Source organism: Amycolatopsis sp. cmx-11-12, from assembly GCF_046269425.1.
GTDB lineage: Bacteria > Actinomycetota > Actinomycetes > Mycobacteriales > Pseudonocardiaceae > Amycolatopsis.
In genome coordinates this window covers 1-55,861 of record NZ_JADNQM010000007.1, presented here as the reverse complement: position 1 = coordinate 55,861, position 55,861 = coordinate 1, and the positions used below count along the sequence as shown (strand labels likewise).

Genomic DNA, 55,861 nt, shown 5'->3' with positions numbered 1-55,861 from the left:
CCAGCAGTGTCATCGAGACACACCAGGATGGTGCGGGGTTCGGCACTCGTCGCGGGCCTCGCGCTCGTGGGCGGGCTCGCCACGACCGCCCCCGCCGTCGCGGCGGAGCAGGTCGAACTCACCGCACCGGCGCTCACCGGCCAGTACGAGGTCGGCACCACCGACCTCCACCTCGTCGACCGGTCCCGGCCCGACCCGTGGAAACCGGACCGGCGCCGGGAGGTCATGGCGACCGTCACTTATCCGGCCGACCGGTTCGCCCACGGCCCGCAGGCACCGTGGCTCACGCCAGGTATGAGCACCGTCATCGACCAGTTTTTGGCGGACAAGAACGGCCTCGATGTCCCGGTCGGCAGCGTCGACTGGGCGTCGTCGAAGCGGCGGGCCGAGATCGGCGTTCCGGTGGCGCCCGGCGCGCCGAAACCGGTCGTGCTCTTCTCTCCCGGCTTCGGGGGACCTCGGGAGACGTACTCGGCGATCGTCGACGATCTGGCGAGCCGCGGCTACGTGGTCGTCTCGCTCTCGCACACCTACGAGAGCGGCGCGGTCGAGTTCCCCGGCGGACGGCTCGAGACGGCGCTCCCGCCGGGCGAGGGTCCCGAATTCATGAAGAAGGCTCTCGACGCGCGGGTCGACGACAGCCGGTTCGTCCTCGACCAGCTCACGAAGATCACGCGGGGGCAGAACCCCGACGCCGAGAACCGGCCGCTCCCCCGTGGGCTCGGCTGGTCGCTCGACCTGTCGAAGGTAGGTGCCTACGGGCACTCCTACGGCGGGTTCACGGCGGGCGAGACGATGGTCCACGACCGCCGCGTCGACGCCGGGATCAACCTGGACGGCGCGATGGCGACGGCGTTCGGCTACCCGCCGGGAAGCGCCTACGTCCCCGGTGAGGTCACGAAACGCGGCCTGGACCGGCCGTTCCTGCTGATGGGCGCCGAAGGCGTCGGCGAGGACGGGAAGCCGCTCGAACACACGCACCGCCAGCCGGAATTCGACCGCAGCTGGGCGGATTTCTGGGCCAACCAGCGAGGCTGGAAGCGGGACCTGCTCCTGCGCGGCGGCAGCACGCATATGGCGTACAGCGATCTGCAGGTCATCGTGCCGCAGCTCGGCGCGCTCGTGACGCCGGAGAAACGGAAGGCGTCCATCGGCACCATCGATCCCCGTCGTTCGCTTGCCGCGCAGCGGGATTACATCGGGGCGTTCTTCGATCTGCACCTACGCGGCCGGGACAGGCACCTGTTCGACGGTGAGTCCCCGCGGCATCCGAATATCGATTTCATCGACTAGTGTCCTGCGCCGGAGGTTCGTGCGTCCAGCGGGAACCTGGATCAAACCCCGCACTCACGTGCTCAGAGCCGTATTTCACGTGCTTGGAGACCGCACACGCGAGTTACGGCTACAAGCACGTGAGTCACGTTTCTGAGCACGTGAGTTCGGCGAACGGGGTCACCGTGCTTGCCCGCGTACTTACGACACGAACTTCGGACTCAGGACACTGGGGCTGAAGGGGACTTTCCCCGCATGCCATCGGGCGAAGGACGCTTTCACCCCATGCGATGCGGGGAAAGCGTCCTTCAGCTCCTACATTGGCAGGGTGACCAAACCGATCGTCGAAATGCCGCTGCGCGTGCGCTACCACGAATGCGACGGCCAGGGCATCGTCTTCAACGCGAACTACCTCGCCTACGTCGACATGGCCATGTTCGAGGTGGAGAGAGCCCTCTTCGGCTCCCACGAGGCGGCGCTGGCCGCTGGTGTCGACGCCGTCGTCGCCGAGTCGAACCTCCGCTACCGGGCGCCTTGCCGCTACGACGACGAACTGGTCGTCTCGGCGTTCCTGAACCATCTCGGAACCACGTCGCTGATCATCGACTTCGAGCTCAGCCGCGACGGCAAGGTGTGCACCGAGGCGACCAACCGCTACGTCTTCGTCGATCCGGCGACGCTCCGGAAGGCGGCGCCGCCCGCGTTCGTGCGCGAGGCGTACGCCGCCTTCCTGCCTGCTCAGCCGGACTGAACGCCGGGGCGCCGGTCCTCGACGACGTAGCTGGCCCGCGTGCTGATCGGCGCGCCGGGGGTGTTGACGAACGGCACCACCCGGAAGTCACTCCGCCAGCGGTGCCGGTCGACGTTCACCCGGACGTAGCCGCGCTGGTTGTTGAAGAACTTCATGTGCGGGTTGGCCTTCAGCAGGTTCTCCCCGGCGGGCGTCATGTCGGCGCCGTTGCCGCCGCTGGTGATCGACGTCCCGACGAACTCGCTCGCCACCGTGGCCGAACCCGGGTCGCCGAAGTCACGCTTGAGGTCCCAGGCGTAGTTCTGGTGCCGGTCGCCGGTGATGACCACCAGGTTCCGCACACCCCGGTCCTGCGCCGCGGCGAGCACGCGGTCGCGGTCGGCGACGTAGCCGTCCCACGGGTCCAGGTGCACGTTGGTCGCCTCGCCCGCGTCCGTGTCGGTCTGGCCCATCGGTGCCTGGTTGCCCAGGATCTGCCACCGCGCGTGGGATCGGGAGAAGCCGTCGAGCAGCCACTTCCGCTGTTCCGAGCCGAGCAGGGTGCGGTCTTCGTCGAACCGCTCGGTGCAGTTCGCCGACTGGCCGTCGCCGCACGGCTGGTCGTCGCGGTACTGGCGGGTGTCGAGCATGGTGAAGTCGGCCAGCGTGCCGTAGCTCAGCCGCCGGTGCAGACGCGCGTCCGGCCCCTTCGGCAGCTGGGCGATGCGGTACGGGAGGTGCTCATACATCGCCTGGAACGCCTGCGCGCGGCGCTGGCGGAACACCGCGCGGTCCTGGTCCGGTTCCTTGTCGATCTGCGAGATGTCGCCCGCCCAGTTGTTCTCCACCTCGTGGTCGTCGTTGACGTGGATCCACGGGAAGGCGGCGTGCGCGGCCATCAACGGCGCTTCGGACTTGTAGAGCGCGTATTGCAGCCTGTAGCGCGCGAGGTCGAAGGTCTCGCCCTTGAACTGCGGACCCACCGGCGTCCCGCGCCCGACACCGGTGACGCCGCTCTCGTAGAGGTAGTCGCCCAGGTGCACGACCAGGTCGAGGTCCTCTGCCGCCATGTGGTTGTACGCGGTGAAATGCCCGGCCTCCCAGCTCTGGCAGGACGCGAACGCGAAGTTCAGCTCGCGCGGCGACGACCACGCGACCGGCGCCGTCCGCGTACGGCCGACCGGCGAGATCTCGCCGCCCGCGCGGAAACGGTAGAAGTACTGGTGATCCGGCGCGAGGCCGTGGATCTCGGGGTGCACGGAGTGACCGAGTTCGGGGGTGGCGACCACCGAGCCGCGGCGGATCACGGCACGGAAGCGCTCGTCCAGCGAGACCTCGTACTCGACGCGAACCGGCGTCCGCGGCATCCCGCCGAAGCCGTCGGCCTCGTAGGGCTGTGGCGCGAGCCTGGTCCAGAGCACGACACCGCCGGGCAACGGGTCACCCGAGGCGACGCCCAAGGTGAAGGGGTTACCGGAGCCGCTCGCGAGCGGCATCGCACCGGCGGCGTTCCAGGCACCGGTCCCCAGCAGGACGGCGGCCGCGCCTGCGGAGCCATAACCGAGGAAGCGACGCCGCGACAGGGGGTGAGGGAGCGAAGGCATGAAGCCCTCCTGTGGTGGGATGGTCACGGGCGGCCTCATGCTCGTCCGCGTATATGGCCTCCCGGCCGCCCTCAGGCGAAGCGCCCGTGAACGAAAGACGATCAACCCTCGTGTTCCGCATCCTGTTCTACCACCCCGAAATCCCGCCCAACACGGGTAACGCGATCCGCTTGACCGCGAACACCGGTTGCGAGCTCCACCTGGTGGAGCCACTCGGTTTCACGCTGGAGGACAAGCAGCTGCGACGGGCAGGCCTCGACTACCACGACCTCGCGCGCGTCCACGTCCACGCGGACCTCGACGCGGCGTGGGCGGCTTTGCTGCCCGCGCGGGTCTACGCGTTCAGCGCCTCGGCGACACGGCTGCACACCGAGGTCGCGTACGAGCCGGGTGACGTGCTGATGTTCGGGCCGGAGTCGGCCGGGCTGCCCGCGGAGGTCCAGGAGGCCGCGCAGGTGACCGAGCGGGTGCGGCTGCCGATGCTGCCGACCAGTCGCTCGCTGAACCTGGCCAACACGGCGGCGATCAGCGTGTACGAGGCTTGGCGGCAGAACGGCTTCGCGACTCCCTGAAGGCGTGGCCCCCATGTTATGAACGGACCGTTTATAACAAATCTTGTTATGAACGGTCCGTTCATAACACGTGCGCCTACGGCAGTCGTTGCCCCAGGAAGAGCGAAGCGGCGGCACCGATCATCAGCACCAGCGTCCCGAGGATCACCCAAGGACGGCTCGCGTCGGCGTCCTTCAGCTCGTACCCGATCTGCTCGCCGAGGTCGTCGTACACGCGTTTCAGCTCGTCAGCGCTGGCCGCCTTGTAGAAGTCGCCGCCCGAAAGGCGCGCGATCTCCTCCAGCGATTCGTCGTCGACCTTCACGTCCTGCGGTTTGCCGTCGATGTCGACCGAACCGTGCGTGGTCCCGAACGAGATCGACGAGATCGGCACCTGCGCCTGCTTCGCCGCCTGCGCGGCCGTGTAGCCGCCTCGCGGTGCGTACAGGTCGTCCGGGACGGTCTGTTTGCCATCACTCATCAGGACGATCCGGGCAGGCGGCGGGCCTTCCGCGCCGCCGACGATCGCCGAGAAGCTCTCGATCGACTGCAACGCGGCGAAGATCCCTTCACCGGTGGCCGTCGACTGCGCCAGCTTCAGGTTGTCGATCGCCTTCACGACACCGCCGCGGTCGGTGGTCGGCGCGACCAGCACGGTCGCCGTCCCCGCGAAGGAGATCAGGCCGAGGTTCACCCCCGGAGTCATGTTCTGCGCGAACGAGCGCGCCGACTCCTGGGCCGCCTTCAGCCGCGTCGGGGCGACGTCGGTGGCTTCCATCGACAGCGAGGTGTCGATCACCAGCATCACGGTGGCCCGGTTGCGGGGCACCTTCTGCTCGGCGGTCGGACCGGCGAGTGCGACGGTGAGCACCAGCAGCGAGAGCACGATCAGGATGGCGGGGACGTGCCGCACCCAGCCTTGGGTCTTCGGCGCGACCTTGTCCAGCAGTTCCAGGTTGGCGAACCGCATGGTGCGCTTGCGCCGCGCGCGCTGGGAAAGCACGTAGCCGACGGCGACCGCGGCGACCGCCAGCAGCAGCAGGAACCACCACGGCGAGGCGAATCCGGTCAGGCTCACGCGACACCACCGGACCAGCGGCGCTTGCGGGCCACGACGAACCGGACCATGTCCGCGATCCAGTCCGAATCGGTGCGCAGCACCAGATGCGCGGCACCGGCCCGCCGCAACGCGGCCGCGACCTCCTGCCGGTGAGCATGCGCCGCGGCGCCGAATTCCTTGCGCAGCAAGGCCGAAGCGTGCACTTCGCGCTGTTTCCCTGTCTCCGGGTCGGCCAGCACGACGGTGCCCACGTCGGGCAGGTCGATGTCGCGCGGGTCGAGGACTTCGATGGCGATGAGGTCGTGATGCCCGCCGAGCGCGCGCAACGGGCGCTGCCATTCCATGTCGCCGAGGAAGTCGGAGATCACGACGGCGAGCCCGCGACGGCGGGGAGGACGGCGCAGTTTCTCCAGTGCGGCGGCGAGATCACCGCGGACACCTTCCTCGGCACGCGGGGTCTCGGCGAGTTTGCGGACCAGTCCCCGCGCGTGCGGGAGCCCGCCGCGCGCGGGGATGCGCGTGATGCTGCCAGCCCCGTTCGAGACGAGCGCGCCGATCCGGTTGCCGCCCCCACCGGTCAGATGGGCGACCGCCGCCGTCGCGCAGACGACGAGGTCACGTTTCTCGCAGAGCGCGGTGCCGAAGTCGAGGCTCGCGGACACGTCCGCCACCAGCCACGTCTCCAGCTCGCGGTCGGCGACGGTCTCCCGGATGTGCGGGCTCGTCGTCCGCGCGGTGACCGCCCAGTCCATCCGGCGGACGTCGTCACCGGGCTGGTAAGGCCGGGCCTCCCCCGGTTCCGAACCCGGCCCCGGCACCAGGCCGAGATGGTTTCCCTGCAACAGACCGTCGAGACGGCGGCGCACGTCGAGTTCGAGCGTGCGCAGGCCCGCCTCCATCCGCTCCCCGCGGAGTACCGGCGGTGCCCAGGAAGGGCGTTCGCCCTTCTCGTTCTTCACGCTTCGTCCTTACCTGACGGGTGCGCCGGCCGGGACGCTCTGCGCGGCGCCGCCCTGCGGACGGGCCGAGACCTGCGGCAGCGGCACGGTCTGGAGCACCCGCGTGATGATGTGGTCGATGGGGACACCGTCGGCCAGCGCGTCATAGGACAGCACGAGCCGGTGCCGCAGCGCGTCCGGCACGACGTCGACGACGTCCTGCGGCAGCACGTAGTCCCGGCCACGGACCAGCGCGAGAGCGCGCGACGCGGCGATGATGCCCAGGCTGGCGCGCGGCGAGGCACCGTAGGACACCCAGCCCGCGACGTCGGCGAGGCCGTGGTCGTTCGGGGTACGGGTGGTGAGCACGACGCGGACGACGTAGTCGACCAGCGCGTGGTGCACGAACACCTGCGAAGCCACGTTCTGAAGCCGGACCAGCTCGCCGGGGCTCAGTACCTCTTGCGGGGTGGGCGGGGTGACGCCCATCCGGTAGATGATCTCCCGCTCTTCCTCGGCCGTCGGGTACTCGACGACGATCTTGAACAGGAACCGGTCGCGCTGCGCCTCGGGCAGCGGGTACACACCCTCGTTCTCGATCGGGTTCTGCGTGGCGAGCACGAGGAACGGGTCGGGCATCGGGAAGGTCTGGCCGCCGATCGACACATGCCGCTCGGCCATCACCTCGAGCATCGCCGACTGCACCTTCGCCGGCGCGCGGTTGATCTCGTCGGCGAGCACGAAGTTCGCCACCACCGGGCCGAGTTCGACGTCGAACCGCTCGGCGCCCTGTCGGTAGATCCGGGTGCCGAGGATGTCGGCGGGGACCAGGTCCGGGGTGAACTGCACTCGCGAGAACGAGCCGCCGACCACCCGCGCGAAGGTCTCGACGGCGAGGGTCTTCGCGACGCCGGGGACACCTTCGAGCAGGAGGTGGCCCCTGGCCAGCAGGCCGACCAGCATCCGTTCGACCAGCCTGTCCTGGCCGACGATGATCCGCTTGACCTCGAACACGGTCCGCTCCAGCAATTGGGCGTCCCGCGCCGGCGTTCCGGGCTGCTGCTGCGCGCCGTCGGCGTAGCCGGGCTCGGTCACTCGTGCCTCCTGTGTTCCCCGCTTGCGTTCTTGCGTCCGGCTGTGACCGTAGTGGTCGTCGGCACAGCCGTTCGTGACGGTAGCCAACCCGACCACCGGTATGACGGCTGTGAAGGAGCCGCCGGGGGCGCCTCAGTCGAGGCAGAACTCGTTGCCCTCGATGTCCTGCATGTTGAGGCAGGACTCGTTTTCCTCGTCGGCGAGCAGCAGCAGCCCGCGGACGGCGCCGAGCGGGACCAGTCGCGCGCACTCGGCCTCGATGGCGGCGAGGCGCTCTTCACCGACAAGCCCGGTACCGACCCGGACGTCGAGATGCACCCGGTTCTTGACGACCTTGCCTTCGGGAACGCGCTGGAAATACAGCCGAGGGCCGACCCCGGTGGGATCTTGGCAGACGAACCCCGCGTCCTGTTTCTCAGGTGGCAGCGAGCGGGTGTAGTCGTCCCAGGTGTCGAATCCTTCCGGTGGCGGCGGCACGACGTACCCCAGCACCTCACACCAGAATCGGGCCACCCGCTCGGGTTCTTTGCAATCGAAGGTGACTTGGACCTGTTTGACAGACGCCATCGGCCCACCATAGCCACCCGCCTCAGGAGAATCGATCGATATCCTCGGGCGTATCGATGTCGGCACTCTCCCCTGGTTCCTCAGGGACTTCGACGATGTCCAGCCCGCCCAAGGTCCGCCGCAGCGACGCGTTCTCCACCGTCTCCGGCAAGGCGCCGCGCAGCGCTTCCGTCCGCCAGACGCCCAGCAGCCACTGCCGTTCCCCGCCGACGTCGACAAGGACCGCGCCGTCAGCGGACCCCAGTGCGGCCACCAGCCGGTCCACAGTGGACTTCCGGACTCCGGCGAGATCACCGGCGAGGACGGCGACGTTCTCCGTGCCCACCATGGCGAGTCCCGCCGCCAGCGCGGCCACCGGTCCGGTGCCGGGCTCGGCCTCCCGAGTCCACCGGACGTCGCCGAAACCCGGCCGTTCGGGTCCGACGACGATCACCGGGTCCGCTTCGGCGAGCGCGGCCAGAGCCCGTGCCAGCAAAGGTTTCCCGCCGATGGCGAGCGCGGGTTTGTCCACACCGGACAGGCGGCGCGCGGCACCGCCCGCCAGCACGATCCCCGCGTAGGCCACCTCTAGCCGATCAAACGGGTCGCGTACGGCATGATGCCGCCGTAGCGAACCGGCGCGATCCGCACCCGCAGACCGGACTGCGGCGCCTCGACCATCTGCCCGTTCCCGAGGTACATCGCGACGTGGTGGATGCCCCGCGCGCTGCCGCCCCAGAAGAGCATGTCGCCGCGGCGCATCTGCGAGAGCGGCACCTTCCGCCCGGCGTTGTACTGGTATCCGCTGTAGTGCGGGAGCGACCGCACCCCCGCGAACGCGTAGATCATCAGCCCGGAGCAGTCGAAGCCGATCTTCATGTAGTCGCCGTAGCGATCCGCCGTGCCACCGTCGCGGATGCCGCGCGTCGGGCCGGAGCCGTTGCCACCGCCCCACGCGTACGGAAGTCCCAGCTGCGACAACGCCCGCCGGACGACGGCCTCGACACTCGAACCGGCGGGAGCCGACTGGACGGGCCTGCCGCTCGACGGACGGCCACCGCCACCCTGGCTGGGGCTGGGGCTGGGGCTGGGCCGAGACGCGGCGAGAGCGGCTTGACGAGCGCGTTCCTCGTCCTCGCGGGCTTTCTGCGCCTTCCAGTCCTCGTAGCGCTGCCGCTGTCCCTGGAGACCGCTGACCTTCTGCTGCGCTTCGAAGAGCTGCTTCTCGACGTTGGTCTTGTCGGCTTCCAGCAAACCGGTCTGGGTGGCCTGGGTGTCCTGCGCGTGCTGGGCGGCGCTCTGGGCGTTGTCGGCCTCGTGCTTGGCCGCCTCGGCCGCGCGCTTGCGCTCCTGCGCGATCTCCAGCTTCTTGCGGGCCGTGGCGTCCTTGTTGGACTTCTCGGTCTGCGCGCGCTTCATCGTGTCGAGCGCGTTGAGCCTGCTGCCGCCGACCGCGTCGAGCATCTGGGCGCGGCCGAGGAGTTCCTTGGGGCTGTTGGCGGTCAGGTACGCCGACACCGAGCCGACGGTGCTGCCCTGCTGGAAGCTGGCGGCGGCGAACTTGTCGAGGTCGGCGCGCGCCTTGTCGATGGTCGCCTGGGCGGCGTCGGACTCCGTGCGCGCCGACTGCGCCTCACGGTCGGCCTGCGCGGCCTCGTCCTGCGCCGTCTCGGCGTCGACCCTCGCCTTGTTGGCCTCCTCCATCTTCAGCTCGACCTCGTCGTTGAGCTGAGAGAGCTTCGACTCGGCCTGGGCCAGCTGATTGGTGAGCCTGCCGACGTCACCCGCCTTGGCGTTGGCCTCGGACTTGCTGGAGTTGATCTCGGAGTCGCTGGGGTTCGGCGGGGGCGGCGGAACCGCGAGACCCGTACCCGTCACCCCGAGCAACAGGGCGACGCCGAGCGCGCCGATGGTCACGCCACGGCGGGCACCGGTGCCGAACCCGGTTTCACCACGCACGATCCGCCCACCTCCTGATCTTGAACAACGAGCTCACTGTGCCACTGCTGTCACAGCATTACCAGAAGCACCACCAGGAACTTACACACCGTAGGCACCATTTCCCCTCAACGGGGGACGAACAGACGAACGTTTCGTCACTCGAATGGCCGCAGGTCGCTGAGACCTTCCTGACTCGCGTGTCGGCTTACCTCCCAAAGTGAGCGGTACAGATCCGGACCCAGGGGCGACTTGAACTTAAAAAAGGACAGGCGTACTGTTTGTGGGGACGAACGAGGTGTGCCATCCCGGGTCCGGACTTACGGTGGGGGTGCGCAACACTCGCTCCTGGTCGACCCGAACGACCTGGAGAACACACCGAACTGACCCGCCACTGGAGTTAGAAGTGACTGCACCCGCCAGCAAGGACAGCTTCGGCGCCAAAGACACGCTGAAGGTGGGCGACGCCTCCTACGAGGTGTTCCGCCTCAACAAGGTCGAGGGTGCGGAGCGCCTTCCCTACAGTCTGAAGATCCTGCTCGAGAACCTGCTGCGGACCGAGGACGGCGCGAACATCACCGCCGACCACATCCGCGCGCTCGGCAACTGGGACGCCAAGGCCGATCCGTCGATCGAGATCCAGTTCACGCCCGCCCGCGTGATCATGCAGGACTTCACCGGCGTGCCTTGTGTCGTCGACCTCGCCACCATGCGCGAGGCCGTCACCGACCTCGGCGGCGACCCGGACAAGGTCAACCCGCTGGCGCCCGCCGAGCTGGTCATCGACCACTCGGTCATCATCGACGTCTTCGGCCGCCCCGACGCCTTCGAGCGCAACGTCGAGATCGAATACGAGCGCAACCGCGAGCGCTACCAGTTCCTGCGCTGGGGCCAGGGCGCCTTCGACGAGTTCAAGGTCGTCCCGCCGGGCACCGGCATCGTGCACCAGGTCAACATCGAGCACCTCGCGCGCACGGTGATGTCCCGCAACGGCCAGGCGTACCCCGACTCCTGTGTCGGCACCGACTCGCACACCACCATGGTCAACGGCCTCGGCGTGCTGGGCTGGGGTGTCGGCGGCATCGAGGCCGAGGCGGCCATGCTGGGCCAGCCGGTCTCCATGCTCATCCCGCGTGTAGTGGGCTTCAAGCTCACCGGCGAGATCCCGACCGGCGTGACCGCCACCGACGTCGTGCTCACCATCACCGAGATGCTGCGCAAGCACGGCGTGGTCAGCAAGTTCGTCGAGTTCTACGGCGAGAGCGTCGGCGCGGTGCCGCTGGCCAACCGCGCCACCATCGGCAACATGAGCCCGGAGTTCGGCTCCACCGCGGCGATCTTCCCGATCGACGAGGAGACCGTCCGCTACCTCAAGCTCACCGGCCGCTCCGAGGAGCAGGTCGCGCTCGTCGAGGCCTACGCCAAGGAGCAGGGCCTCTGGCACGACGCGTCGCACGAGCCGGAGTACTCCGAGTACATCGAGCTGGACCTGTCGACGGTTGTCCCGTCGATCGCCGGCCCGAAGCGCCCGCAGGACCGCATCGAGCTCACCGACGCGAAGAACTCGTTCCGCAAGTCGATCCACGACTACGTCGGCGGCGAGCAGGACACCCCGCACACCAACGTCGACGAAGCCGTCGAGGAGTCCTTCCCGGCCAGCGACCCGGCGGCCCTCTCGTTCAAGGACGAGGGCGCGGTCGACATCCAGTCGGCGGCGAACGGCCACAGTGGCCGCCCGAGCAAGCCGGTCAAGGTCAGCACGTCGGACCGCGGCGAGTTCGTCCTCGACCACGGCGCCGTGGTGATCGCCTCGATCACCTCGTGCACCAACACCTCCAACCCGTCGGTCATGCTCGGCGCGGCGCTGCTCGCGCGGAACGCGGTCGACAAGGGCCTCGCGGTCAAGCCGTGGGTCAAGACCTCGATGGCGCCGGGTTCGCAGGTCGTCACCGACTACTACAACAAGGCCGGTCTCTGGCCGTACCTGGAGAAGCTGGGCTACCACCTGGTCGGCTACGGCTGCACCACCTGCATCGGCAACTCGGGCCCGCTGTCGGACGAGATCTCCGCGGCGATCCAGGAGAACGACCTCACCGCGGTTTCCGTGCTCTCGGGCAACCGGAACTTCGAAGGCCGGATCAACCCCGACGTGAAGATGAACTACCTCGCGTCGCCGCCGCTGGTCATCGCCTACGCGCTCGCCGGCACGATGGACTTCGACTTCGAGAACCAGCCGCTCGGCCAGGACACCGACGGCAACGACGTCTTCCTGAAGGACATCTGGCCCGCGGCCAAGGAGATCCAGGAGACCATCGACTACGCGATCACGCAGGAGATGTTCACCAAGGACTACGCCGACGTCTTCGACGGTGGCGAGCGGTGGAAGTCCCTGCCCACCCCCGAAGGCAAGACCTTCGACTGGGACGCGGAGTCCACCTACGTCCGGAAGCCCCCGTACTTCGACGGCATGAAGGCGGAGCCGTCGGCGGTCACCGACATCTCCGGCGCCCGCGTGCTGGCGAAGCTGGGCGACTCGGTCACCACCGACCACATCTCCCCCGCCGGCGCGATCAAGCCGGGCACCCCGGCCGCGCAGTACCTGACCGAGCACGGCGTGGAGAAGAAGGACTTCAACTCCTACGGCTCGCGTCGCGGTAACCACGAGGTCATGATCCGCGGCACCTTCGCGAACATCCGGCTGCGCAACCAGCTGCTGGACGACGTGCAGGGCGGCTACACCCGCGACTTCACCCAGGACGACGCCCCGCAGTCGTTCATCTACGACGCGGCGCAGAACTACGCGGCGCGGAACATCCCGCTCGTGGTGCTGGGCGGCAAGGAGTACGGCTCCGGTTCCTCCCGTGACTGGGCGGCCAAGGGCACCTCGCTGCTCGGTGTCCGCGCGGTGATCACCGAGTCGTTCGAGCGGATCCACCGGTCGAACCTGATCGGCATGGGCGTCATCCCGCTGCAGTTCCCGGCGGGCGAATCGGCCTCGTCACTCGGCCTCGACGGCACCGAGACGTTCGACATCTCGGGCATCACGAAGCTGAACGACGGCGAGACCCCGCACACGGTTCACGTCACCGCGACGAAGACCGACGGCACCAAGGTGGAGTTCGACGCGGACGTCCGCATCGACACCCCGGGTGAGGCGGACTACTACCGCAACGGCGGCATCCTGCAGTACGTCCTGCGGAAGATGACCCAGGCGTAAGCACTTCGCACGGCGAAGGCCCCTTTCCCCGCACTTTGGGGAAAGGGGCCTTCGCGTTCTTCGGTACCGTTCCCGTTATGGCGCGTGGAAGAATCCAGGTCGAAGACGGTGAACTGGCCTACGAAGTACGAGGTGCGGGCGATCCGGTGATCCTGCTGCACGGCGGGATGCTCGACTCCCGCATGTGGGACGCCGAGATGACAGCGCTCGAAGGCCACTACACCGCCGTTCGCTACGACGCGCGGGGACACGGCGAATCGTCCACGCCGACCGGGCGGTTCCGGCATTACGACGATCTCCGCGAGCTGATGACCGCCTTGGAACTCCCCCGCGCCTCACTGGTCGGGTTGTCCGGCGGCGGGCGGATCGCGGTCGACTTCGCGCTGACCTACCCGGACCTGGTCGAGACCCTCGTCCTCGTTGCGACGGGACTCAGCGCGATGACGACGAAGGACCCCTTTGTCCTGGAGCAGACCAAGAAACTCGAAGAAGCGGGCGCCAGAGGCGATCTTCCCGCCGCCATCGACTGTGTCGTGCGGATGTGGGTGGACGGCCCCCGGCGCGCGCCGTCGGACGTCGACCAGGAGGTTCGCCGCCGGTGCCAGGAGATGTACACGCATACGATCACCCGGCACCGCGGCGGCGGCTTCACGCTGATGGACGAACTACGGGCCATCGAACGCGTCGGCGAGTTGACCCCGCGCATCCTGACAATGGTGGGAGACCTGGATTCGTCGGACATCCTCGACATCGCCGAGCAGATCGATCGCGAGGCGCGTGACTCCCGGAAACTCGTCGTTCCCGGGGTCGCGCACATGATCAATCTGGAGAAGTCCGCCGAGTTTTCCCGGCTCCTGCTGGATTTCCTGGACTGCTAGTGGGTGCGAGGGGCACGCGTGGCCGATGTCCCCAATGTCGCATTGGTGTCGCTGAGCGTCTCCAATGCGACATTGGGGACAGTGACCGCGAAGGCCGCCGCGACCCACTAAGCCGTCTCGCGCTCTTCCTGCTCGGAGCACTCTTCCCGGTTCTCCGGACGGCGGTCCAGGACGTGGCCGAGCGGGCGCAGCAGCACGTTGACCCCGACGATCACGGCCGTCCCCGCGAGCGCGACGACGTAAAGTCCCGCTCCCGCAAGGGATCCGACCGCCGCCGAGCACCACAGCGTGGCGGCGGTGTTGAGTCCGCGCACGTTCAGCCCGTCCCGCAGGATCACTCCGGCGCCGAGGAAGCCGATGCCGGAAACGATCTGGGCGGCCACCCTCGTCGGGTCGGCGTCACCGCTGGTGTTCAGCCCGCCGAAACCGTGGGCGGACAACAGGACGAAAAGGGTGGCGCCGACGGCGACGAGGGCGTTGGTGCGGAGTCCGGCCATCCGGGCGCGGTACTGGCGCTCGATGCCGATGACGGCGCCCAGTCCAACGCCGGTGCCGACCCTGAGCAGCATTTCGAAGGTGTTCATGATTCCGGCTCTTTTCTGGCGTGCGTACACAAGGCCAGACAGGGAAAGGAGACCGGAAAAGGTCAGCGCACCGCGCACACGGGTGAACGGCGACCGCATCCGGTCGTTCCAGAACTGTCTTCCGGCATGTGCCGCTCACCTCGCTTTCGTATTCGAACGGTGTCGATCAACCTTCGGAAGGTACCACGCCGATCAAGGTGTCCAGCGCACGGCGACCGCGCCGGACCGGCCGACGATCACCCCCGTGAGTGTTGACCGAGGTGGCGAAGGTGATGGTTCCCGGCCCTGCTCCAGCTGCCCTTTCGAGGTCGGTGAGGCTTCCGTCGGAGTTCCACCGCACGGCGCCCTCTGTGTCTTTCGACATAGCGACCGCAGACGCCCCCGGCTCCGGAACTTGCCGTTAATCGGGTGAATCGAACGCGTCGCGAATCGTGTCGCGCAGCCAGCGCTGGGCCGGGTCGGCGTCGAGGCGGGCGTGCCAGAGCAGGCGCACTTCGATCTCCGGAAGGTCCGCGGGAATCGGGAACCAGCGGAGCCCGAGCGCCCGGCCGTACTGCTCGGCGAGCCGCTGGGGCGCCAGTCCGATGTAGTCACTCGACGCGACCAGGAACGCGGCGACGGCGGACGTGGGGACGACCGCCGCGACCCGGCGCTGGAGTCCCTCGGCCTCCAAGACCTCGTCGAGCGGCCCTCGGGTGCGACCGCGCCGGGAAGCGGAAACGTGGGGATACCGGCAAAGTTGCGCCAGCGTCGGGCGGCGCGTGCGCGCCAAAGGGCTGTCGACCCGGACGATCGCGACCACTCGTTCGCGGTACAGCAGCATCGACCGGATGTCGGGAGCCGAGACATCACCGGCGCCGATGTCCAGATCGACAGAGCCGTCCCGCAGTGCCTCGGTGCTTTCGCTGCCTTCCCCGACGAAGCGCAGGACCACACCCGGCGCGACGGCGGCGGTCGCCTCGACGGCCGCGGTCGCCAGCGTCGCGGCGACGCCGTCGTTGATACGGATGGTAAAGGTGCGTTCGAGGTCGCCGATCGCGAGTTCGCGGTCAGCACTGATCAGGGCCGACGCCTCGTCGAGCAGCGATCGCACACGCGGTGCTGTCCGGAGCGCGAACGGCGTCGGCACCATCCCGCGGCCCGCGCGCACCAGGATCGGGTCCCCCATCGCCCGCCGCAGCCTGCCAAGGGCGCGGCTCGTTGCCGGGATCGACAGGTGCAGACGCTCGGCCGCCGCGGTGACGCTGCCATCCCGCAGCAACGCGTCGAATACGCGCAAGAGGTTCAGGTCCAACTGGTCGGCCATAGTTGCATCGTACGCAACTCACTCTTGCCGAAGTTGCGTGGCACGAAGTACTCGCTGGTCCATAGCTTAATAGGCATGCCACTTCGACTCAACATCCGCGACGACCCGACAGCCGCCGCGAGCCGCTCGGTCGCGCGGCGCGGCCTGCTGGCCGTCATGTGCGCCTGCGTCGTGCTCGTCGTCGGGATGGTCGCCGCGATCAACCTCGCCGTCCCGATGCTGGCCGCGAGCGACCTGAGCCCGTCCGCGTCGGCGCTGATCTGGATCGTCGACACCTATGTCGTTTTCTTCGCCTGTCTGGTGATCCCCGGTGGTGCCGCGGGCGATCGCTTCGGCCGCAAGGGTGTCCTGCTCGCCGGCCTGGCGCTGTTCGGTCTCGGCGCGCTGCTCTCGACGGTCGCGCCGAACGTGCCCTTCCTGCTGGCGGGCCGGGCGATCACGGGGATCGGCGCCGCCGCGGTGCTGCCCAACACGCTCGCCGTCCTGCTGCACGCCGTGCCAGCCGAGCGCAAGGGCGTGACCATCGCGACCTGGGCCTCGATGACCGGCATCGGCGGTGTCGTCGGGAACGTCGGCGGTGGCGCGGTGCTCTCCGGCGGGTCCTGGCGCTGGCTGTTCGCGGTCGCTGTCCCGATCTCCCTGCTGCTCGCCGCCTTCGTCGCCCGCATCGCGCCGGTGTCCCCGCGGCACGACCGGCCGCTCAGCCTGCTCGGCGCCCTCCTGCTCGTCGGCGCGTCGGTCGCCCTCTTGCTCGGCATCGTGGAAGGCCCCGAAGCGGGCTGGACCAGCCCGATCGTCCTGATCGGTTTCGCCGGTGCCGTCGTGCTGATCGCCGCGTGGACGTTCGTGGAACTGAAGGTCGAGCACCCACTGCTCGATCCCCGGTTGTTCCGCGTCCCCGCGCTGCGCAGTGCCTGCCTCGGCATGACCGCGATCTTCTTCGGGATGTTCGCACTGTTCTACGTCAACGCGTCGTTCCTGCAGTACGGCAAGGGATTCAGTGTGCTGCTCACCGGGCTCGGGATCATCCCGATGACCATTCCGGTCATCCTCGGCGCGCGGCATGTCGGGCGCCTCGTCCAGCGCGTCGGCGTCGACGCCACTGTCGCGCTGGCGTTCGCCTTCGGCGGCTGTGGCCTCATCGGACTGTCCACAATCGACGCCGCGACGCCGTATATCGCCTACGCGGCTTGGCTTGTGGTCACCGGCATCGGGGTCACGCTGGCCCTTCCGACGCTGTCCGCCGCCATCTCCGGTTCGCTGCCACCGGCTCAGGCCGGTGTCGGCGCCGGGCTACAGGCCACCACCCGCGAGTTCGGCAGCGCGCTCGGCGTCGCGGTCATCGGCACCGTTCTCACCGGACAGTTCGTCGCCGCGCTGCCGGCCGACGTCCGCGCGAACCACGATCCGCACACCGTGGCGCAGGCCCTCGCCGTGGCGCCGGACCGCGCACCCGAGGTGATCTCCGCGTTCGTCACCAGTACGAGCACGGCCTTGCGGGTGATCGGCGTGAGCGTGCTCGTCCTCGGGGCGCTCGTCGCCGGGCAGTCGCGACTTTCCCGCACTCGCGGGAATGCCTGAAAGGAAGCACCATGTCCGAAGTAACCGCCTTCATGCTGGTGAAGACCACACCCGAATGGCTCGGCCTGACGGTCGAGCAGCGCGTGGAGTCCTTCAAGACCGAAGTTCTCCCGGCGATCGAGAGCAAGGTGAAGGGAGTTCGTTCCCGTTTCTACGACACCGAGTTCTACTCCGCGCGGGTGACCGACGTGTGGGTGTGGGAGGCCGACGACCACCACTCGTACCAGCTGCTCATCGAGGCGCTGCGCGAAACACCCTTCTGGGACCGGTATTTCGAGATCGTCGACCTCTTGGTCGGCGTCGAGAACGCGTACGCCACGAACTACGGCTTGGACAACTACGCGAGTATCAACGTGTGAGCTAGCGAGGAGCGTCTCGACGGTAGCCCGCGAGGAGACGGCCACCCACGTCGTCGAGGACGCGCGTGGAGACGTGCCGCAAGAGGGCCGGGTCTCCCTCGCACACCAGCCGCCGGTAGCCGCGCAGGAGATCGTCGGCGGTCTCCGGATCGGCCTCGCGAAGGCGGCGCAGCAACCACTTGCCGTGTGATCGCCATCGTCGCCGCACGGCGAGGATCAGGTTGGCCACCGCGATCAAGAGCCGGTCGGCAATGAAGACCAGTTCACCGGGATCGTCGGCGCCCTCGAGGTCGTCGAGAAGACCGGTGAGCCCGTAGCGGCGGTCCTCCAGCTCGCTCGCCGAAAGTGGAGGAGGCCCGGCGCGCAACCGCGTCCGGGCCTCCTCGCCGATCCGATGGCCGAACCCGTCCTGGTCGAGCAGCACGACGCCTTCGCCGCACATGTGCAGCAACGGAGAACGCCGGTCCGCGATCTCCCGCCCGGTGAAGACCTCGTACGACTCGTCGGTGTGGCAGAACCATTCCACCGGCAGGCCCTCGTACTCGGTCGTCTCACGGAACGGCGCGGGCGGGCCGTCGAGGAACACGAGGATGTCGAGGTCCGAGAACGCGGTCCGGCGCGCGGTGTTCGTGCTGCCGCCCAGTATCGCGGCCCGCGCGCCGGGAAAGCGGGCGGCGGCGAGGTCGCGAGCAGTACCGACGAGGTCCATCGGTCCAGGATGCCGCTCCGAACGCCACGAAGGCCGCCTTCGGAACGAAACTCGTTCCGAAGGCGGCCTTCCCTGAGATCAGGCGGTTTCGAACGGCTGGACGTTCGGCTGGAACACCTGGCCGTTGGCCGGGACCTTCAGGTCGATCAGGTAGTCGGCCGTCACCTTGTCCACGCCGAGCGAGTCACCCAGGATGCAGTGCCCGAAGGCGTCGACCGAGAGCAACCGGGCGTTGCCCAACTGGTCGGCCATCCGCTTCGAGAACAGGTACTGGGTCGCCGGGTCGTAGTAGTTGCCGACGACCAGCACCGGGGTGTCGGTCTTGGCCTGCCACGGGCCGCGGAACACATCCGGCTTCTTCGCAGGCCACACCGGGCAGCCCGCGATGTCCGAGAACGCCTGGTAGCGACCGAAAGTGGGCGATTCCTTCTCCCACTTCGCGGCGATCTCGGGAACCTTCTCCTGCTTGATCGTGATCTTCTTGTCCGAGCAGTTCACGGCGAAGTAGGAGTCGTCACCGACATACGGGCTGTCCGGGTCGGCGTCCGCGCGCCCGTTCGCGCCCGACCGCAGCACCTTCAGCTCGACGGCCTGCGCCGTCTGCGTCTGCGCCGACGGCGGGTGGACGACGTTGTACAGCGCCTGCAAGTCGTCGGCCAGCGGCGGGAACGACGTCGGCGAGTACAGCACCCCGGCCACCGTGCTGGTGAACGCGTTGATGTCGTAGGTGCTGCCGTCCGGCAGCTTGATCGGCTGCTGGCGCAGGTAGTCACGGATCTCGTCGAACTTCGCCCGCGGCGTGCCCGAACTGAACGAGCACTTCGGCCCGACCTGTGCGCACTTGCGCAGGAAGCCGTCCAGCGCGATCTCGAACCCGCGAGCGCGCTCGCGGTCGTACTGCACGCCGTCGCTGGTGCGCAGTGCCGGGTCGACGTTGCCGTCGATGACGATCGCCCGGCTCTGCTTCGGGAACATGCCCGTGTACGTCGACCCGATCAGGGTCCCGTACGAGAAGCCGACGAAGGTCAGCTTCTGGTCGCCGACGGCCGCCCGCATTTTGTCGAGGTCACGCACGACGTCCTTGGTGGACATGTGGTTCAGCAGCGCACCGGCGTTGTTCTTGCAGAACTGGCCGTAGTCCCGGTACGACGCCAGCGTCCCGGAGATCTCCTGCCGTGACAGCGGCACGGGGATCTGCGCGGCGAAGACGTCGTTCGCGTCCTCCTGCGTGGTGAAGCACTTGAGCGGGTTGCTGGCCCCGACGCCGCGCGGGTCGAACCCGATCAGGTCGAACCGGTCCAGCACCTGCGGCTGGAAGTAGTTCGTCGCGCCGATCGGCATCCGGAACCCGGAACCACCCGGGCCGCCCGGGTTGAGGAACAGCGAGCCGACCTTCTTGTCGGGTGTCTTCGCCGCCCGCTTCAGCATCGCGATGTCGATGGTGCCGAGCGCCGCGTTGTCGTGGTCGATCGGCACGCGGTAGCGCGCGCAGCTGTAGAACTTGACCTGGTCGGCGGGAACACCGCGGATCTGGTCCGCCGTGCAGGCCCCCCAGGTCACCGGCGGGGTCGCACCGACCTGGGCGGCGGAGAGCCCGCCGTCCTGGGCCGCGACCGCGCTACCGGCGGACAGCCCGGTGAGCGCGGCACCGGCCACGAGTGCCCCTACCAGTGCGAGACCGCGCACCGGCCTCCTTGTGGATCTCGGCAAAACGACTCCTCCCTCGGCTGGCGACGCGCTCAGAACACGTCGCACGGTGCGCCGTCGACGTCACGGCGCGTAACACCAAGCGAGCCTCGCACAAGCCGGTAACCCAGTCACCGGCCGAAAGGATGGTACGAACCTATCGAGTGGTGGTCTTTAACTCGAAAATCGGTAACACACGGCGAGCGGACCGCTCTTCCATGGAGTAGCCCGGCCAGAAGTCCAGCAGGAGCTTCCACATCGCGTCGTACTCGTCGTCGAGGAGTTCCCTGGCCCTGACCGGGATCTCCTTGCCCGCCAGCGCGACGACCGCGTCCGGATGCGCGCGCAGGTTGTGCGTCCACGCGGGATGGTTCGGCCTCCCCCAATTGGAGCCGACGAGGACGAAGTCCCCATCGCGGGGGAAGTACAGCAGATTCGTGCTGCGGGGCAGCCCGCTCTTGCGGCCGGTCGTGGTCAGCCGCAGGGAAGGGAGCCCGGCCAGCGCGACCAGGCTCACCTTCCCCTTGAACAGCCGGTGGAGTTTCTTGTCCACCCAGATGATCCCGCCCGCGAGCCCCATCAGCCACGGTTTCGTGCCGAGTGCGCGAGCGAGGAGTGTAAGAGGGTTAGCCACGGACAGATCTTGCCAGGCTCACCCCGAACCGCGATTCCGAGTCCGTCCACCATTTCTCCACCGAGAAACCGGCTTCGGCCAGTTCCGCGGCGATTCCGTCCCGCCGGAACTTCGCGGAGACCTCGGTGCGCACGTATTCGCCCTCGGCGAACTTCACCAGCAGATCGGCGCCCGGGATGTCGACGGTCACCGCCTCGCGGGCACGCAGGCGCATTTCGATCCATTCGTTCTCTTCGTCCCAATACGAGACGTGGTCGAAGGCGGCCGGATCGAAGTTCGCGCCGAGGCCGTTGTTGATCACGTGGAGCACGTTGCGGTTGAACTCGGCGGTGACCCCCGCCGCGTCGTCGTAGGCGCGTTCCAGCGTTTCCCGGTCCTTCACCAGGTCCGTCCCGAGAAGGAGCCACTCCCCTTCGTCGAGCACTTCGCGGACCGAGTGGAGGAAGGCGGCGCGCTCGGCGGGCAGGAAGTTGCCGATCGTGCCGCCGAGGAAGACCACCAGCCGCGGCCGGTCGCCCGGCAGCAGGTCGAGATGCTGGGTGAAGTCCCCGACCACGCCCCGGACTTCGAGGGACGGGTAGTCGGCTTTGATGGCTTCCGCGGCTTCGGCGAGCGCGGTTTCGGAGACGTCGAGCGGCACGAACTCCCTCAGCGTGCCGTGGTCGGTGAGCGCGTCGAGCAGGAGCCTGGTCTTCTCACTCGATCCGGAACCGAGTTCGACGAGGGTGTGCGCGCCGGAGCTTTCCGCGATCTCGCCGCCGCGCGCGGCGAGCACCTCCCGTTCGCTGCGGGTCGGGTAGTACTCGGGAAGGGCGGTGATCTTCTCGAACAGTTCGCTGCCACGCGCGTCGTAGAACCACTTGGGCGACAACCACTTCTGGTCCGCTTCCAGGCCGGCGCGGACGTCCGCGCGCAGCTGCTCGGTGATGTCCGACTCGCTGCGGTGTACGTCGAGATCCACTTCGGTCATCGTGCCTCAGTGCTCCGATCGGCTTCGAGGGGAAGGATTTCCACGCCGGCCCCGGTGACCCGGACGGCGTGGTGTTCGGGAACGGGAGTCCATCCGGGAGCGTCGTCGCACGGTTCCGAAGCGACGACGACACCGTCACCGGTGTCCCGATAGGACAGGGAATGCGTCCACGCCGTGCCGATGAGCGTCCGACCGTCGGTCAGCAGGAAGTTGAGCCGCGAACCCGGCCCCGCCTCCTCGACCACACCGGTCAGCCACGTGACGGCCGAGAGCGGGTCTTCGCCCGCTTCGAGCCGTTCACTCAGCAAAGCCCACAGCAGCACCGAATCCGTGGTCGCCTCCAGGGTGAGCAGGCGCGTGATCGGCAGTTTCGCGGCGAGTTCGGCCAGCGAGCCCGGCCAGCCCTTCACCATTCCGTTGTGACTGAAGAGATGGCCACCGCCGGTGAACGGCGCGTTCGCCGCCTCGACCACCGGCATCCCGGTGGTGCCGTTGCGGACCGCCGCCATGAAGGCGTGCGACCGCACCGACCCGGCGAGCGCGGGCAGGTCCCCGTCGGTCCACAAGGGAGCGGACCGGCGCAGCCGCAGCGGATCGGGGCCTTCGGCGAACCAGCCGAGACCGTACCCGTCCGCGTTGACCGAGCCGCCGCCCCGCATGTCGGCCGGGGCGTAGGACTGCACGAGCAGCGAATGCGGGGCATGGAAGAGCAGCTCGGCTGGCGAACGCGGCTCGCCGAGATACGCGAGATGACGGCACATGCCGTTAGCCCCTGTCTGCGGAGCTGGAACGCACCCGGCAACTTGCCCGTACGCGTGAACCCGCCACGGCCGCGGGCCCCGCTATCGCGGTGGCAGGGCGCCATGCTCGCGCGCCGTGACTTGAATGACCAGGTAGCGTCCTGCCGACGTCGATCGCGGACGCGGGTTCACCTACGAACACTCAGCCCACCTCGCCCGATCGCGCGTCCCGGGCACAGCGGAACCCGGAGAAGATCTGTCGCCGGATCGGGTGATCCCAGTTGCGGAACGTGCCGCGGATCGCCGCCGCGTCCGTACCGAACGAGCCACCGCGCAGGATCCGGTAGTCCCCGCCGAAGAACACCTCCGAGTACTCCTTGTACGGGAACGCGGCGAATCCCGGATACGCCTCGAATCCGCTGCTGGTCCACTCCCAGACGTCGCCGATCAGCTGATGCACCCCCAGCGGCGAGGCACCCGCCGGATACGCGCCCGCCTCCGCGGGCCGCAGGTGCCGCTGCCCGAGGTTGGCGTGCTCGGGGGTCGGTTCCTCGTCGCCCCAAGGGAACCGGCGCGATCGGCCGGTCGCCGGGTCGAACCGGGCGGCCTTCTCCCACTCCGGTTCCGTCGGCAGGCGCCGACCAGCCCAGGTGGCGTACGCCTCGGCCTCGTAGAAGGAAACGTGGACAACGGGCTCCGCGGCGGTCACCTTCTCGTACACGCCGAACCTCGTCCGCCACCAGCCGTCCTGTTCACGCTTCCAGAAACGCGGCGCGTCGATGCCGTGCTCACTGCGGTACGCCCAGCCGCGCTCGCTCCACCACCTCGGGTCTTCGTAACCCCCGGAGTCGAGGAACTCGGCGTACGCCCCGCAGGTGACCGGGGCGGTGTCGATGAAGAAGGCCTCCACCGCGACCTCGTGGGCCGGACGCTCGTTGTCCAGCGCCCACGGCTCGGCCGAGGTACCCATGGTGAAGGCACCGCCGGGCACGAAGACCTCAGCGGGCAACTGCCCGGACCGTGATGGCGGCGGAGCGGGCGCGTGCAGCACCGGATCGCCCTTGCGGAGCTGGTGGGTGGCCAGCATCGTCTCGTCGTGCTGCTGCTCGTGCTGGGTGATCATGCCGAAGGCGAAGGCGTCCTCGGTGAGCCGCCTGCCTTGCAGCGGAACGTTTTCCAGGATGTCGAAGGACTTCTCGCGCACCTCCCGGACGTACTTGCGGGTCTCCTCCGGCCCCAGCAGCGGCAGCTCCGGGCGATCCGCGCGGGCGTGCTGGAACGCGTCGTAGATGTCGTCGATGTCCGGCCGCAGCGCCTCGCGGCCGCCGACGTCGCGGACCAGCCAGAGTTCTTCCTGGCTGCCGATGTGCGCCAGGTCCCAGACCAGCGGCGACATCAGTTTCGAATGCTGGCGGACCAGGTCTTCGTCGTCGACGGCGTCCGTCAGCACGACACTGCGCTCGCGGGCCCTGGTGAGCGCCTCGGCCGCGTGGGTCCGCAGGTCTTGCGGGCTCAGCGCGCGAAGCGGGTTGTTCTCGGTGCTTTCCACGCTCATGACTGGTGGCTCCTCGAACCGTGCACGAGGGACTGCACACCCTCGCTGATCTCCGTGATGGTCTCCGGCGGCAGATCGGTCATGCCGAGTTCGGCACAGCCGAGGTCCACCACCTCGCTCGCGACGGCGGCGATCGCCCGGTCGGACAGGCCGAACCGGGCCGCGCATTCCCACCTGCCCATGACCGGTTCGCACAGTTCGAGCACTTTGTCCACTGTGGACGGGCGCGCGAGCAACGCGGCCAGCAGGGCCACCGGGTGCAGCCACCTGGCCACGGGCTGGGCGTCCAGGTAGCGGATCTCCAGGTACCCCTGTGGCCGGACCGGCGTGAAGAAGGTCGTCAGGTGGTAGGCCAGGTCGTCCTCGGTCGGCCTGCCGAGTCCGGCGCCCTCGCCCCGCCCGTCGATCCAGTCGGCGAAGGTCAGGGATTCCGGCGCGTCCCAGCCGTGGCCGGGCAGCACCATGAGCGGGGTGTCCAGGACCCGGCGGGCCCATTCCCCCGCCGGATCCCGGCTTGGTTCCGCCGATCGGGTGCGGGCCCTTTCCGTATCCATCACGCCCAGCCAGCGCGCGGACGCGTGGCCGGTGTCGTGTCCGGCGTGGACCCGGGAGTTCGCGAAGGTGGCCAGCAGCGGCGGGCCGAGCGCGTGGACGGCGGCCCAGCGGGTGGCCAGCTCTCCCGCCTCACCGGTGTCCACACAGACTTGCAGGCCCGCCGTGCTGCACATCATCGTCGCGCCACCGTCACCCATCGGGGCGAAGCGGCGTTCCATCGCGGCGTAGCGGGGTGTGCCCAGTTTGCGGGCAGGAGCGCGATGCCCGTCTATCCCGGTGTCACCCAGGTACAGGCCTCGGGCGGTGAGAAGGGTTTCGAGGTGGGCCAGATCGGCCGAGACGACGGCGTCCAGGTGGCGCAGCGTGGTCTGTGGTTGAGCGGAGATCTCCACCTGACATCCGGGCTCGAGGCTCAGCGGTGAACCTGCCGGAAGGGGGAGGGCGGGGCTGTCGGGGCGCAGTGTCCGCGGGGTGTGCGGGCCGAGCGCGGTGGCGAGATCGTCGGGATCGAGAGGCCGGGCGGGCTCGTCGGCGTAGTGCACGGTGAATTCCAGCTCTACGCCGAGAAGTCTCGGTGGCCCGTGCTTGAAGCACACGGAAGCCACATACGCCTCGCCCTCGGCTCGGTCCGACAGGACCTTCGCCGTCGCGTTCGACGCGCTCCCGGACTTCTCGGGGAAATCATGAACAGTAGTCATCTTTCCGCCGTCCAGTCGGTTGTCCGATAACTGAGAAACCTTGACTTCGGACGCTACACGCGGGGTCCGACAAATTCAGGTGCGTTCTTGCCGGGCAGGATCGGCGGACCACCTTTTAGGACAGGACGAATCAGGGCAAAGCGGGCTCGGTGCCCAGGCCCAGCGCGGCCGCCGCACCGCGAACGGCCTGGATCACCAGCTGGAGCGCGGGGCGCCGGGACGACGTCGTCCGGTAGGCGATCGAAACCGTTCGGAGCAACGGTGTGGTCAACGCGACGACGTCGATGCCCGGCGGCCGGAGGCCGAGCCCGAGGTCCGAAACGAGCGTCACCCCGAGCCCGGCCCGGACCATCGCCATCGCCGTCGACTGCTCTTCGACCTCGTGGTTGATCTTGGGGTCGAACCCGTGCCGGTGGCAGGCGGTGCGCACCGCGCGACCGAAGTGACTCTTCGGGCTGGCGAGGATCCACGGATGCTCGGCCAGGTCGAGCAGGGACGCGCTCCCGGCGGGGACGGCGCCGGCGGGCACCGCGGCGTGCAGCCGTTCGACCGCGATCACCGCACGCTCCAGACCGGCGTCCCACGGCATCGGCGCGTCCGAATAGTCGATCACGAACGACAGGTCCAGTTCACCGTCACGTACGGCGTCCGCGGTGTCCTCTGGCGCCAGCTCGCGGGTCCGGACCTGGATCCCCGGATGCTCGCCCGCGAGCGCGGCCAGCGCGTGCGGCAGCAGCCCCGAAGCGACCGAGGCCCACACGCCGGCCATGAGCCGGACCGAGACGGTCTCCTGCGCCTCCTCCAACGCCAGCGTCGCCCGCTCGACCGACCCCAGGATCTCCTCGGCGTGTTCGGTCAGCAGCAGCCCCAGTTCGGTCAGCTGCACCCGTCTGCCGAATCGTTCGAACAACTTCGCGCCCACGTCCCGCTCCAGCTGAGCCAGCTGCTGCGATACCGCCGAAGCGGTGTAGTGCAGTGACGCGGCGGCGGCCGTGACGGTGCCGCGCCTGCTCAGCTCGCGGAGCATCCGCAGGCGATGCAACGAAAGCTCCATGTCATCAACGTAATCGGGCGCGGTCGCGAATGCCGGATGGCGCGTTACACCAGTTTCTCTGCACGTCATCGTTCAGATTCGGTAAATAGACGCCCGCGCCCGGTGGGGCGCACCCTCGGAAGTGGCGCAGGACGAACCCCGAATCCCGAAGGAGGTGGCCGCATGGCCGCGAGGAACGCCGAACCGTTGATGAGGCTGATCTGGACCGACCCCGTCACCGGTGCCACCGGCTACCTCGTTGTGCACAGCCTGGTCTCCGGCATCGCGACCGGCGGGACCCGGATGCGCGCGGGCTGCACGATGTCCGAGGTCGAGGATCTGGCGAGGGGGATGGCGAACAAGACCGCGACCTTCGGCCTGCCGGTCGGCGGGGCGAAGGGCGGCATCGACTTCGATCCCAAGGACGAGCGTGCTTTCGGTGTGCTGGAACGGTTCTGCGCGTTCCTGCGGCCGTGGATCGACAACCACTGGGTGACCGCCGAGGATCTCGGCGTGCCGCAGCACCTGATCGACGAGGTGTTCGCGAAGCTGGGACTCGAGCAGTCGTACCACGCCGCGATCCGCCGTTCGGCCGATCCGGCGCACACCCTTCGCCGCGTGCAGGCCGGGTTGAGCACCCCGGTCCCCGGCGGGCTCCTGCTCGGCGACGTCATCGGCGGCTACGGCGTCGCGCAGGCCTGCCTCGGTGTCGCCGACGCGTGGGAATGGCCGGTCGAGAAGACCACGGTCGCCGTGCAGGGCATCGGCACGATGGGCGGCGGCGCGGCCTGGTACCTGCACGAAGCGGGCATGAAGGTCGTCGCGGTCGCCGACGCCGCAGGAACCCTGTACCGGCCCGGAGGCCTCGACATCCCGGCGCTGCTGGACCTGCGTGACTCCTACGGCGAGATCGACCGCGGCCGCCTGCCGTCGGACGTCCGGCTGCTCCCCCGTGACGAGATCGTGGCGACGGAGGCCGACATCTTCGTCCCGGCGGCGATCTCCTACGCGCTGAAGGCCGGGAACCAGGGCGCGGTCAAGGCGAAGGTCGTCATCGAGGCGGCCAACGCGGCGACCACGCCCGACGCAGAAGCGGGCCTCGCGGCCAGGGGCATCCCGGTGATCCCGGACTTCGTCGCCAACGCCGGCGCGGCCGCGTGGGCGTGGTGGCTCCTGCTCGGCGAGGTCGGCGCCGACCCCGCCGACTCGTTCCTGCGACTGCGGACCGAGATGCGGGCGAAGGTGGCGCTGCTGCTGAGTTCGTGGAACCTCGACCGGATCGCCCCGCGCACCACCGGCCTGCGACTCGCCGAAACCACCCGTTCGGACGCCGCCACCACTCCGGAGGCCGCCCCCGTTCTGGTCATTCCCTGACGTCGTGCGCGTGAAGGCCCCCTTCCCTCGTCCATCCATGCCCCCGCCGCCGCCCTCAACGGACGCGCTGGCGCGCGGCAGAGCTGGATTCAACCGAGGGAAGGGGACCTTCACGCGGGACAAGGCTCAGGAAGCGAAGCGATCTGTCGCGCCGACAAGGACTTCGCGCATCGGCTCGTCCTGGGTGCTGTGGCCGACCTCGTCGATGACCACCAGTTCGCTGCCCGGCCAGGCGTGCGCCAGTTCCCACGGGGTGCCGATGAGGTTGCTCAGGTCGAGGCTTCCTTCGGCGAGCACGGCCGGGATGTGGGCGAGCGTCTTGGCCTCCCTCAGCACCACGCCTTCGTCCAAAAAGGACCCTTGGCTCCAGTAGTGCGTGACCAGCCTGGCGAAGGCTAGCCGGAACTTCGGCGTCTCGAAACTCTTGTACGGCGGCGAAGTCGGGATGATCGCGTCCTCCCAGGCACACCAGTCGGCGGCCGCCTTCTCGTGCACCGCGGGATCCGGATCCATGAGCAACTTGAGGTACGCGGCCGCCAGATCGCCGTCGCGGTCCGCTTCGGGAACACCGTCACGGAACTTGGCCCAAGCTTCGGGGAAGACGCCGCCGAGACCGCGGGTGAGCAGGTCGGTCTCGCTCCGACGCCCGGTGGCGAGGCCCATCAGCACCATCTCCGACACACGGTCGGGGTGCCGCTCGGCGTAGACCAAGGCGAGCACCGAGCCCCAGGAACCGCCGAAGAGCAGCCACTTCTCGATGCCGAGATGCTCGCGAAGCTGTTCTATGTCAGCGATCAGGTGGTCGGTGGTGTTGGCGGAGAGGTCGGCGTCGGGCTCCCCCGCGTGCGGCGTGCTCCGGCCGCAGCCGCGCTGGTCGAACAGCACGACGCGGTACTTGGCCGGGTCGAAGTAGCGGCGCAGACCGGCACTACAGCCGGTTCCCGGGCCGCCGTGCAACGTGACGGCGGGTTTGCCGTCGGGATTGCCGCAGACCTCCCAGTACACGAGGTGCCCGTCGCCGACGTCGAGCATCCCTTGGTCGTACGGTTCGATTTCCGGATACAGCCGTGTCACGTTCTCGCCCTCCCAGATCCGCCCAGAAATACAACAGCGCTGTCACAATAGTCGCGATGGGTGCCTTGGTGTGCGGGATTTATTGAGGAGAAGGTCGAACGTGTCGTGTTCGTGGTGGGTCGGAGGTGGTGCCGAAGGCTTCCTTTGCCTTACCCCTCAATAAGTACATGAAGGCCCCCTTCCTTGCGCTAGGCGCAAGGAAGGGGGCCTTCATGTACTTGCCAGCGCTTAGCTTCCCAGCGTCCCCGAAACGTGCCGAAGCGCGTCTGCCAACTCCGCAGGGCCCGCCGGTCCGATGTGGACCACCGCGTCGTGCCCCTGTCCGGTCGTGTAGCTGAGGTACCGGCCCCAGTCGGTGTCGGCGAAGTGCAGCGGGTCCTCGACGGCCACGTGCCTGCCGACTTCGTCCCGCTTGCCGACGTAGAGCTCACCGCTCCCTTCGACCGGCCGCTGCACGAGGCTGACGATGTCCGCGATCACCGGCGGCAGCGAATGCGTGTCCGGCCCTCGCCGTGCCGCCTCTTCGAGCTCGTACGCCCGAATGGTGCGAAGCCTGCCACCACCCGCGGGAACGGGTGGCAACTGCTCGATCAGCGACTCGGGCAACCGTCGCCGGTCGATCTCCTGCAGCCCGACCCAGTCACCGGACGACACCGCCAGCACCGCCTGCAAACCCAGCGACGCGGCGAGAAGGCCGTAGGTCTGGCCGCCCGCGTTCACCCAGCCGTAGTACTCGATCGACGGTTTCGTGAGCACCGGCAGCCAGTCCAGGAAATCGACCGACGCGCGGCCGCTCGAATCCAGCAGCCCAGCCTGCGCCAAAGCGGCTCCCACTCGCTTGTCCGCCTCCGCGCGGGCCGTCCTGGACAGCCAGCGCGGTTCGGGACGCAGCGTGATGTGCAGGTCGCCGACCCGTTCGCGTTCGGCGAGCACCGCCAAGGCTTCGACCGGGACGTCCACCCGGCCTGTTCTCACGGTCATCCGTTACTCGCCGATGACCGGCGGACTGGTCCGCTGGTCGGTGCCGAAGATCGCGTCGGGGTCGGCTTCGATCAGGTAGTCGGGACGCTGGTGCTCGTCGTCCTCGTCCCCCTCAGCACGCCTGCCGCCTGCCCCCATCGGGCCCATCTGGCCGCCGCCGCGGCCTGCCGCGCCACGGCCACCAGCCACGTCGGCGCCACCCATGCCGCCGCCGAAGCCGCCCATACCGGAGCCCCTGCCCGCGCCGAGGCCACCGGAACCCGGCCCACCCGGACCGCCCGCGCGGCCACCGGTGCCACCCTCGCCACCGAGAAGCCTGCCCGCGGCGCTGTTGGGCCCGGGGACGTTGCGCCCGCTGCCGCTTCCGGGCGGGTTGGATCCGCCGCCACCGGGGCCATTGTTCTGGTTGAGACCGTTGGTCAGGCCGAGCACGTCGTCGGGATCGCCGCCGGTGCCGCGCCCGACGTCCCGGCCCGGGATCTCCGTGGTCCCGCCGCCAGGCTTGCCTCGGCCACCGCCGGACGGGAGCGTCGTGTCCCCTGGGCCCGGTTTCCGGGTCGGCGTCGTGATGTCCGGAGGGATCGGCCGGTCCTTCGAGCCTCCGGGACGGTCTTCGCCGGTGCCCGGCTTGTTCTGGTTCTGGTTCTGATTCTGGTCGTTGCCGGTGCGGTTCCGGTCGGTGCCGTTGCTGTCCGTGCCGTTGTTGTTCGTGCCGCTCGTGTCGGTGCCGTCGTTCTCGTCGCCACCGCCGCGCTTCGTGGTGCGCTTCGGCGGGATGTAGGGCGGCGGCTCGATCGGGCCGGGCCCGTCGCCGACCTTGACACTGACATTCGCGCCGTCGTTCTTCAGCACGCCGTAGTCGGTCGGCAGGCTGGAGCTCGTGCTGCTGGTGACCGAGTCGTACTGGTCCATCACGCGGACGTTGTTCTGGTTCGCCGCCTCGTGCTTCGCGACGCCCTCTTGGTAGTTCTTGATGTCGTTGTTGACCATGAACGGTCCGGCGATCGGGATCGCGCCCTTGAGACCGGTGGTCCAGGGGTTGGGCTTGTCCGGCTTCGGGGGCACCGGGACGACCGTCTGCCCCGAGTCGTCGAAGCTGTCGGCCTGCGTCATGACCGAGGCCTTGGTGGTGAACAGCGGGTCCGCTGTCTCCTTGAAGGCCTGTTCGAGCGGGCCCGCGCCCGCGTTCGCCGCGTCGGCGGCCGAACCCGTCCAGGACGACGACATCCGCGACTGCAGCGACTTGATGGCCATGCCGCGCTCGACATAGGCGTCCGAAAGTTCCGCGACGCGATCGGCCGCGCTGCGCAGGTTGCGAGTGTCGCCCTGGGTGAAGTTCTCGTAGATCTGTTTGCCGTCCACCCTCATGCCCCCTTGAGTGTCTTGATCACGGCCGACGCGAGTTTCTGCGCGGTTCCACAGGAATCCTGCTCATTGTCGTAGCCCTTGGCGAGGGTGCTGATCGCCAGATCGTCGGCGACGCCCACCGCGAGGTCGCAGTTGCCGCCCGCTCGCCTGTCCTGGATTCCGTAATAGACGGTCGGATAGCCGTCGACCTCGGGGCCCGGCTCCAGGAACCTCAATTGCCCGGCTTCCTTGGCCTTGTGCAGGCCGCCCAGACCGCCCATGCCCTTCTCGCGGTTGCCGCTGCCGAGGATGATCAGCAGACTGTCCGCCTTGCCGCGAATCTGCCAGCTGCAACCGGGATTGCTGCCCTCGCTCTTCGATTCACCGGGCGCGGTGAACCCCAGTTCCGAGGCCGCGGCGGGCGGGAGCAGCTTGCACACGTCACCGACGTACGCCGAAGCGTCCAGCGGATTCGCCACCTTCGGGACATTGGGGTCATCCGGCGCGGCGGACGAAGCCGACGACGGCGACGTTCCCGGGGTCGGCGTAGCCGTACCGGGAGTCTCCCCGGTACAACCCGCGACCACGACGGAAACGAGCACGAGCGCCGCTACCGCGGCGCGATTCCTCAACACGTTCGGCATCCTCAGGTCGTGCGCAGGGTGTTGGCCTGGTCGGTGGCCATGATCTTCGTCCGGGCCATCTCGAGCTTCGCGATGTAACCCTCGATGTAGGCCCTCATCGACTCGTTCTGCTTCTGCAGGCCGAGCAAGGATTCGACACCGGAGTCGACGTAGCTGGAGCTGGCCTCGTCCTGACCCGGCGGCATCAGGTCACCGACGATGAGGTCGATCTTGTCACCGTCGTCGACGACCTTCTTCAGCTCGTCTTCCCAGAGCCCGATGACGGTCTTCAGCTCCTCCGGGCTCATCTCGAACCCGCCGCCACCGCCGCCCCCACCGCCGTAAACGGTCGGTTCCTTCGGCGTGGTCAGGTCACCCCAGACGGCCTTGATCGCGCTAGCGGCATCGCCGATGATATCCACGCCCCGCACCTTCCCCTCAGCACTCACTCACCGTGATGGACAAAGAGTAGCCAAGCGGCCGACGGCGTGTCAGCCGATCCGGCCGAGTGTTCGGACGTGTTTCCAAGCCGCAAGGTTCCCGGACGGAGCAATCATCCCGCGAACTGATCACAGTACGTACGTACGGATTGCATTAACCGGGTTCCCGGTGACAGGATTCCAGGATGCCACGGGTCAGCCAGGATCACCTCGACGCACGCCGGCGCCAGATCCTCGACGGCTCCCGCGTGTGCTTCGCACGCTACGGGTACGAGGGTGCCACGGTCCGGCGACTCGAGGAGGCCACCGGCCTTTCCCGCGGCGCCATCTTCCACCACTTCCGCGACAAAGAGTCCCTCTTCCTGGCCTTGGCCGAGGACGACGCGGTCCGCATGGCCGACGTCGTCGCCGAGCAGGGCCTCGTCCAGGTGATGCGCGACCTGCTGACAAACCGCAGCGAGCACCCCGCCGACTGGCTCGGCACGCGGCTGGAGGTCTCCCGGCGCCTGCGCACCGACCCCGAGTTCCGCGCCCGCTGGGCCGAGCGGTCCCAGCAGCTGACCACCGCGACCCGCCGCCGTCTGCTGCGCCAGCGCGACGCCGGGATCCTGCGCGACGACGTCGATGTCGACGTCCTGACCGCGTATCTCGAACTGGTCCTCGAAGGACTCGTCTCCCACCTCGCGATGGGCCAGCCCGGTGACGATCTCGGTCCCGTGCTCGACCTGGTCGAGGAGAGCGTGCGGCGGCACCGCGCCCACGCGGCCGGGGGAACGCGTTAAGATTGTCCTATCGCCGCAGTACAGCGGCGGTCTCTGGTTGATTCATCCGATTGAGGAGTGACTCTTTTCGTGCGCGACGCGCAGTCACCTGGTGACAGTATCGAGCCGGGTGGCACACCCGGCTGTTCCGCGGATCTTCCTGCCGACCCCGTCCCCGCCGGCAGGAAATGATGGAAATCCTGTTCGCCGTTCTCGGCATTCTCCTGTTCCTCCTGCTGACCATCGGCACCGGCCTCGCCGTCGCCGCTGAGTTCTCCCTCACCGCGCTCGAGCGCAGCACGGTCGACGCGAACGTCCGCCAGGTCGGCGACCGCCGCGCGCACACCGTGCAGAAGGCGCACCGCACCCTCTCGTTCCAGCTCTCCGGCGCGCAGGTGGCGATCACCATCACCACCCTGATCACCGGTTACCTCGCGGAACCGGTGATCGGCGACCTGCTGCACCCGCTGTTCACCGCCGTCGGGTTCTCCGAAGGTGTCGCGAACGGCGTCTCGCTGGCGGTCGCGCTGATCCTGGCGACGTCGCTGTCGATGATCCTCGGCGAGATGATGCCGAAGAACCTCGCGATCGCCCGGCCGTTGCAGACCGCGCGCGCCGTCGCGGGGTACCACTCGCGGTTTTCGTCGATGTTCCGTTGGCTCATCACCCTGATGAACAACAGCGCCAACTTCCTGGTCCGCAAGTTCGGTGTCGAACCGCAGGAGGAGCTGCGTTCGGCACGGTCACCCCAGGAGCTCGGTTCGATCGTGCGCTCCAGCGCCGAAAGCGGCACGCTCGACACGTCGACGGCCGAACTGCTGGACAAGTCGCTGCGCTTCGGCGAGCGGACGGCCGACGAGCTGATGACCCCGCGTGTCCAGCTCGAATCGCTGACCGTGGACGACACGATCTACGACCTCATCGAGATCTCCCGCCGCACCGGGTTCTCCCGTTTCCCGGTCTACACCGAGGATCTCGACGACGTGCAGGGCGCGGTGCACATCAAACAGGCGTTCACCGTCCCGGCCGCACAGCGCGCCACGGTGCGGATCGGTTCGGTCATGCGGCCGATCCCGACCGTGCCCGAATCGCTGCCGGGCGATTCGCTGCTCAACCGGTTGCGCGATTCCCGGTTCCAGTTGGCGATCGTCGTCGACGAGTACGGCGGCACCGCGGGGCTCGTGACACTGGAAGACGTCGTCGAGGAGATCATCGGCGACGTCCGTGACGAGCACGACGAACGGGAAGAGCCGTCCTCCCAACAGGTCGGCACCGACAACTGGCTCGTGTCCGGGCAGCTTCGCGCCGACGAAGTCACCGACGAGACCGGGTTCCGGATGCCGGACGGCGACTACGAGACCATCGCCGGGCTGATCCTCGAGCGACTCGGCCGGATCCCCTCCCCCGGCGACGCCACCGATCTCGACGCCTGGCGGCTCACGGTGACCAAAATGGACCGTCTCCGCATCGCCGAGGTCGAAGTCCGCCGGGTCAGCGAAACCGCCACCTCCGCCGAGCAGGAGCCCGCCCGATGAGCGACTGGTTCAACATCTTCCTCGTCGTGATCCTGCTGCTGGCCAACGCCTTCTTCGTCGGCGCCGAGTTCACCCTGATCTCGTCGCGGCGCGACAGGCTGGAAGCCTTGCTGGAGCAGGGAAAGACGCGCGCGCAGATCGTCATCAACGCGAGTAAGAACGTCTCGCTCATGCTCGCGGGCGCACAGCTCGGCATCACGATCTGCTCGCTGCTACTCGGACGGCTGGGTGAGCCCGCCATCGCGCATCAGCTCGCCGGGTTCTTCGAACTGCTCGGGATCCCGGACGTCCTGCTGCACCCGATCTCGTTCGCGATCGCGCTGGCGTTCATCACCGTCCTGCACGTCCTCATCGGCGAGATGGTGCCGAAGAACCTCGCGATCGCCGAGCCGGAGCGGCTGGCGCTCTGGCTGGTTCCGGTGCACGTGGCCTGGGTGAAGATCGCCAACCCGTTCATCTGGCTGCTCAACTTCGTGGCGAACTCGCTGCTGCGGCTGTTCAAGGTCGAGCCGAAGGACGAACTCGAAACCGCGTACACCTCCGACGAACTCGCCGAACTGCTCAGTGAGTCGCGGCGCGAGGGGCTGCTGGAGCAGTCCGAGCACCAGCGGCTCAGCAAGACGCTGTCGTCGGTGGAGAAGACGGTGGCCGACGTCCTGGTCCCGACGGCGCAGCTGACCACGCTGCCCTGCTCGCCCACACTGGGCGACGTCGAGCGCGCGGTGTCCTCGACCGGCTTCTCGCGCTTCCCGGTCTGCGCCGACGACGGGTCGCTGACCGGCTATATCCACGTGAAGGACGTCCTCGACCTCGTGGGCAAGCAGCCGTCGACCGCTGTGCCGTCGGGCAAGACACGCACGCTGACCGAACTGCGCGCCGACGCCCGGCTGGACGAGGCGCTGTCGGCGATGCGCAAGGAAGGCAGTCACCTGGCGCGGGCGCTGAATCCGGCGGGTGACGCCGTCGGGGTCGTCGCGCTGGAGGACCTCGTCGAGGAATACGTGGGAACCGTCCGCGACGGCACCCACGTCATGTCATGACCGGCGTGATCGTCCTTCCCGAGCCTGCCTGGCGGGCTCGGGAAGACGACCACGTCGCCAGGATGCGGCGCTGGACGACACCGCACCAGCTCCGCCGCTCGCGGGGCGAGAAGCATCCGGTCCTCGACTTCCTCTTCACCTACTACTCGCACCGCCCCGGCCACGTCGAACGCTGGCAGCCGGGGCCGGGCGTCGCGCTCGAAGGCCGGTCCGCGCACCGGTTCCTGGAGCGGAAGGGCTACGTCGAGACACCGGACGGCGTCATGCTGGACCCGGCCGGCTTCACCGAGGGCAGGGCCAAAACCGCCGAATTCGTCCTCGGCCTGCTTTCCGCGACCGCTTCCCGCGCGCCGAGGCTCAGTTGTTTCGGGCTTCACGAATGGGCAATGGTTTACCGGGAATCGGCGGATGAGGTTCGTCACTCACAACTTCCGCTCCGGCTCGGTTCGGCCGGAACGGACGGTGTCGTCGAGTCTCTGGAGATCCGCTGCGGGCATTTCGACGCTTTTCGATTCTTCACCGAGCCCGCCAAGCCGCGCAACACACTGCGGCCGGAGCGGGAGAACCAGATCGAGTTCGAGCAGCCGGGCTGCCTGCACGCCAACATGGACCTCTTCAAGTGGGCCTACAAACTCGACCCGTTCGTGCCCGCCGAGCTGGTCGGGGACTGCTTCGAGCTGGCGGCGGACATCCGTGAGCTGGACATGCGCGCCAGCCCGTACGACCTCGCGGCGTTCGGGTACGCGCCCGTACGGATCGAGAGCCCGGAAGGGCGGGCCGAGTACGCCCGCGCGCAGGCCGGTTTCGCCCGCCGGGCCGCGCCGCTGCGTGAGCACCTGATAGCGCATTGCAAACGGCTCCTGACCGAGTTAAGGAAGGCGCCCGCGACACGCGGAAAACAACTGTGAGTCGTCGCATTCCCCGTAACATCCTCCCCTGTTAGAGTGATAACGGTTTGATTGCATACGCAGCGCGAGCGCGCACGTTTCGAAAGGACAACGATGGGGCGACACAGCGTGGCCGAGGAGCCGGTGCCGCATCCCCTCGACCCGCCGAAGCGGCTTGAGGGGCGCGGCGAGGCGACCGGTTCGCACCGGATCGTCGGGAAGAAGGCCCCGCGACGCCGCATCGCCAAGTGGCCCATCGCCTGCCTGGTCCTCGTGGTCCTGGTCGCGATCGGCGTGTTCGGCTGGAACTGGGCGGACGGGGAGCTCAACACCCGTGCCGAAGCCCAGGCCAAGGCGTGCAGCGCCGGTGACACGCCGATGCGGATCATCGTCACCCCCAGCATCGAGAAGCCGCTCCGGGCGGCGGCCGACCGGTGGAACAACGCCGCGACCGTGGTCCGCGACCACTGCGTGATCATCCAGATCGACGCGCTGCCCTCCGCTTCCGTGCTCGACGGCCTCGTCGGACGGACGAACCTGGACTCCATCGGCGGCCTCCCCGCCGCCTGGATCCCCGAGTCCTCCTACTGGGTGACCGAGCTGAACACCGCGAAGCCCGAACTGGTCGGTTCGCCCGCCCAGTCGGTCGCGACCGCGCGATCGGCCGACTACCCGCTCGTCGGACTCGCCGGCAAGAGCATCGACGAGGTCCAGATGCGCGCCTCGCAGACGTTCCGGCAGTTCCTGCAGCAGCCCGCCCAGCAGGCCGACTTCGCCGCCGCGGGCATCAAGGCCACCTGAGAGTTGAAGGGCGCTTTCCCCGCATCGCATGCGGGGAAAGCGCCCTTCGCCGCGTGAGACGCGGGGAAAGTCCCCTTCAGCTAGACCAGGTCGAAGGTGTCCGGGTCCGGGCCGGTGCGCGTTCCGTTGTCGAACTCGGCAAGAGCGGCGAGGTCGTCTTCGGCGAGTTCGAAGTCGAAGACGTGGAAGTTCTCGCGGATCCGGGACGGGGTCACGGATTTCGGGATGGCCACCGTGCCCAGCTGTAAATGCCAGCGCAAGACCAGCTGCGCCGGGCTCTTGCCGTACTTGGCCGCGAGCGCGGTCAGGGTCGGGTCCGAGAGCAGCGATCCCTGCGCGAGCGGGCTCCACGCCTCGGTGACGATGCCGTGCTCGGCGTGGAACTCCCGCAGCGCCTTCTGCTGGAGCCGGGGATGCAGCTCGATCTGGTTGACCGCGGGCACGATCCCCGTCTCGTCGAACAGCCGCTTCAGGTGCGGGGCGTGGAAGTTCGACACCCCGATGGCCCGCGCCCGGCCGTCGGCGTAGAGCTTTTCCAGCGCCCGCCAGGTTTCGACGTACTTGCCGCGGGTCGGCATCGGCCAGTGGATCAGGTACAGGTCGACCCGGTCCAGGCCCAGCTCGGCCAGGCTGGCGTCGAACGCGCGCAGCGCCTCGTCGTAGCCGTGGCCGGGATTCGGCAACTTGGTGGTGATGAACAGTTCGTCGCGAGGCACACCCGCCGAGCGGATCGCCTCACCAACGCCTGCTTCGTTCCGGTACGACGCGGCGGTGTCGATGCTGCGGTACCCGGCCTCGATCGCGGTCCGGACGACCTTGGCCGTGTCGCCCGCGGGCACCTGCCAGACGCCGAAACCGAGTTGGGGGATGACTACCTCGTTGTTCAGGACGACGGAAGACACGGCCATGGAAGAAGAATCCTCACTGGTCTGCGGCAGGGTTTCCTGCCCCGCATCATTCCACCCCGTGCCGGGCATGCGCGCGCAGATACTCCGCCGTGGCCGTGTCGGCGGGGAAGAACGACTCGATCACCAGCTCGGCGACCGTGATGTCCAGCGGCGTCCCGAAGGTGGAGACCGTGCTGAAGAAGGTGAGATCCACCCCGTCGTGCCGTAGCCGTAGTGGGACGAAGATGTCGCCCGGACCGGGGACCTCCACCTCGGGGGCGGGATCGTCACACGGATAGGTGAGCAGCTCCTCCAGCAGCTCGGTCAGGACCGGGTCAGCCGTCTGGGTCACCTGGCGCCGCAGCCTGCCGAGCAGATGGGCGCGCCACTCCCCCAGATTCAGCACGTACGGCGCCATCCCCTCCGGGTGCAGGGTCAGCCGGAGCACGTTGACCGGCGGCGTCATCAAGGTCGGCGAGACCAGGCCGGTCATGATCGACACGCTCGCGTTGGCGTCGACCAGGTTCCACCCCCGGTCGACGACGGCGGCCGGGTAGGGCTCGTGACTGGTCATCAACTGCCGCACCGCCTGGCGGACCGCCGCCAGTTCCGGGTCACCCAGGCCGCTCTCCGGATACGCGGGCGCGAAGCCCGCCGCCAGGAGCAGCTGGTTGCGTTCCCGCAAGGGCACCTCCAGATGTTCACCCAGCCGCAGCACCATGTCACGGCTGGGCTTGGACCGGCCGGTCTCCACGAAACTCAGGTGCCTGGTCGAGATCTCCGCGGAGATGGCGAGATCGAGCTGGCTGATCCGGCGGCGGTCACGCCATTCCCGCAGCAGTTCGCCGACGGGGCGGCCCGCGCGGGCGGGCGTCAAAGTGGTCGTCACGATCACGAACCTACGGCCAAGGGTGCCGGGCCGCCATTACCTCACGCGTAATCGACGGGACCCACCTTCACCGGACAGAGTTGCGGCATCGGTTACCCACCAAAGAAAATGGAGCCACCATGTCGGACATCCAGCGCGTCGCCGAGCAGTACATCGCCGTGTGGAACGAGACGGACGCGGACAAGCGCCGCACGCTCATCGCCGAAGTGTTCACCGAGGACACCGCCTACACCGACCCGCTGGGCGCGGTCACCGGGCACGACGGCGTCGACGGTTTCATCGCCGGTGCGCAGGCCCAGTTCGCGGGTTTGAGGTTCAGCCTGCCGTCGATCCCCGACGCGCACCACGACATCGCGCGGTTCCAGTGGTACCTCGGCCCGGAGGGCGCGGAAGAGCCGCTGGCGATCGGCTTCGACGTCATCACCGTCGAGGACGGCCGGATCAAGCAGGTGCTGGGCTTTCTGGACAAGATGCCCGGCTGACGCTCAGGCGAAGGCCTCCGGCGGCGGGCAGGAGCAGACGAGGTTGCGGTCACCCGCGGCCCCGTCGATCCGCCGCACCGGGGGCCAGATCTTCGCGGCGGTGAAACCTGCCGGGAAGACCGCGATCTCCCTGCTGTACGGGCGATCCCACTCCCCGGCGAGGCAGCGCGCGGTGTGCGGGGCGTTGCGCAGCGGGCTTTCGGCCACCGGCCACTCCCCCGCGGCGACCTTCTCGATCTCACCGCGGATCGCGATCATCGCGTCGCAGAACCGGTCGAGTTCGCCGAGATCCTCGCTCTCGGTGGGCTCCACCATCAGGGTTCCCGCGACCGGGAAGGACATCGTCGGCGCGTGAAGCCCGTAGTCGGCGAGCCGCTTGGCGACGTCGTCGACGGTGACACCGGTCCGCTTGGTGAGCGCGCGCAGATCGAGGATGCATTCGTGCGCCACGAGTCCCTCGTGTCCGAAGTAGAGCACCGGGTAGTGCTCAGCGAGGCGCTTGGCGACGTAGTTGGCGTTCGCGACCGCGGTCAGGGTCGCACGCCTGAGGCCCTCGGCGCCCATCATCCGGATGTAGGCCCAGGAGATCGGCAGGATCGACGCGCTCCCCCACGGCGCGGCGCTGATCGGGCCCACGCCGGTCGCCGGGCCGGCGTCCGGTTGCAGCGGGTGGTTCGGCAGGTACGGCGCCAGATGCGCGCGGACGCCGATCGGGCCGATGCCGGGACCGCCGCCACCGTGCGGGATGCAGAAGGTCTTGTGCAGGTTGAGATGCGAGACGTCGGCGCCGAACCTGCCGTACTGCGCGACCCCGATCAGCGCGTTCAGGTTCGCTCCGTCGACGTACACCTGGCCGCCCGCGTCGTGCACCAGCGCGCAGACCTCGCGGACGGTGTCCTCGTACACGCCGTGTGTCGACGGGTAGGTGATCATGATCGCGGCCAGGTCGTCCGCGTGCTCGTCCACTGTGGACTTGAGGTGGCCGACGTCGATGTTGCCCTCGTCGTCACATTTCACGACGACCACGCGCATCCCGGCCATCACCGCGCTGGCCGCGTTCGTCCCGTGCGCGCTCGACGGGATCAGGCAGACGTCGCGCGCCGCGTTCCCGCGTTCGCGGTGGTAGGCGCGGATCGCCAGCAAACCGGCGAACTCGCCCTGGCTGCCGGCGTTCGGTTGCAGGGAAACCGCGTCGTAGCCGGTGATCCCGGCCAGCCAGTGCTCCAGATCCTTGACGATGGACAGCAGCCCGGCCGCGTCCTCGGCGGGTGCGAACGGGTGCAGTCCGGCGAACTCGGGCCAGGTGATCGGCTCCATTTCGGCCGTGGCGTTGAGTTTCATCGTGCACGAGCCGAGGGGGATCATGCTGCGGTCGAGCGCGACGTCCTTGTCGGACAACGCCCGCAGGTACCGCAGCAGCGCGGTTTCCGAGCGGTGCGCGTGGAAGACGGGATGCGTCAGGTACTCGCTGGTGCGGCGCAGGTCCGGCGGAAAACCGTCGGCGGTGTCCGCGTCGAGCGAGTCCACATCGGACACCGCGACGCCGAACGCCTTCCACGCCAGGGAAAGGTGCTCACGGGTCGTCGTCTCGTCACACGCGACGGCGACGTGGTCCGCGTCCGCCAGCCGGAGGTTGACGCCGAGTTCCCTGGCGGTGCCGACGACACTGGCCGCACGGCCGGGAACCGCCACCATGACGGTGTCGAAGAACTCGCAGTGCACGACGTCCACACCGCTCTCGGCGAGCCCGGCCGCGAACACCGTCGCCATCCGGTGCGCGCGGTTCGCGATGGCACGCAGGCCTTCGGGACCGTGGTACACCGCGTACATCGACGCGATGACCGCCAGGAGCACCTGCGCGGTACAGATGTTGCTGGTGGCCTTCTCGCGGCGGATGTGCTGCTCGCGGGTCTGCAGCGCGAGCCGATAGGCGAGCGCGCCGTCGGCGTCCTTCGAGACGCCGACGAGCCTGCCGGGCAGCTGCCGTTCGAGACCTTGCCGAACGGCGAGGTACGCGGCGTGCGGGCCGCCGAAGCCCATCGGCACACCGAACCGCTGCGTCGACCCGACCGCGACATCGGCGCCGAGCTCACCCGGCGACCGCAGCAGGGTCAAGGCCAGCGGATCCGCGGCCATCACCACGGCCGCGCCCAGCGCCTTGGCCTCGGCGATGGTGTGGTCCCATTCGCGGACGACCCCGGACGCGCCGGGATAGGACAGCAGCACGCCGAAGAAATCGCCACCGAGGCCGAGCCCGGTGATGCCCTGGGACAGGTCGGCGGTCACCAGTTCGATGCCGAGCGGTTCGGCGCGGGTGCGCAGGACCTCGATCGTCTGGGGCAGGGTGTCCTCGTCGACGACGAACCGGTTCGACTTCGACTTTCCGGCGCGGCGGACCAAGGTCATCGCCTCCGCCGCCGCGGTCGCCTCGTCCAGCATGGACGCGTTGGCGATCGGCAGGCCGGTCAGATCGGCGACCATGGTCTGGAAGTTGAGGAGGGCTTCGAGGCGGCCCTGCGAGATCTCCGGCTGATACGGCGTGTACGCGGTGTACCAGGCCGGGCTCTCCAGCACGTTGCGGCGGATCACCGGCGGGGTCACGGTGTCGTGGTAGCCGAGGCCGATCATCTGGATCATCGGCCGGTTGCGCGCGGCCAGTGCGCGGAGTTCGGCGAGCGCGCCGGTCTCGGTGGCGGGCGGCGGCAGGTCCGGCGGTGTCGCGGATTCCCGCAGCGACGCGGGGACGGCCCGCTCGGCCAGTTCGTCGAGCGACGAGACGCCGACGACGTCGAGGATGCGCGTGAGTTCTTCGGAACCTGGTCCGATGTGCCGGTCCGCGAAGGGGGTTCCGGATTCGAGAGCGGCCAGTGAAACAGGCTCCATCGGGGACCTCCCAAGACGCGGGGGTGAGGCCGGGACGATTGTCCTGGCCCTCCCCACTCTGTCCGTACCCCCGTGGGGCGCCTGAGAGTTTCGCCCGTGGGTTGAGTCGGGCTTGCACCGTCGGCGGAGCCGCCAGGGGATGACCTGACGACTCACTTTCCAGAGGCGTCTAGTCCGCGCGGTCCAGGGTGCCTGAGAGGTTCCGGGGAGGACTTGCTCCTTCGGCGCCGAGCTCTTATCGGCTCGGTCTCTCCCGCGCGGATTCGTCGACCGCGGAAGTGAGCCTACCTTGCCGCTCGCGCGGCTTCATGATCAGCCGGTGCGACGTGCGTTACGGCGCTGCGTGAGCTCATCCGGCGTGACGGTTTCGATCGTGCCGCCGTCGGCGCGTTCCGCCTGGAACTCGTGGATGGTGCCGCTGATCTCCTGCATCGCACCGCTGACGGCGATGCCGAAAACGCCCTGGCCGCCTTGCAGTAAATCGACGATCTCTTCGGGCGAGGTGCACTCGTAGACGGTGGTGCCGTCGGAGAACAGGGTGACCCTGGCGAGGTCGCGGACACCGCGCAGGCGCAGGTGATCGACCGCGACCCGGATGTTCTGCAACGAGACACCTGTATCCAGCAGCCGCTTGACGACCTTCAGGACGAGAATGTCCTTGAACGAGTACAGCCGTTGCGAGCCGGAGCCGTGTGCCGTGCGGATACTCGGCGCGACCAGCTTCGTACGGGCCCAGTAGTCGAGCTGCCGGTAGGTGATCCCGGCGATCTGGCAGGCGGCGGGACCGCGGTAGCCGACGAGTTCGTCCGGGAGGGAAGAGTCGGGGAACAGCTCGCCCTGCTCGCCGTCTGCGACCGGAACGAGCGGCTCTTGAGGGCTACCAGCCTCGACCACGCCATGCCTCCCCTCGCCCGACCTGGCGGCCGGCGAACAAAGCCGCGCGGACCCATGTGAGTCCGCACCGGAGTCAACCGTCAAGACGGATGCCCCAGACATCCGAATCACACCTTGGCGATTTACCTCCATTGACGGTAAGCGCGTCCGGCAAAGCGGTCAACGCGACGCGCGGTCAACCTCAAGTCCTTCTTGAGGCTTGCCAGGAACAGTCCCCCGTTCGGCCGCACGCTTGCCAGTTTTACTCAGCCGTGTTATTTTTTACTCATGCAAGTAACTCCCTCTACCGAAAGCGCCGCGAGCGAGGTTCAGGCGGAGCTCGGACTGTCGGTCACCGAGACCGCCCGCCGGGCCCAGATCGTCGGCGCCACCATCGCGACGATCTCCGATCTCGGCTACCACAAGACGTCCTTCGCGAAGATCAAAGAACGGGCCGGGCTGTCCAGCACCCGGATCATCTCCTACCACTTCACCAACAAGGCCGGCCTGATGCAGGCCGTGGTCACCACCGCGACCGGGATGAAGGACAAGTTCCTCGAGGAGCGGATCCAGGGCACGACCGACCGGGCCGGGCTGCTGCGCGGCTACATCGAGGCGGAGATCGAGTTCCTCGGCTCGTACCCGGAGCTGGTGCGGGTCATGGTCGAGATGGCTTCGAGCGGTTCGGACGCGGAGGGCTGGTTCATGTCCGCGCCGATCGTCGAAGAGTTCCGCACCGGCAGGCTCCAGCGTCAGCTGCGGCAAGGCCAGGAAGAAGGCGCTTTCGGCGACTTCGCGCCGGACGTGATGGCGCTGTCGATCGCGCAGGCCATCGACGGCGTCGCCGCGAAGTTCGCGACGGACCCGAAGCTGGACCTGGACCGGTACGGGCGGGAACTGGCGGACCTGTTCACCCGGGCCACCGCGGCTCGCGTTTAGTCCTCTAGTTGCGCTCGTGGAGCTGAAGAGCCCGGCGGATGAGCCGGAACCAGAGGCACCACCAGTCACAACGGTGGCGGGTGAGCCCTTCCCTCTGCTCAGCCGAAGAAGCACCTTCCCAAGTACATGAAGGCCCCCTTCCTTGCGCCAGGCGCAGGGTCCCGGCAAAGTCGCAGAGCTGCTGGTCAGCGCTGCTCTTGGTAATCCGGGCTTGATATCGCTAGTGCCCGAAAGGGTCGAGCGGGGAGGATTCCGGACGTTGAACGTCCGGAATCCTCCCCGCTCAGGGGGCTCCGCAACCGGTGTGACCCGTGACGGTGAAGGAATGGGGACACTCAACGTCCCGATTCCTTCATCGTCAGCCTCACGCAGGCGGCGAATAGCCGCCTGACCTGCAAGATCTCGACTTTGCCGGGACCCTGCGCCTGACGCAAGGAAGGGGGCCTTCATGTACTTCGAACGGGCAAGGGCTCCCCGCGCAGAGCTCACCGACTCGTTCCCAATGTCGCATTTGAGACGCTGAGCGTCTCAAATGCGACATTGGGAACCCCACCGGCCGCCGGTGAACCACCGCAAGTACGAAGAAGGGGCGGCGCCACCGGCGCCGCCCCTTCTTCAAGATCTCGCGATACGGATCAGGTGTCCGCGCCGCGGAAGTCCTCCGGCGATACGGAGTCGAGGAACTCGCGGAACTTCTCGACCTCGTCCTCCTGCTCATCGGGGATGATGAGGCCCGCTTCCTCCAGCACCGCGTCCACGGCGTGGATCGGGACCCCCACCCGCAGTGCCAGCGCCACCGAATCGCTGGGCCGCGCCGAAACCCGGATGTCCCCGTCGAAGACCAGCTCCGCGAAGAACGTGCCTTCCTTCAGGTCGGTGATGACGACCTGTTCCAGCTCGCGGCCCAGTGCCCCGATGACCTCTTTGAGCAGGTCATGGGTCAGCGGTCGGGCCGGGCGGACTCCCTGCTGCTCCAAGGCGATGGCCGTGGCCTCGACCGAGCCGATCCAGATCGGCAGGTAGCGCTCGCCTTCGGTTTCCCGTAGCAACAAGATCGGCTGATTCGCGGGTAGCTCCACCCGCACGCCGACGACGCGCATCTCGCTCATCGGGCTTCGCCTCCCTCTCGTGCGCACGGGCTGCAACGCTTGTCTCGACGATCAAGCGACGGCAATCCCGACGCTACCCGTCTTCCGAGCGCTGTGCTCGCTGTCTCCGACATCCTCGGTTCGCTCGCGGCAAACCCAACTCTCACGGTACGGCATTGGGTGCCGAACATTCAGTCATTGACAAGTGGCCTCACAACGGTTCCCGGTCCTCGAAACCGGTCAACCGCCCGTGACGGCCCGTATTCCGGCCTTCACCAAGAGCGTATGTAACGCCACGGTCAGTGCGGCGAGCTCGCGGACGACCTCGTCGCCCCTCGCCTGGGCGTCCTCGTCACGGTGCCGATACACCGGAGTCACGATCTGCTCCAGCAGGCCGACCTCGCGGTCGGCCGCGGCCCGGAAGGCACGCAGATGTCTCGGCTCGATACCGAATTCGGTCATCGCTTTCACGGTCTTCGCCACGAGGACCGCGTCGGGATCGAAGAACCCCGCCGCACCTGGGCGGACGAGACCGTATTGCCGCAGCTCAGCCAGGGTGGCGGCGTCGATGCCTGCCTGGCGGAGCAGATCTTCCTCGGTCAGCCTGATCTCGCGATCGCATTCGAAATCCCCGGGGGACGGCAGTCCACCGTTCTCCCCCGGGGTGTCGAGCGAAACGAGTTTCCGCGGCGGCTTGGGCACCTCCGCCGAGAGCGCGGCACCCTGATCCGCCGCGTCCAGCTGTTCCTTGATGACCTTCAGCGGCAGGTAGTGATCCCGCTGGGCGGACAGGACGAACCGCAACCGCTCCACGTCCGCCGGAGCGAACTGCCGGTACCCCGACGGGGTCCGGCCCGGCTGGACCAGACCTTCCGCCTCAAGGAACCGGATCTTGGAGATGGTGACATCGGGGAAGTCGCCGCGCAGTTGTGCCAGCACGGCCCCGATGCTCAACCCATCGCGCTGCGACGCATCCCGATCAGGCCGCCCGGCCGCCGTCACTGTGCCCCCTGGCCCCCGGAACCCGGACCGGTCAGGAAGACCAGGCGGAACTTGCCGATCTGCACCTCGTCGCCACCGGCGAGAACGGCCTGGTCGACCGGCTCGCGGTTGACGTAGGTGCCGTTGAGGCTGCCGACGTCGATGACGACGAACTCGCCACCCTCACGGCGGAACTCGGCGTGCCGCCGGGAAACCGTGACGTCGTCGAGGAAGATGTCGCTGTCCGGGTGCCGTCCCGCACTGGTGGTGTCGCGGTCCAGCAGGAAGCGCGAACCCGCGTTCGGGCCCCGCTTCACGACCAGCAGCGCGGAACCCGCGGGCAGCGCGTCCACACCCTGGACGGGGGCCTCGGCAGCCGGAGGAGCCTCAGTGCCTTCGACGTCGGCCAGGAAGTCGGCCCGGAAGACAGAAGTCCGCTCCGGAGACTGCTCCGGGGGAACGCCGGGCCCGTCGTTCGTGCTCACCTGAGCTCTCCTAACGCATGTGTGTTGCCACTACTCAAGAACGTGCAGAGGACAAACGTACCGTGCCTGATCGAATCTCCGGTCCGCGGCTCCCCCTACTCGGACCCCAGCGCCGCGGCCTGCGGCTATTCCTTGATCAGTGCCTGGTACGCCTCGGCCTCGAGCAGGGATTCGACCGTGCTCGCGTCGTCGAGACGGAGCTCGATCAGCCAGCCCTCACCATAGGGGTCGCTGTTGATCAGCTCGGGCGACTCGGTCACCGCGTCGTTGACCGCGACCACCTCGCCGTCGAGCGGGGCGAACAGCTCCGAAACGCTCTTGGTCGATTCGACCTCGCCGAACGCGTCGCCGGAGCCGACCTGCTTGCCGACCTCCGGCAGGTCGACGAACACCACGTCACCGAGCTGGTCCTGGGCGTACTCCGTGATGCCCACGCGCACGAGCGCTCCGTCGCGCACGGAGACCCACTCGTGCTCTTCGGTGTAACGCAGTTCTTCTGGAGTGGACAACGCCGCTCCCCTTTCTGCTGCCCTCGCTCGAAACCGACGCGCGCAGTTTCGCATCCCGCCGGGGCGAGCGCCCGGCGCCTCCCGGAAGCTAGTCGCGATCGGCTGTTCGCAGGGCCCGGATCGTCTGGACGACGTAAAGCACGCCCGAATAGACGTACAGGACCGCACCCCACGCCGTGAAGGCGTAGCCGATCGGGCGGGCGATCGCGGCGATGTCGGAACCACCCTGGGTGAGCAGCAGGAGCGGGAAGGCGTACATCAGCACGAAGGTGGCGCCCTTGCCGATGTAGGTGACCTCCGGCGGGGCGAACCCGCGATGCCGCAGCAGCAGCACGCAGACCCCCAGCACCGCCTCGCGGACGACCAGCGGGACCACCACCCACCACGGGACGATGTCGCGGATCAGGAAGGCGATGAGGATCGCGAGGATGTAGAGCCTGTCCGCGGCGGGGTCGAGCAGCTGACCGAGCCGCGACATCTGGTTGAGCCAGCGGGCGAGTTTGCCGTCGAGCCAGTCGGTGAGCGCGCTGAACACGAGCAGCGCGAGCGCCCAGCCGTCCTCCTTCGGGCCGAGGAGCAGCCACAGGAAGACCGGCACTCCGGCGAGCCGGAGGATCGAAAGCATGTTGGGAACGTTCAGGGCCTGCCGCAGCAAAGAAGGCTCTTCGCTGGTCACGCTCGGTTCGGGGGGCGTACTCACCCGCTCAGCCTATCCAGCGGTGGCAGCTTCTCCCGCGTCAGCTGGCCCGGGTGTGGCTCCAGCCGCGGCGTTGCAGGTCCGCGCTGGTCAGCGCCACGGGCCTGCCCCGATGGTCGGTACCCATCCAGCGGGTGTGGCCGGTGGAACTCTCCAGGACGTACGGGCGGCCGCCGCACCAGACGACGGTGCACGGTGCCGTGGGTGGCAGGTCCGCGCTCGCCGGTGCGGTGGCCTCGAATGACGCGGGATCGTTCTGTTCGTCGGTCTTCATCGCTCTCACGGTTTCGGTGACGGGGACTTGGGACACGCCGGAGCGCTACCTTTGTTTTCGGCAGAACAGGGCCTGGCGTTAACGACCCGGCGCCGGATTCGTCCGATCGGTTCGCGACGACAGCGGGGTGTTGTCGCGTTGTGAACGGCATGTTAATCGTCCACAATGGACAGTGATCGAGCAGTCCTCGCGTACCGCCGCGCCGTCGGCGCGATAACCTCCCGCGAATCGAACGTGGCTCAATGCCACGGCATCGGGCTCGCCCAGGCCAGAATGGGCAGGCCAGGAACGGCCGACGAAAGGATCGCCTTGCCCGTCTCGACGACCACGGGAACGTGGCGGCGCCTGTTCGCGGCCTGTGCCGCCGCGGGAGCGCTCGCCGCCTGTTCGGGCGAAGATCCGCCACCGCCTGTCACCTCCATGTCGGTCTCGCCGCCCACAGTCCCTTCGAACGTGACCAGCGCGTCGGTACCGCCGATCCCTTCGCAGACCGCGCCGAGTCCGTCCAGTGCCCCGAAAGCCGCCACCGAACCCAAGCCCGCTGAACCGGTACAGGGTTCGTGCGGGACGGTCACCGCGGCGAGCGGGTTGACCCTCCAGGTGCTCAACGGGCCCGGGGTCTCCTGCGCGGACGCGACCGGGGTCGTCGGCTCGTTCCACAAGACGATCGCCGGACGCCAGTCCGCGGGCTCGGACGAGCCGGTCAGCGAGACCGTCGACGGGTGGCTGTGCGTCTCCGGCGCTCCCGCCGCCCAAGGCGGCACCAGTTGCAGCAAGGGCGAGCAGAACGTGTTCGCCGCCGTCGTACCCGTCGAATGAACCATCCCCGAGAAGAAGGGCCCATGAAGAGCTTCTCCGCACTCCCCGTCTTGCTGGCCGTCGCCGTGCTGAGCGGCTGCGGTGCCGATCCCGCCCCGTCGGCCGCGCCGGCGCCGTCGTCCCCCGCCGCCGAAAAAGCGCCCGCCGGAACACCGTGCGGCGAGGTCACCGGGCTCCAGGGCGCGAAGAACAAGGTCGTCGCGCACGGGAAGACCGACTGCGCCGAAGCGACGCAGGTGCTCACGGACTACTTCACCAAGCTGACCCCCGCCGAAGCCGCTTCGCCGCAGGGCCCCGGGCCGGTGGTGATCGGCGCCTGGACGTGCGGGAGCGGGCCGAACGATCCGGTGACCAGCTGCTCGACCGAGGACGAACGGCAGATCGAGGCGACCCGCTCCTGAACCTCAGCCGCCCCGGACGATCGGGGTCCTGCGGTTCGCGCCGTGCATGGTGCACGCCTCGAACTTCTGCCCCGGGGAGGAGAACCCTTCCCGGGGCGCGGTCACCTTGCCGCAGTTGGCTGTGGTCACTCACGAAGCCGCCGGGCCTTGTCCCGCAGGTAAGCCACCCCGACCCCGATCACCACGCCCAGCATGCCGACCCCGACCGCGCCGATCATGACCACACTCCAGATCAGCGACGACTTCGACCGATAGGCGAACCCGTCGCCGGCGAACACCGTGTCACCTTCGGCGGTTGCGCCGCCGAAGATCCTGCCACCGCCGACGCGCCCGTCGGCGAACCGCCACTTTCCTTTGCAGTACGGGGCCTGACCGTTCACCGGCGATCCCTCCGAGGTACATCCCGATATCTCGATGACCGCGACGTCCTCGCCGGTGCTCAACTCACGCACGTCGTCGCCGACTGCCCACCAGACGGCACCCATCAGGACGAAGAACGGGACCACGGCCATCAACACCTGCCAAAAGATTCCGGCCGCCCTTCGTTTCCCCGACAAGGAGTCCCCTTCTCGCCTACAGCACCAACAACACTTCACGGTCGCGTTCCCCGACGAGCAGGTATCCAGGACGGTAGCCGGGCGGGACCACGAAACAGACCAGGCCCGCGGTGCCGTCGAAAGCGCCCGGAGCACCCGCGCAGCCTTCGACCCGCTCCGGCTCGCCGTGCGCGTCGGCGGACAGCTTCAGTGAGGTATCGCCCAGCCCGGTCGCCTCGACCCGAAGCGCGAGGACCCGGAAATCGCCCAGCCACGCCGCAGCCCCTTCAGGTGGCTCCGGCACGAGACCGGTCACGCGCAGTGTCAGGTCCCCGGCCACGAGGGTCTCCCCCCTCCTGACCGCCGGGGGCTCCCCGGCCTCACGCCCGTACTTCCACAGCTTCAGGTGGGGATCGACCCCCGCACGATAGGCCGTCCCGCCGAAGCCGACCGGCGTCAGCACGACGAACGCGGCCAGGACGACACCGGCCAGGAACGACGGCAACGCTCGCGGCGTCCCCAGCCTGGCCGACAGTGGACGGCGGACCGACCACGCCACGATGACGCCGACCACCAGGAGCAAACCGCCTACTGACATCGCGGCGATCTTCTCCCACGGGTGATGGGCTTCCACTTCGGCGGTCACGCCGCGCACGGACTGCACCCGGTCCGTCAGTGAGGAAAGCCGGGCGACCACGGGCTCCCCGCGGCTGAATTCCGCCCTTACCGGCAGTTCGATCACACGACGGTCTTCGGTGATCGCCTGGACCTCATAGGTGGTGTGCGGACCGTTCTGTCCTTCAGTGGTCGTGGAGTCCACCTCGCTGACCACCGCGCGCACGGCGTAGGTACCGGCCAGCCCCTCGGCGGTCCATCGACCGAGGAAGGCCGCGAGAACCCCCAGAACGACTCCCAGGACGACCAGGCCCGCCACAGCTCGGGCTCGCCGCTCGCCTTCCCGCGACAGTTCCTGGAATATCGCCGATCACCCCCGGACAGTCGCTCCAGGGTAGGCATCGCGCGGACCGGCGGGCACGGGATTTATGCCGACGAGATCATTTCCGGGGATCCTCTTGTCACACCAAGTAAGAGTCGTATAGACTCAAACTATGCTCACCAGGGACGCAGCCGTGACGATGATCGAGAACTCGGTCGACGCGGCCACTCTGTTCGCCAGCCACCGCTACCGCGAATTGGCGGCCGCGCTGCACCCGGACCGCAATCCCGGCGACCCGCGGGCCCATAAGGCGGCCGCCACCCTCAATCGCCTCTATGCCGACTGGAAGCAATCCCGCCATCGAACGGTCACCACCGCGACAGCGGCGTACACCCTCACCCAGCCGCACGCGGTGGGCAGCATCGCGACGACCTATCGCACCACCGGCCCTCATCTGGTCAAAATCGTGCGCAACCCGGCACTCAATCCGCTGATCCACGCCGAATGGGCGGCGTTGCGCACGCTCGACGGCTTCACCGAACGCCACCGCTGGCTGCGCCCGTACTATCCGCGACTGCTCGACACCTCGGGTCCGGTGGCGCGGGGCGACCGCGCGTTCAGCGTCCTCGATCCGCTCGTCGACGGGTTCATCACCCTCGCCGACATCGCTAAGGCCTACCCGGACGGTCTCGACGGCCGCGACTACGCCTGGATGCACCGGCGTCTGCTGCGCGCGGTGGCGGGCGCGCACCGCGCGGGTGTCGTCCACGGCCATCTCACCGCGGACAACGTGCTGGTCCACCCCGAGCAGCACGGCATCGTCCTGGCCGGCTGGTCCTTCGCCGTCGAAGACGGTGCGCTCCCCCTTGCGGCCGACCAGTCCCTCGACTACCCGCCCGAGGTCCACAAAGGACTACCGATGACCGCGGCCACCGACGTCCACATGCTGCACAGCCTGATGCTTTCCCTGCTGGCACCACAGGAAACCCGGCAACGCGAGTTCGCGACGTGGTGCACCCAGGAATCCCCGGGACGGCGGCCCGACGCCGCCGATCTGCTCGACGAGTACGACGACCTGCTCGGCGAGCTGTACGGGCCCCGCACCTTCCGACCGTTCATCATCCCCGAGACAGGAGTTTGACCATGGGACACGGACACTGGGACGACAACGCCTACGCCGCCGCGAAGACCTTCCGCGCGGCCAAGGGCGAGGACGATTTCGGCTACAGCGCCGGTCTTCGCAAGAAGCCCGCTTCCACGTGGAAGGCCGCACGAGCACTCGATCCGGCGAACGCCGTCCGCGAGTGCCGGGATTCGGCCGACCACGCCGATTCGACGCCGATCGCGGTGCTGTTCGACGTCACCGGCTCGATGCGCCGCGTGCCGCGGATCATGCAGGGCAAGCTCGGCAAACTGCACGGCCTGCTGAAGCGCCGAGGCTATCTGACCGACCCGCAGGTCCTGTTCGGCGCGATCGGCGACGCCGACAGCGACCGGGTCCCGTTGCAGATCGGGCAGTTCGAATCGGACAACCGGATGGACGAACAGCTGCGCACGATCTTCCTCGAAGGCGGTGGCGGCGGCCAGAAGAGCGAGTCCTACGAACTGGCCGCGTACTTCATGGCCCGGCACGTGGTCACCGACGCGTGGCAGAACCGCGGCCGCAAGGGCTACCTGTTCATCATCGGCGACGAGCTGAACAAGCCCGCGCTGGAGGCCCGCCACATCCGCCGGGTGCTCGGTGACGACGTGCGGGAGGACATCGATCCCGCTTCGGTGTACCGGGAGCTGGCCCGCAAGTGGCACGTCTACTTCGTGCTGCCGAACCAGTCGTCGTACTACAACGACCCGGAGATCGGCGAGCACTGGAGCGGCCTGCTCGGCCAGAACTTCCTCAAACTCGACGACCCCGGCGCGGTGTGCGAACTGATCGCGGCCACGATCGGGCTGGAGGAACAGGTCGTCGACGTCGATCGGGCTCTCGCCGACCTCACGGACGTCGGTTCGGTGGCCGAGAGCAGGGCGGTCGGCAAGGCACTGGCGAAACTGGGTACCAGGACTGTCGTGACCTCGGCGGTGCCCGAGCTCGCCGGCCCGGACGACGTGGTGCTGCGGTGAACCTCCTCGACGGACATGTGGTGGTGGTCGGGCTCGGCTTCGGCGACGAAGGCAAGGGAGCCGTGGTCGACGCGCTCTGCGCCGACCGGCCGACCACCGCCGTCGTCCGCTTCAACGGGGGTGCGCAGGCCGCGCACAACGTCGTCGCGAACGGACGCCATCACACCTTCAGTCAGTTCGGGGCGGGCACGTTCGCCGAGGTGCCCACCCACCTTTCGCGGTTCGTGCTGGTCGAGCCGTTCGCGTTGGCCGCCGAAGCCCGGCAGCTGGAAACCGTCGGCGTCCGGAATCCGCTCTCGCTGCTGAGCGTGGACGGGCAGGCGCTGCTCACGACCCCGTTCCACATCCACGCCAATCGGGCGAGAGAGGAGGCGCGCGGCGCGAAACGGCATGGTTCGTGCGGGAAGGGCATCGGCGAGACCGTCTGGTACTCGCTGTTGCCCGGGGCCGCGCCGGGCGATGTGGTGGAGAGCCAGGAGGTGCTCGGGACACCGGGTGACGCGCCGACGGTCGCGGACTGCGCCCGGCCGTCGGTGCTGCGGCGCAAGCTCGACGCGCTTGCCCGGTTCTACGCCCCGCTCGCCACTTCGCCGCACAGCGTGGACGAACTGGTGGCGCTGTACCGCGATTTCGCGGACGCGGTGCGGATCACCGACAGCGGCGAAACGGGTCGGCTCGCGGATTCCGGGCGGCTGGTTTTCGAGGGAGCGCAGGGGGCTCTCCTCGACCAGCATCACGGGTTCCACCCGCATACGACCTGGTCCACCACCACCCCGCACAACGCCCGCGAACTACTGGGCGGGCGCCCGCACGCCGTACTGGGTGTCACGCGGACCTACCTCACCCGGCACGGCGCGGGGCCGCTCCCCACCGAGTCCGCCTCCGTGCTCGCCCGGTTCCCCGAGGCGCACAACGACACCGGTGAGTACCAGGGCGCGTGGCGGGCGGGCGATCTCGACGAGGCGCTCCTGGACTACGCGATCGCGGTCTGCGACGGCGTGGACGCGCTCGCGGTGACCCATCTCGACGCGACCGGCCTGCGGGTCGTGCCCGATGACGGTCACGTCGCCGTCGGGCTACCGGATCCGCTGGCGTGGTTCGGTGCCCGGCTGCCGGTGGCGGTCGCCGGGTACGGCCCCGACAGGGCCGGTTACCGGGTCGCGGAGGCAAGGTCGACAATCAACGCGTGATCGAGTCGACGCCGGTGTCCGTGGACGTGCTGGTGGTGAGGTTCGCTCCCGGCACCAGAACCGTGCTGCTGGGAGTCGCGCCACGAGCCGCCGAGCCCTTCGAAGGGGAACTCGCCCTGCCCGGGGTGCTGCTCGGGCGCGGGGAGCGGTTGCGGGAGGCGGCGGGCCGGGCGGCCGTCACCAAGCTCGGACTGCCGCCGGACGCGCTTTCGGCGACGGGGCAGCTCACCACCTTCGACGAGCCGAATCGCGATCCCCGGGGGCCCACGCTCTCCATCGCCTTGTGGGCCACCACGGATCCCGCGCTCGACGATCCGGGGAACGTGGTGTGGACTCCGCTGGACGCGGTCCCGCCGCTGGCGTTCGACCACGACCGGATCGTGGCGGATTGCCGTCCGCTGCTGGCCGAGCGGCTCTGGCGGGACGTCGCCTTCACCGCCGGGCTGCTGGGACCGACCTTCACGACGGCACAAGCCCTCGACGCGACCGAAGCGCTGACCGGAGACCGTCCCTATCCGGCCAATCTCGGCCGGATCATGGAGCGGGTCCCCGGGTTGCGGCGGACCACCGAGCACGCGGCCGCCCTCCCCAAGGGAGGACGGCCGCCTTCGCTGTGGCGCTGGGAGTGACGGATCAGATGCCGCAGGAGGACGCCGACCAGAACCGGCTGGACCGGTGCGCCACATGCGTGTGATCGTTGTGGCCGGGGTAGCCCGGGCCGAGGATCTCACTGAACCCGTGGTTGCGGGCCTGCTTCGCCAGCCCGCAGAAGCCCTGCGCGCCGGCCCCGAGGTCGACAGCGTCCCCGTAGAGGTGACGGCTGTTGGTCGCCCCGCCGACCGCGTTGTTGCAGGCGACGCTGCGGAAGCCGCCGTTCACGTCGATCGGCCGGTCGCCCATGGCGTGCCGCATCGCCTGCAGCTTCCACATCGACACCAGCGCGTTGGCCTTCGCCGTCGCGGGTGAGACGTTGCCGCCCGACCAGTCGGAGTTGCAGCGGTTCAGTTCGGCGTAGGTGAAGTTGACCGGCGTGCAGTCGTCGTCCTGCAACGCGTAGAGCTTCGTGAACGTGGCCGATCCGGCGATGCCGTCCGCGCCCAGCCCGTACGCCTGCTGGAACCGGGTGACCGCGGCCTTGGTGCCCGCGCCGAACTGGCCGTCGATGGCCAGCACGCCACCGTAACCGGGGTAGCCGGCCACGCGGATCTGCAACTGACGGACGTCCTCACCGGACGCGCCCTCGGACAGCGTGCGTCCCCAGGAGTAACAGGCGTCGGCGGCGGCCACGTCGCCCGCCGTCACCGGACCCGGATCGGCGGCGGCCGGAGCGGCCACCGCGGTACCGAGCCCGGCCACCAGGGCGAGCATCGGCAGTAAAAGACGAATGCGCATGACAGGAACACCTTTCAAGGCAGGGAAGGTGAGAGACCCGTGACCCCCACGGGTTGTCAACGATTCACTGCCTCGGAGCCTAACGCGGTTCCGGATGTCACGCTGTGGGTCGTTCGACCCACAGCGACGGTCGTGGAGGCTTCAGTCCGTGAAGGACTCCTTGCCTACTCTCAAGGTAGGGAAGGAGGCCTTCGCTACCTCGCCATCGGCAGTCCCTCACCCACCGCACGGGCGCGTGAAGGCCCCCTTCCCCTTGGGTTCTAGTGGTGGTTGCAACACCTGACTTGTTCAGGGGTTGTGTTGTTCGAGATCCGTCAGACGCGGTTGCCTCAGGGGCCGCGGAAGCTGCTCGCCGAGCGGCGGGCTTATCTTGATCTTG

57 protein-coding genes, 1 pseudogene and 1 riboswitch are annotated in these 55,861 nt (G+C 68.5%); of the genes and pseudogenes, 21 read left to right on the top strand and 37 right to left on the bottom strand.

Going from position 1 to position 55,861, the window contains the following annotated elements; translation table 11 throughout:
• Window positions 1–27 precede the first annotated feature (27 nt).
• Both ACLARN_RS11575 and ACLARN_RS11570 read left to right on the top strand, forming a co-directional pair.
• Window positions 28–1,293: an alpha/beta hydrolase family protein gene (locus tag ACLARN_RS11575; protein ID WP_409491591.1), complete on the top strand. Its 1,266-nt coding sequence runs from the start codon at window positions 28–30 to the stop codon at window positions 1,291–1,293.
• 328 nt (window positions 1,294–1,621) lie between these two features.
• Window positions 1,622–2,023: an acyl-CoA thioesterase gene (locus ACLARN_RS11570; RefSeq protein WP_409491590.1), complete on the top strand. Its 402-nt coding sequence runs from the start codon at window positions 1,622–1,624 to the stop codon at window positions 2,021–2,023.
• Here the strand turns inward: ACLARN_RS11570 and ACLARN_RS11565 are convergent.
• Complete coding sequence (locus ACLARN_RS11565; RefSeq protein ID WP_409491337.1) at window positions 2,011–3,606, bottom strand: alkaline phosphatase D family protein; 1,596 nt, start codon at window positions 3,604–3,606, stop codon at window positions 2,011–2,013. The genes ACLARN_RS11570 and ACLARN_RS11565 overlap by 13 nt on opposite strands.
• A gap of 110 nt (window positions 3,607–3,716) precedes the next feature.
• On the opposite strand from ACLARN_RS11565, the gene ACLARN_RS11560 reads away from it, so the two are divergent.
• A complete protein-coding gene (locus ACLARN_RS11560) occupies window positions 3,717–4,178 on the top strand; it encodes a tRNA (cytidine(34)-2'-O)-methyltransferase (RefSeq protein WP_409491336.1) in 462 nt (153 codons plus the stop codon).
• Between the two features lie 76 nt (window positions 4,179–4,254).
• Here ACLARN_RS11560 and ACLARN_RS11555 read toward each other — a convergent pair whose 3' ends face one another.
• The 6 genes from ACLARN_RS11555 to ACLARN_RS11530 form a co-directional block, all read right to left on the bottom strand.
• Window positions 4,255–5,235 (bottom strand): VWA domain-containing protein, encoded by a 981-nt coding sequence (locus tag ACLARN_RS11555; RefSeq protein ID WP_409491335.1) that lies wholly within the window; start codon window positions 5,233–5,235, stop codon window positions 4,255–4,257.
• Complete coding sequence (locus ACLARN_RS11550; protein ID WP_409491589.1) at window positions 5,232–6,116, bottom strand: DUF58 domain-containing protein; 885 nt, start codon at window positions 6,114–6,116, stop codon at window positions 5,232–5,234. Before ACLARN_RS11550 ends, ACLARN_RS11555 begins: the two co-directional genes overlap by 4 nt.
• 69 nt (window positions 6,117–6,185) lie before the next feature.
• Window positions 6,186–7,250: an AAA family ATPase gene (locus ACLARN_RS11545; RefSeq protein ID WP_409491334.1), complete on the bottom strand. Its 1,065-nt coding sequence runs from the start codon at window positions 7,248–7,250 to the stop codon at window positions 6,186–6,188.
• Between the two features lie 132 nt (window positions 7,251–7,382).
• On the bottom strand, window positions 7,383–7,817 hold the full coding sequence (locus ACLARN_RS11540; protein WP_409491333.1) for a VOC family protein: 435 nt from the start codon (window positions 7,815–7,817) through the stop codon (window positions 7,383–7,385).
• A gap of 22 nt (window positions 7,818–7,839) precedes the next feature.
• Window positions 7,840–8,382 (bottom strand): molybdenum cofactor guanylyltransferase, encoded by a 543-nt coding sequence (locus ACLARN_RS11535; protein WP_409491332.1) that lies wholly within the window; start codon window positions 8,380–8,382, stop codon window positions 7,840–7,842.
• A gap of 2 nt (window positions 8,383–8,384) precedes the next feature.
• Complete coding sequence (locus ACLARN_RS11530; protein ID WP_409491331.1) at window positions 8,385–9,755, bottom strand: NlpC/P60 family protein; 1,371 nt, start codon at window positions 9,753–9,755, stop codon at window positions 8,385–8,387.
• 385 nt (window positions 9,756–10,140) lie between these two features.
• Here ACLARN_RS11530 and acnA point away from each other — a divergent pair, with 385 nt between their 5' ends.
• Window positions 10,141–12,951 (top strand): aconitate hydratase AcnA, encoded by a 2,811-nt coding sequence (acnA, locus tag ACLARN_RS11525; protein WP_409491330.1) that lies wholly within the window; start codon window positions 10,141–10,143, stop codon window positions 12,949–12,951.
• A 77-nt stretch (window positions 12,952–13,028) separates the two neighbouring features.
• Window positions 13,029–13,829, top strand: coding sequence for an alpha/beta fold hydrolase (locus ACLARN_RS11520; RefSeq protein WP_409491329.1), 801 nt, complete (start codon window positions 13,029–13,031; stop codon window positions 13,827–13,829).
• A 122-nt stretch (window positions 13,830–13,951) separates the two neighbouring features.
• On the opposite strand, the pseudogene ACLARN_RS11515 reads toward ACLARN_RS11520, so the two are convergent.
• Both ACLARN_RS11515 and ACLARN_RS11510 read right to left on the bottom strand, forming a co-directional pair.
• Window positions 13,952–14,413, bottom strand: a pseudogene (locus ACLARN_RS11515) (MgtC/SapB family protein); the annotation flags it as partial.
• Between the two features lie 400 nt (window positions 14,414–14,813).
• Window positions 14,814–15,719, bottom strand: a complete 906-nt coding sequence (locus tag ACLARN_RS11510) for a LysR family transcriptional regulator (RefSeq protein ID WP_409491328.1) — start codon at window positions 15,717–15,719, stop codon at window positions 14,814–14,816.
• A gap of 156 nt (window positions 15,720–15,875) precedes the next feature.
• Between ACLARN_RS11510 and ACLARN_RS11505 the strand changes: the two genes are divergently transcribed.
• Window positions 15,876–17,300: an MFS transporter gene (locus ACLARN_RS11505; RefSeq protein WP_409491588.1), complete on the top strand. Its 1,425-nt coding sequence runs from the start codon at window positions 15,876–15,878 to the stop codon at window positions 17,298–17,300.
• Between the two features lie 11 nt (window positions 17,301–17,311).
• Window positions 17,312–17,659, top strand: a complete 348-nt coding sequence (locus tag ACLARN_RS11500) for a darcynin family protein (RefSeq protein WP_409491327.1) — start codon at window positions 17,312–17,314, stop codon at window positions 17,657–17,659.
• A 1-nt stretch (window position 17,660) separates the two neighbouring features.
• Here the strand turns inward: ACLARN_RS11500 and ACLARN_RS11495 are convergent, their stop codons facing one another.
• From ACLARN_RS11495 to ACLARN_RS11460, 8 genes are all read right to left on the bottom strand, one after another.
• Window positions 17,661–18,368: a nucleotidyltransferase domain-containing protein gene (locus ACLARN_RS11495; protein ID WP_409491326.1), complete on the bottom strand. Its 708-nt coding sequence runs from the start codon at window positions 18,366–18,368 to the stop codon at window positions 17,661–17,663.
• A gap of 78 nt (window positions 18,369–18,446) precedes the next feature.
• Window positions 18,447–20,054 carry an alpha/beta hydrolase gene (locus ACLARN_RS11490; protein ID WP_409491325.1) on the bottom strand — a complete coding sequence of 536 codons (1,608 nt, stop codon included), beginning with the start codon at window positions 20,052–20,054 and terminating at the stop codon, window positions 18,447–18,449.
• 157 nt (window positions 20,055–20,211) lie between these two features.
• Window positions 20,212–20,634, bottom strand: coding sequence for a nitroreductase family deazaflavin-dependent oxidoreductase (locus ACLARN_RS11485; RefSeq protein WP_409491587.1), 423 nt, complete (start codon window positions 20,632–20,634; stop codon window positions 20,212–20,214).
• Window positions 20,635–20,680: 46 nt separating this feature from the next.
• The gene (gene egtD, locus ACLARN_RS11480; protein WP_409491324.1) at window positions 20,681–21,658 is read right to left on the bottom strand and encodes an L-histidine N(alpha)-methyltransferase; all 978 of its coding nucleotides are present in this window, start codon (window positions 21,656–21,658) and stop codon (window positions 20,681–20,683) included.
• Window positions 21,655–22,419, bottom strand: coding sequence for an ergothioneine biosynthesis protein EgtC (gene egtC / locus ACLARN_RS11475; protein WP_409491323.1), 765 nt, complete (start codon window positions 22,417–22,419; stop codon window positions 21,655–21,657). The genes egtD and egtC overlap by 4 nt, the downstream gene beginning before the upstream one ends.
• 181 nt (window positions 22,420–22,600) lie before the next feature.
• On the bottom strand, window positions 22,601–23,953 hold the full coding sequence (gene egtB / locus ACLARN_RS11470) for an ergothioneine biosynthesis protein EgtB (RefSeq protein ID WP_409491322.1): 1,353 nt from the start codon (window positions 23,951–23,953) through the stop codon (window positions 22,601–22,603).
• Window positions 23,950–25,206 (bottom strand): glutamate-cysteine ligase family protein, encoded by a 1,257-nt coding sequence (locus ACLARN_RS11465; protein WP_409491321.1) that lies wholly within the window; start codon window positions 25,204–25,206, stop codon window positions 23,950–23,952. The genes egtB and ACLARN_RS11465 overlap by 4 nt, the downstream gene beginning before the upstream one ends.
• Window positions 25,207–25,336: 130 nt before the next feature.
• Complete coding sequence (locus ACLARN_RS11460; RefSeq protein WP_409491320.1) at window positions 25,337–26,260, bottom strand: LysR family transcriptional regulator; 924 nt, start codon at window positions 26,258–26,260, stop codon at window positions 25,337–25,339.
• A gap of 162 nt (window positions 26,261–26,422) precedes the next feature.
• Here ACLARN_RS11460 and ACLARN_RS11455 point away from each other — a divergent pair, with 162 nt between their 5' ends.
• A complete protein-coding gene (locus ACLARN_RS11455; RefSeq protein ID WP_409491319.1) occupies window positions 26,423–27,613 on the top strand; it encodes a Glu/Leu/Phe/Val family dehydrogenase in 1,191 nt (396 codons plus the stop codon).
• A gap of 126 nt (window positions 27,614–27,739) precedes the next feature.
• On the opposite strand, the gene pip is transcribed toward ACLARN_RS11455, so the two are convergent.
• From pip to ACLARN_RS11430, 5 genes are all read right to left on the bottom strand, one after another.
• Window positions 27,740–28,645 carry a prolyl aminopeptidase gene (pip, locus tag ACLARN_RS11450; RefSeq protein WP_409491586.1) on the bottom strand — a complete coding sequence of 302 codons (906 nt, stop codon included), beginning with the start codon at window positions 28,643–28,645 and terminating at the stop codon, window positions 27,740–27,742.
• Window positions 28,646–28,915: 270 nt separating this feature from the next.
• Window positions 28,916–29,647: an ESX secretion-associated protein EspG gene (locus ACLARN_RS11445; RefSeq protein ID WP_409491585.1), complete on the bottom strand. Its 732-nt coding sequence runs from the start codon at window positions 29,645–29,647 to the stop codon at window positions 28,916–28,918.
• A gap of 24 nt (window positions 29,648–29,671) precedes the next feature.
• On the bottom strand, window positions 29,672–31,036 hold the full coding sequence (locus tag ACLARN_RS11440) for a hypothetical protein (protein ID WP_409491318.1): 1,365 nt from the start codon (window positions 31,034–31,036) through the stop codon (window positions 29,672–29,674).
• Complete coding sequence (locus ACLARN_RS11435; protein WP_409491317.1) at window positions 31,033–31,659, bottom strand: DUF3558 domain-containing protein; 627 nt, start codon at window positions 31,657–31,659, stop codon at window positions 31,033–31,035. The genes ACLARN_RS11440 and ACLARN_RS11435 overlap by 4 nt, the downstream gene beginning before the upstream one ends.
• Before the next feature lie 2 nt (window positions 31,660–31,661).
• On the bottom strand, window positions 31,662–32,060 hold the full coding sequence (locus ACLARN_RS11430; RefSeq protein ID WP_409491316.1) for a hypothetical protein: 399 nt from the start codon (window positions 32,058–32,060) through the stop codon (window positions 31,662–31,664).
• A gap of 203 nt (window positions 32,061–32,263) precedes the next feature.
• Between ACLARN_RS11430 and ACLARN_RS11425 the strand changes: the two genes are divergently transcribed.
• From ACLARN_RS11425 to ACLARN_RS11405, 5 genes are all read left to right on the top strand, one after another.
• Window positions 32,264–32,860, top strand: a complete 597-nt coding sequence (locus ACLARN_RS11425) for a TetR/AcrR family transcriptional regulator (protein ID WP_409491315.1) — start codon at window positions 32,264–32,266, stop codon at window positions 32,858–32,860.
• Window positions 32,861–33,027: 167 nt separating this feature from the next.
• Window positions 33,028–34,374: a hemolysin family protein gene (locus tag ACLARN_RS11420; protein ID WP_409491314.1), complete on the top strand. Its 1,347-nt coding sequence runs from the start codon at window positions 33,028–33,030 to the stop codon at window positions 34,372–34,374.
• Entirely contained in the window at window positions 34,371–35,414 is a 1,044-nt protein-coding gene (locus ACLARN_RS11415) for a hemolysin family protein (protein ID WP_409491313.1), read from the top strand. The genes ACLARN_RS11420 and ACLARN_RS11415 overlap by 4 nt, the downstream gene beginning before the upstream one ends.
• Complete coding sequence (locus ACLARN_RS11410; RefSeq protein WP_409491312.1) at window positions 35,411–36,322, top strand: 3-methyladenine DNA glycosylase; 912 nt, start codon at window positions 35,411–35,413, stop codon at window positions 36,320–36,322. The genes ACLARN_RS11415 and ACLARN_RS11410 overlap by 4 nt, the downstream gene beginning before the upstream one ends.
• A gap of 93 nt (window positions 36,323–36,415) precedes the next feature.
• On the top strand, window positions 36,416–37,102 hold the full coding sequence (locus ACLARN_RS11405; RefSeq protein WP_409491311.1) for a hypothetical protein: 687 nt from the start codon (window positions 36,416–36,418) through the stop codon (window positions 37,100–37,102).
• An 80-nt stretch (window positions 37,103–37,182) separates the two neighbouring features.
• Here ACLARN_RS11405 and ACLARN_RS11400 read toward each other — a convergent pair whose 3' ends face one another.
• Both ACLARN_RS11400 and ACLARN_RS11395 read right to left on the bottom strand, forming a co-directional pair.
• Entirely contained in the window at window positions 37,183–38,010 is an 828-nt protein-coding gene (locus tag ACLARN_RS11400) for an aldo/keto reductase (protein WP_409491310.1), read from the bottom strand.
• Between the two features lie 46 nt (window positions 38,011–38,056).
• Window positions 38,057–38,884: a helix-turn-helix domain-containing protein gene (locus tag ACLARN_RS11395; RefSeq protein ID WP_409491309.1), complete on the bottom strand. Its 828-nt coding sequence runs from the start codon at window positions 38,882–38,884 to the stop codon at window positions 38,057–38,059.
• A 113-nt stretch (window positions 38,885–38,997) separates the two neighbouring features.
• Between ACLARN_RS11395 and ACLARN_RS11390 the strand changes: the two genes are divergently transcribed.
• Window positions 38,998–39,360 (top strand): nuclear transport factor 2 family protein, encoded by a 363-nt coding sequence (locus tag ACLARN_RS11390; protein WP_409491308.1) that lies wholly within the window; start codon window positions 38,998–39,000, stop codon window positions 39,358–39,360.
• Between the two features lie 3 nt (window positions 39,361–39,363).
• On the opposite strand, the gene gcvP is transcribed toward ACLARN_RS11390, so the two are convergent.
• Both gcvP and ACLARN_RS11380 read right to left on the bottom strand, forming a co-directional pair.
• On the bottom strand, window positions 39,364–42,243 hold the full coding sequence (gene gcvP, locus ACLARN_RS11385) for an aminomethyl-transferring glycine dehydrogenase (RefSeq protein ID WP_409491307.1): 2,880 nt from the start codon (window positions 42,241–42,243) through the stop codon (window positions 39,364–39,366).
• A 169-nt stretch (window positions 42,244–42,412) separates the two neighbouring features.
• Window positions 42,413–42,509, bottom strand: a riboswitch (glycine riboswitch).
• Between the two features lie 46 nt (window positions 42,510–42,555).
• Window positions 42,556–43,137 carry a MerR family transcriptional regulator gene (locus ACLARN_RS11380; protein WP_076162065.1) on the bottom strand — a complete coding sequence of 194 codons (582 nt, stop codon included), beginning with the start codon at window positions 43,135–43,137 and terminating at the stop codon, window positions 42,556–42,558.
• A gap of 267 nt (window positions 43,138–43,404) precedes the next feature.
• Here ACLARN_RS11380 and ACLARN_RS11375 point away from each other — a divergent pair, with 267 nt between their 5' ends.
• On the top strand, window positions 43,405–44,055 hold the full coding sequence (locus ACLARN_RS11375; protein WP_409491306.1) for a TetR/AcrR family transcriptional regulator: 651 nt from the start codon (window positions 43,405–43,407) through the stop codon (window positions 44,053–44,055).
• 635 nt (window positions 44,056–44,690) lie between these two features.
• On the opposite strand, the gene ACLARN_RS11370 is transcribed toward ACLARN_RS11375, so the two are convergent.
• The 7 genes from ACLARN_RS11370 to ACLARN_RS11340 form a co-directional block, all read right to left on the bottom strand.
• A complete protein-coding gene (locus ACLARN_RS11370; RefSeq protein ID WP_005150031.1) occupies window positions 44,691–45,164 on the bottom strand; it encodes a bifunctional nuclease family protein in 474 nt (157 codons plus the stop codon).
• Between the two features lie 219 nt (window positions 45,165–45,383).
• Entirely contained in the window at window positions 45,384–46,145 is a 762-nt protein-coding gene (locus tag ACLARN_RS11365) for a MerR family transcriptional regulator (protein ID WP_409491305.1), read from the bottom strand.
• A complete protein-coding gene (garA, locus tag ACLARN_RS11360; RefSeq protein WP_076162071.1) occupies window positions 46,142–46,609 on the bottom strand; it encodes a glycogen accumulation regulator GarA in 468 nt (155 codons plus the stop codon). Before garA ends, ACLARN_RS11365 begins: the two co-directional genes overlap by 4 nt.
• Window positions 46,610–46,734: 125 nt before the next feature.
• Window positions 46,735–47,118, bottom strand: coding sequence for a glycine cleavage system protein GcvH (gene gcvH / locus ACLARN_RS11355; RefSeq protein ID WP_409491304.1), 384 nt, complete (start codon window positions 47,116–47,118; stop codon window positions 46,735–46,737).
• A gap of 88 nt (window positions 47,119–47,206) precedes the next feature.
• Window positions 47,207–47,818, bottom strand: coding sequence for a CDP-alcohol phosphatidyltransferase family protein (locus ACLARN_RS11350; RefSeq protein WP_409491303.1), 612 nt, complete (start codon window positions 47,816–47,818; stop codon window positions 47,207–47,209).
• Between the two features lie 37 nt (window positions 47,819–47,855).
• Window positions 47,856–48,089, bottom strand: coding sequence for a hypothetical protein (locus ACLARN_RS11345; protein ID WP_409491302.1), 234 nt, complete (start codon window positions 48,087–48,089; stop codon window positions 47,856–47,858).
• 239 nt (window positions 48,090–48,328) lie between these two features.
• On the bottom strand, window positions 48,329–48,697 hold the full coding sequence (locus ACLARN_RS11340) for a hypothetical protein (protein ID WP_409491301.1): 369 nt from the start codon (window positions 48,695–48,697) through the stop codon (window positions 48,329–48,331).
• On the opposite strand from ACLARN_RS11340, the gene ACLARN_RS11335 reads away from it, so the two are divergent.
• Together ACLARN_RS11335 and ACLARN_RS11330 are read left to right on the top strand one after the other, a co-directional pair.
• A complete protein-coding gene (locus tag ACLARN_RS11335) occupies window positions 48,690–48,908 on the top strand; it encodes a hypothetical protein (RefSeq protein ID WP_409491300.1) in 219 nt (72 codons plus the stop codon). The two genes, ACLARN_RS11340 and ACLARN_RS11335, sit on opposite strands and share 8 nt — an antisense overlap.
• Before the next feature lie 23 nt (window positions 48,909–48,931).
• Entirely contained in the window at window positions 48,932–49,309 is a 378-nt protein-coding gene (locus ACLARN_RS11330) for a hypothetical protein (protein WP_409491299.1), read from the top strand.
• 3 nt (window positions 49,310–49,312) lie between these two features.
• Here ACLARN_RS11330 and ACLARN_RS11325 read toward each other — a convergent pair whose 3' ends face one another.
• From ACLARN_RS11325 to ACLARN_RS11315, 3 genes are all read right to left on the bottom strand, one after another.
• Window positions 49,313–49,438, bottom strand: a complete 126-nt coding sequence (locus ACLARN_RS11325) for a hypothetical protein (protein ID WP_409491298.1) — start codon at window positions 49,436–49,438, stop codon at window positions 49,313–49,315.
• Complete coding sequence (locus ACLARN_RS11320) at window positions 49,435–49,821, bottom strand: hypothetical protein (protein WP_409491584.1); 387 nt, start codon at window positions 49,819–49,821, stop codon at window positions 49,435–49,437. Before ACLARN_RS11320 ends, ACLARN_RS11325 begins: the two co-directional genes overlap by 4 nt.
• Before the next feature lie 61 nt (window positions 49,822–49,882).
• Window positions 49,883–50,779: a hypothetical protein gene (locus ACLARN_RS11315; RefSeq protein ID WP_409491297.1), complete on the bottom strand. Its 897-nt coding sequence runs from the start codon at window positions 50,777–50,779 to the stop codon at window positions 49,883–49,885.
• A gap of 175 nt (window positions 50,780–50,954) precedes the next feature.
• Between ACLARN_RS11315 and ACLARN_RS11310 the strand changes: the two genes are divergently transcribed.
• Genes ACLARN_RS11310 through ACLARN_RS11295 form a run of 4 tightly spaced genes read left to right on the top strand, consistent with a single transcriptional unit; the run spans window position 50,955 to window position 54,719 of the window.
• Window positions 50,955–51,923, top strand: coding sequence for an adenylate cyclase (locus ACLARN_RS11310; RefSeq protein WP_409491296.1), 969 nt, complete (start codon window positions 50,955–50,957; stop codon window positions 51,921–51,923).
• A 2-nt stretch (window positions 51,924–51,925) separates the two neighbouring features.
• Entirely contained in the window at window positions 51,926–52,900 is a 975-nt protein-coding gene (locus tag ACLARN_RS11305) for a hypothetical protein (protein ID WP_409491295.1), read from the top strand.
• Entirely contained in the window at window positions 52,897–54,090 is a 1,194-nt protein-coding gene (locus ACLARN_RS11300) for an adenylosuccinate synthetase (RefSeq protein WP_409491294.1), read from the top strand. Before ACLARN_RS11305 ends, ACLARN_RS11300 begins: the two co-directional genes overlap by 4 nt.
• Window positions 54,087–54,719, top strand: a complete 633-nt coding sequence (locus ACLARN_RS11295) for an NUDIX domain-containing protein (RefSeq protein ID WP_409491293.1) — start codon at window positions 54,087–54,089, stop codon at window positions 54,717–54,719. The genes ACLARN_RS11300 and ACLARN_RS11295 overlap by 4 nt, the downstream gene beginning before the upstream one ends.
• A gap of 4 nt (window positions 54,720–54,723) precedes the next feature.
• Here ACLARN_RS11295 and ACLARN_RS11290 read toward each other — a convergent pair whose 3' ends face one another.
• Window positions 54,724–55,482 carry a D-Ala-D-Ala carboxypeptidase family metallohydrolase gene (locus ACLARN_RS11290; RefSeq protein ID WP_409491292.1) on the bottom strand — a complete coding sequence of 253 codons (759 nt, stop codon included), beginning with the start codon at window positions 55,480–55,482 and terminating at the stop codon, window positions 54,724–54,726.
• Window positions 55,483–55,861: the final 379 nt, after the last annotated feature.

Excerpts from the sequence above, each read along its gene's own strand:
- ACLARN_RS11575 (WP_409491591.1), top strand. The coding sequence starts at position 28 with ATGGTGCGGGGTTCGGCACTCGTCGCGGGCCTCGCGCTCGTGGGCGGG.
- ACLARN_RS11570 (WP_409491590.1), top strand. The coding sequence starts at position 1,622 with ATGCCGCTGCGCGTGCGCTACCACGAATGCGACGGCCAGGGCATCGTC.
- ACLARN_RS11565 (WP_409491337.1), bottom strand. The coding sequence starts at position 3,606 with ATGCCTTCGCTCCCTCACCCCCTGTCGCGGCGTCGCTTCCTCGGTTAT.
- ACLARN_RS11550 (WP_409491589.1), bottom strand. The coding sequence starts at position 6,116 with ATGGAGGCGGGCCTGCGCACGCTCGAACTCGACGTGCGCCGCCGTCTC.
- ACLARN_RS11540 (WP_409491333.1), bottom strand. The coding sequence starts at position 7,817 with ATGGCGTCTGTCAAACAGGTCCAAGTCACCTTCGATTGCAAAGAACCC.
- ACLARN_RS11520 (WP_409491329.1), top strand. The coding sequence starts at position 13,029 with ATGGCGCGTGGAAGAATCCAGGTCGAAGACGGTGAACTGGCCTACGAA.
- ACLARN_RS11510 (WP_409491328.1), bottom strand. The coding sequence starts at position 15,719 with ATGGCCGACCAGTTGGACCTGAACCTCTTGCGCGTATTCGACGCGTTG.
- ACLARN_RS11505 (WP_409491588.1), top strand. The coding sequence starts at position 15,876 with ATGTGCGCCTGCGTCGTGCTCGTCGTCGGGATGGTCGCCGCGATCAAC.
- ACLARN_RS11500 (WP_409491327.1), top strand. The coding sequence starts at position 17,312 with ATGTCCGAAGTAACCGCCTTCATGCTGGTGAAGACCACACCCGAATGG.
- ACLARN_RS11495 (WP_409491326.1), bottom strand. The coding sequence starts at position 18,368 with ATGGACCTCGTCGGTACTGCTCGCGACCTCGCCGCCGCCCGCTTTCCC.
- ACLARN_RS11485 (WP_409491587.1), bottom strand. The coding sequence starts at position 20,634 with ATGGGGCTCGCGGGCGGGATCATCTGGGTGGACAAGAAACTCCACCGG.
- egtD (WP_409491324.1), bottom strand. The coding sequence starts at position 21,658 with ATGACCGAAGTGGATCTCGACGTACACCGCAGCGAGTCGGACATCACC.
- egtC (WP_409491323.1), bottom strand. The coding sequence starts at position 22,419 with ATGTGCCGTCATCTCGCGTATCTCGGCGAGCCGCGTTCGCCAGCCGAG.
- egtB (WP_409491322.1), bottom strand. The coding sequence starts at position 23,953 with ATGAGCGTGGAAAGCACCGAGAACAACCCGCTTCGCGCGCTGAGCCCG.
- ACLARN_RS11465 (WP_409491321.1), bottom strand. The coding sequence starts at position 25,206 with ATGACTACTGTTCATGATTTCCCCGAGAAGTCCGGGAGCGCGTCGAAC.
- ACLARN_RS11460 (WP_409491320.1), bottom strand. The coding sequence starts at position 26,260 with ATGGAGCTTTCGTTGCATCGCCTGCGGATGCTCCGCGAGCTGAGCAGG.
- ACLARN_RS11455 (WP_409491319.1), top strand. The coding sequence starts at position 26,423 with ATGGCCGCGAGGAACGCCGAACCGTTGATGAGGCTGATCTGGACCGAC.
- pip (WP_409491586.1), bottom strand. The coding sequence starts at position 28,645 with ATGCTCGACGTCGGCGACGGGCACCTCGTGTACTGGGAGGTCTGCGGC.
- ACLARN_RS11440 (WP_409491318.1), bottom strand. The coding sequence starts at position 31,036 with ATGAGGGTGGACGGCAAACAGATCTACGAGAACTTCACCCAGGGCGAC.
- ACLARN_RS11435 (WP_409491317.1), bottom strand. The coding sequence starts at position 31,659 with ATGCCGAACGTGTTGAGGAATCGCGCCGCGGTAGCGGCGCTCGTGCTC.
- ACLARN_RS11425 (WP_409491315.1), top strand. The coding sequence starts at position 32,264 with ATGCCACGGGTCAGCCAGGATCACCTCGACGCACGCCGGCGCCAGATC.
- ACLARN_RS11420 (WP_409491314.1), top strand. The coding sequence starts at position 33,028 with ATGATGGAAATCCTGTTCGCCGTTCTCGGCATTCTCCTGTTCCTCCTG.
- ACLARN_RS11415 (WP_409491313.1), top strand. The coding sequence starts at position 34,371 with ATGAGCGACTGGTTCAACATCTTCCTCGTCGTGATCCTGCTGCTGGCC.
- ACLARN_RS11410 (WP_409491312.1), top strand. The coding sequence starts at position 35,411 with ATGACCGGCGTGATCGTCCTTCCCGAGCCTGCCTGGCGGGCTCGGGAA.
- ACLARN_RS11405 (WP_409491311.1), top strand. The coding sequence starts at position 36,416 with ATGGGGCGACACAGCGTGGCCGAGGAGCCGGTGCCGCATCCCCTCGAC.
- ACLARN_RS11400 (WP_409491310.1), bottom strand. The coding sequence starts at position 38,010 with ATGGCCGTGTCTTCCGTCGTCCTGAACAACGAGGTAGTCATCCCCCAA.
- ACLARN_RS11390 (WP_409491308.1), top strand. The coding sequence starts at position 38,998 with ATGTCGGACATCCAGCGCGTCGCCGAGCAGTACATCGCCGTGTGGAAC.
- gcvP (WP_409491307.1), bottom strand. The coding sequence starts at position 42,243 with ATGGAGCCTGTTTCACTGGCCGCTCTCGAATCCGGAACCCCCTTCGCG.
- ACLARN_RS11375 (WP_409491306.1), top strand. The coding sequence starts at position 43,405 with ATGCAAGTAACTCCCTCTACCGAAAGCGCCGCGAGCGAGGTTCAGGCG.
- ACLARN_RS11370 (WP_005150031.1), bottom strand. The coding sequence starts at position 45,164 with ATGAGCGAGATGCGCGTCGTCGGCGTGCGGGTGGAGCTACCCGCGAAT.
- ACLARN_RS11345 (WP_409491302.1), bottom strand. The coding sequence starts at position 48,089 with ATGAAGACCGACGAACAGAACGATCCCGCGTCATTCGAGGCCACCGCA.
- ACLARN_RS11330 (WP_409491299.1), top strand. The coding sequence starts at position 48,932 with ATGAAGAGCTTCTCCGCACTCCCCGTCTTGCTGGCCGTCGCCGTGCTG.
- ACLARN_RS11320 (WP_409491584.1), bottom strand. The coding sequence starts at position 49,821 with ATGGCCGTGGTCCCGTTCTTCGTCCTGATGGGTGCCGTCTGGTGGGCA.
- ACLARN_RS11310 (WP_409491296.1), top strand. The coding sequence starts at position 50,955 with ATGCTCACCAGGGACGCAGCCGTGACGATGATCGAGAACTCGGTCGAC.
- ACLARN_RS11305 (WP_409491295.1), top strand. The coding sequence starts at position 51,926 with ATGGGACACGGACACTGGGACGACAACGCCTACGCCGCCGCGAAGACC.
- ACLARN_RS11290 (WP_409491292.1), bottom strand. The coding sequence starts at position 55,482 with ATGCGCATTCGTCTTTTACTGCCGATGCTCGCCCTGGTGGCCGGGCTC.